The organism is Fictibacillus nanhaiensis, assembly GCF_036213205.1.
GTDB classification, from domain to species: domain Bacteria; phylum Bacillota; class Bacilli; order Bacillales; family Fictibacillaceae; genus Fictibacillus; species Fictibacillus nanhaiensis_E.
On the sequence record NZ_JARMFC010000016.1, the window covers coordinates 1 to 57671 of the forward strand.

A 57671-nucleotide genomic window follows, 5' to 3' on the forward strand; every position below is an offset into this window, starting at 1 on the left:
TCGGGTTACAGTTCATAGCTGACGGGCTTTATTTATAAATCTGATAAAGTATTAAAAGTGATGCCCAAGCACTAGAGTGCAAGAACAATAATTCTTTAGGCAGGATGCTTCATGCCATTACTTAGTATACTAGTAAAAATAGTTTTAAAGGATTGGAAAGATCGACAAGAGACTTCTCACTATAAATCACCTCATTTTAAGATGGATCGTCCTCTTTCTTTCCTCTTTTCCAATACTTTTGGATAAAGTTTTTTACTATATCTTTTCCTGCTAATAGCGCCCCAAGCCAAAAGAATACTTCTCCACCGATAAATAAACCACTTACAATGGCTGTTTTAAGGCCGGCGCCGAATGATAAGAACGGTATGACCGGTATTAGAATCCACAAAGCAAACGAAAGTATAATAAAAGTAATTCCGATTTTCTTTTTCAAAGTAATCTCCTCCGTACCCAATTACACGTAATACGAAAGAATAGAGATAAAGTTCCCATCACATTATTCTTCCAAGATATTAGAAATCATTTCCACTATATGTTTAATTATTAACTGGATGGTATTACCAATAAGTTCACTGTTGAAAATGTTTCCAAGTTTGGATAATGTTAAGGGGATACTGATGTAAAAGGGTGGGGTATTTTTGAAAAAAGAACTTGTATATCAGAGCAGAGATAAAGATGTTGAAGTGTTCGAGGATGAATTTGGAAGTATTACGTTAAAAGAGATACCATATGAAGCTGCCGTAATGGTTGCGCTAGAGAACGATTCTCTCATATTAATCAGCCAATATCGAGCTGCAGTAGATCAGGTTATTATCCAACTTCCAGGTGGTGGGATGAACGAACAAGAAGATCCGATGGAAGCAGCTAAAAGAGAGCTGCTCGAGGAAACTGGCATCGTGTGTGGAGAAACAGTTTTCTTAGGGAGCATACAGCCGAGTGCTTGTTTGAGTAATACCGTTACGCATGTTTATTTTACAAAAGATATAGTAGAGTACAGATCTCAAATGCTAGAAAAAAAGGAAGCAACCATTCAAGCCTTTCATATTCCTATAGAGCGAGCATTTCGTAATATAGAGCAGGGGCTTTGGAAAGATAGTGAACTTGCACATGGCTTATTATTGGCAAGGCTGAAAGGATGGATATAGGTGAGTTGCTTAGGTTGTGAACTAGCGAATAAAGTTTTACCGATACATACCGTTTATGAAAATGAGTGGGTGCAATGTTTTCTTGATATTGATCCCTTTAATGAGGGTCACACGCTGATTCTTCCTAAAAGACATGTTAAGGAATTAACAGAGCTGACGAATGAAGAAACGCATGCTGTAATGGAAGCTGCAAAATACATATCAAAGAAGCTAGAAAGCTGTTTTAACCCTGATGGGATTACGATTAACCAAAATGGGGGAAAGTTTAGCGATCTTACTCATTTTCATATGCATGTGATTCCGAGATATGAAAACGATGGATTTACGTGGAGCGAATCTACGATCTTAGATAATGCTCATGACCGTTTAGAAGAAACAGCAGGTAAACTTCAAAGAGTTTAATGTTTTTCACTTTTTATAAAATTGTGCCACAATGTGAACAAGGAGGGATTCATTATGCCAAGCAGTATTCATGATCGTGCAGTTCTACATAATGGTGTTCAAATGCCATGGATTGGGCTAGGTGTCTATAAAGCTGAAGATGGTGGTGAAGTCATCCAGTCCATAAAGTGGGCAATTGATGCAGGGTATCGAAGCATTGATACGGCAAGTCTTTATGATAATGAAGCGGGAGTGGGTCAGGCAATCGCTGAATCAAACGTTCCAAGAGAAGAGCTCTTTATTACAACAAAAGTTTGGAACACCGACCAAGGCTATGAAGAAACCTTATCAGCATTCGATGACAGTTTAGAAAGATTAGGACTAGAATATGTGGATTTATATCTAGTTCACTGGCCGGTGCCAGGAAAGTATAAAGAAACATGGAAAGCGCTTGAGAAGATCTATAATGAGGGACGAGCTAAAGCGATTGGTGTCAGCAACTTCAAACAGCATCATCTTGAAGATTTGATGAGAGAAGCAGAGATTAAACCAATGGTGAATCAAGTGGAATACCATCCTCGTTTGTCACAAGAAAAATTGTTGACGTTCTGTAAAGAGCAGGGCATCCAACTTGAAGCATGGAGACCTCTTTTAAAAGGAGAGATCTTTGAAGAGCCAACATTGGTAGAGCTTGCTGATAAATACAATAAATCAGTTGCTCAGATTATTTTACGCTGGGATCTTCAAAATGGTGTAGTGACGATACCTAAATCAGTAACGCAGCATAGAATTGAAGAAAATATTGAACTCTTTGACTTTGAATTATCAAATGAGGATATGACGCGTATCTCTGCTCTAAATCAAGATAAACGTAACGGCGCAGACCCTGATGATCCGGAGTTTTATAAACAGTTTGAATAAAATGAGTGAAAGTCTTCCTGATTTTAGGAAGGCTTTTTTTTATGGATTGGGATATATAGGCCATAAACAAACATTTATAGGCCGTCAAAATAATTTATAGTCCCTAAAGATGAATTTATGGTCCTTCAAAAAATTTTATAGGCCCTGAAAATCAGTTTATAGGCTTTTCGACAAATCCACCGTTTAATTTCGCTCCCTTCTATATTTTATCGTGTTTTAAATAATCAGATTCGGGAAAAATGATAAACGTAATTGAATGAAGGGGAGTGTAACAATGACAAAACGAGTATTAATCGTCGTAACGAACCATCAAAACATTGGTAATAACAAGACAGGGCTCTGGCTAGAGGAGTTTGCGGTTCCTTTCAACGAATTTCGCGACAAAGGATATGATATTACAGTAAAAAGTATTAAAGGTGGAAATGTTCCACTAGATCCGAACAGCTTAGAAGGTGTGGATAAAGAAACGTATAAAGAAGCATTGTCACAGCTTGAAGGTACCACAGAATTAAGTGCTGATGATGCGGTGAGCTATGATGCGATCTATTTACCAGGCGGTCATGGAACAGTTTTTGATTTCCCGAAAAGTGACGCGTTAAAAGAAGTGGTAAGTCAGATGGCACAAACAAACAAAGTAATCGGAAGTGTTTGTCATGGACCTGCAGGACTTACAACGGCAACACTTAAGGACGGTTCACCTATCGTACAAGGGAAGACGGTTACAGCATTTACCGATGAAGAAGAAGAAGAAATGAAGTTGACGAAAGAAGTGCCTTTCTTACTTGAAACAAAGCTTCGTGAACTTGGAGCAGAATTTCAACGAGCAGGAAAATGGGAAGACTTCGCGGTTACTGACGGCACACTTATTACAGGACAGAATCCACAATCAAGCAAGAGTGTAGCACTTCGGATGATTGATGTGTTGGATAGACAATAGAAGATGAATGGAAGCGACCAGCCGAGGCTGGTCGTTTTTTAGGTTATGCGTTAAAAAAATCTAACCCTCGTTCAGAAGAGTTGAATGTTTCTAGGAAAAGTATAGACAATTTAAAGCGTTGATGAGCATGTATTATTTTCCATAGAATTTACTTGTAGTACATAAAATGCAAATGGTCATGGTGATCTAGAGTGCCAATTAATATCTCAGACAGTTTCGTATTCTGTTGTTTTAGTTGTTCCAAAAGCCATGCTTTTGTTTTTCCGGTTTCAAAGAGTTCTTTTTGATTGATTTTCCCTTCTTTAATTATGATTTGAGGATAATCAAAGGGCTTAGGAGGCAAGTTTAAGTCTTTTTGTATTACTGTTTGATATTGAGGCTCCAAAAATGATGTAATGGTTCCGTTCGATTCAAATAAGGCAAGAGCAACTTCTTGTATATTGATGACCCTATGTTTACGTAGCTCAGAAAATAATACATCAATTGAGATGCGAGCTTTCTTTAAATTTTTATAAAGAATCTGACCGTTCTTTACTAAAATAATAGGCGCAGGGTCAATTAGTTTACGAAGTGGATGCCAATGGAGTCCTGTAATCGTAGTGCTGACATATAAAACAACGAGAACAGTCATCGTAATTAGGGAACCTTTTAAACCCAAGTGTTGATCAGACAAGGGATGGGCGATTATATTCCCGAAAATGAGTGCCATAATAAAATCCAAAAGGCGCAGCTGTGAAAAGGAACGCTGTCCCATAAATTTTACGGCAATTAGCATGAAGAAAAAAGCAACTATTGCTCTTAATATCCATTCAATTGCTGTTAATGATCCTTGGCTTTGGTAAAAATCAATCACGCTACTGCCACCTCAATTCTTTTCTATTGCTTTTAGTATAGGCTTCAAACATATCGTTTTAATACATTGAAAATATTAAAAATAAACAATATAGAAAAGTCGCAATTAAAGCGGCTTTTTTTAATTCGGTTTGCAAGTGATAATGAAATACTGAGCCTTAAGACCTATAACTCAGACCAGGCGCTAAAAATAACTGGAAAGAAGTTAGGGACAATTTATCATTGACGATGATAATCATTATCAATTAAGGTTATACATGTAATCAATAATGAGAATCATTTTCACTATGTGTCGGCTAATCCACTAGGAGGAATAAATTATGAGCATGTTACAAATAGAAATGAACGAAAAATACTTAAAACAACAAGAAAAACGAGAATCTAACGCTAGATCCTATCCACGTCGTATTCCGATTGCGATTGAAGAAGCGGAAGGAATCTATGTAAAAGATGCGGATGGGAAAACGTATATCGATTGCTTGGCAGGAGCAGGAACACTTGCGCTTGGACATAATCATCCGGTAGTTATAGACGCTATTGAGAAAGTGCTTCATGACAAGCGCCCTTTACATACACTGGACCTAACAACGCCAGTAAAAGAGGAATTTGTAAGTGAAGTGTTTGATAGTTTACCAGAAGAATTTGCAAAACGAGCAAAGATTCAATTCTGCGGACCTACTGGCGGAGATGCAATCGAAGCAGCAATTAAGCTTGTGAAAACAGCAACTGGTAGAAGAAGCATCCTATCTTTCCAAGGAGGCTATCACGGTGCTACGCATGGAACGATGGCGCTATCTGGTAACTTAGGGCCGAAACAGAGCGTGCAAGGCTTGATGCCAGATGTGCACTTTATGCCTTATCCATATGAATACCGCTGTCCGTTCGGAATGGGTGGAGAAGATACATGGAGAATCAGCGCTAACTATATTGAAAATCTCTTATATGATCCAGAAAGCGGAATCCTTCCTCCTGCGGCTATGATTTTAGAGGTTGTACAAGGAGAAGGTGGATCTATTCCGGCACCAGTTGAGTGGCTGCGTGAAATTCGCCGCATAACGAAAGAGCGCAACATTCCGTTGATTATTGACGAAGTGCAAACAGGTATCGGACGTACAGGAGAGCTATTTGCTTTTCAACATGCTGGAATCGTGCCTGATGTAGTCGTTCTGTCAAAAGCAATCGGCGGGAGCTTGCCTTTATCAGTTGTGATCTATGATCGGGAACTGGATAAATGGGGACCTGGTGCGCATATCGGAACTTTTAGAGGAAACCAGATGGCTATGGCAGCTGGAACAGCAACACTGCGTCATATTAAAGAAAACAACTTATCACAGCATGCTGCTGAACTTGGCGAGAAGCTTATGCTTGAACTTTCAATCCTACAAAATGAAATTCCAGAGATCGGTGATGTTCGAGGCCGAGGATTGATGGTAGGAGCAGAAATTGTGAACCCGCGCATTCCAACTGGACTAAAAGGAACATATGCCGCAAACTCTGAACTCGCTAGCCGCATTCAACGAGAATGCTTTAACAGAGGATTAATCTTAGAAGTAGGCGGAAGACATGGCAGCGTAGTTAGATTCTTGCCACCGCTTATCATAACAGAGGAACAACTTGATGAAGTAATCGCAATTTTCACAGATGCGGTAAGAGCCGCACTAAAATAGAGGTGCTAGATGAATACAACTGATTTTGATCGCTTTTTTCTTAACGATACCGAAGCCGGGATACAAAGTTTTCAACAAACTATTCTGGAAACTCAGCATCGGTTAAGTGAATTTTATAAAAATAATTCAGATGCTTATAACGGTTTATTACCATCTGAGATCGAGACAGGAATAAATGAACTATCTCTCACTTCGAGTGATGGAGAAGAACCGCTAACCGTAATGAAAGACGTTATGGAGAAAATCGTGACAAATAGCATACATGTTTCTCATCCGACGAGCATGGGACACCTTCATTGTCCACCTCTCATCCCAGCGATTGCAGCTGAATTAATCATCGGTGCGCTAAATCAATCAATGGATTCGTGGGATCAAAGCTCATCGGCTACTTATTTAGAAGAGCGGTTGATTAAATGGGTAAGTAAGAAGCTTACCCTTCCAACTTTAGCCGACGGGACATTTACGAGTGGTGGGACTCAATCAAACTATATGGGGCTATTACTCGCTCGTGATTTCTTTTGTGATAAACGATTGAGATGGAATGTGAAAGCTCAAGGATTGCCACCAGAGTCGCATAAACTTCGTATCTTATGTTCAGAAGATGCTCACTTCACCGTGAAAAAGTCAGCCTTTCAACTTGGGCTAGGTGAACAAGCAGTCGTAACGATTGAAACAGATGAGCATAAAAAGATGAATACAGCTAAATTAGGGGAAGAGATCGAGCGCTTGAAAAAGGGTGGATTAATCCCGATGTGTGTAGTTGCAACGGCCGGAACAACGGATTTCGGCAGTATTGACCCCATTCAAGAGATTGCAGCTATTGCTCAAAACCATGGATTATGGCTTCATGTTGATGCAGCTTACGGAGGTGCGTTACTTCTTAGTAAAAAACATTTTCATAAGTTAAAAGGAATCGAGCAAGCAGACTCCATTACAATCGACTTTCATAAGCAGTTTTATCAACCAATCAGCTGTGGTGCTTTCTTCGTAAAAGATAAAGCAAATTTCAAATATATTGCACATCATGCAGACTATTTGAATCCCGAAAACGATGAACAAGATGGTCTCGTTCACCTAGTGAGTAAATCGGTTCAAACAACAAGGCGTTTTGACGCGTTGAAGCTGTTCATGTCACTACGCATCGTCGGGGAAAAGAACTTCGCCAACATGATTGATTATACACTTCATCTTGCGAATCAAGCAGCAGGTGTAATGGATCAGAATCCACAGATTGAAGTGTGTAACATAAATCCGGAGATTAATGCGATTGTATTCCGATATGCAGACGCAGCAACTGACTCGTTAAATGAACTGAATACTTATATCTACAAAAAAATTCTTTATACAGGAACAGCTTTAGTCGCGAAAACAAAAGTTAAAGATGAAGTCTTTTTAAAGTTTACTTTACTAAATCCACGAACAACAATCGTAGATATTGAAGATATTCTTTATAGCATTTCTCAATTTGCAGCAGAGTACGAAAACAGGGGGATCACCCAATGACAAATCATAAACAACAAGCAGAAAATGCGAGCATACAGAGTTTTTTAAATTGTTATCTTCGAGAAACACAAGCATTTGTTAACTTTGAAGATACGCCTGATCATTTAGCATGGAATGGGGAATCACCAACCAGATGGGTGAAAATCGAACTTAAGAAACAAGGTTCAGCGATATTTGCAGCTGTTAAGCATTGGTCGCTAACTGGCAGACATCTGTTTCACTTTCCTATTCTTTATCAAAACAGTGAAAACGTAATAACACTGGACTATATATCACTTGTTTCGATTCTTTCTAAAGAATTGTTGCTGAAACAAGATCGTGAAGATGCAGAAGATGAATTGATGCTGCGGACGATACTTAGCAAAAAGAACATTGAGAGATATTTAGAGGCACGAGAAGATGATTCTGTGAGTTTAGAAAGCAGTGAGTTTACTTTTATTGAAGCAGAGCAGTCTCTTTTGTTTGGTCATCTGCTTCACCCAACTCCAAAGAGCAAGCAAGGAATGAGTGATATACAAGAATCGCAATACTCTCCAGAGCTTAAAGGAGAATTTCAGCTACATTTCTTTCAAGCGAATAAATCTATCGTTGATCAGGATACAGCAGATAAAGTGACAGCTGAAGAGATTACTAGAACACTATTACAACGCGATGAGCATTTCGTTAAACAAATAGAGCTTGATGATGAGTCGGTTTTTCTGCCTGTACATCCTTTACAGGTTCAAGTTTTATTAAACGATGATTATGTTCAAAGGTTAATGAAAGACGGAAAGTTGAAGTACATCGGTCCATTCGGTGAGCTTTTCTCGGCCACATCATCCATGCGTTCAGTTTATAGCCGTGATTTTAAATATATGTTCAAGTTCTCTGTACCTGTGAAGATTACAAATTCACTTCGCGTTAATCTTGAAAAAGAGCTGCATAGAGGGGTAGAAGTTTCACGACTTATGCAATCGATAATCGGACAAGAGATGAATGAGATCTATCCATCTTTTCAGATTATTAAAGATCCGGCATTCTTAAACATCCCAACAGATAGAGAGACCTCTGGCTTTGAAGTAGTAATCAGGGAGAATCCTTTCTACGGTAATGATAAAAATGCAAGTTTAATAGCTGGTCTTTGTCAGGACCACGCTTATGGAGGGAACTCTAGAATTGCTTCAATCATTCATGACATCGCTCAAAGGGAGAACAGAACGACAGAAGAAGTCAGCAAAGATTGGTTCCAGAAATATTTATCAATTGCTCTAGATCCGATGCTATGGCTGTATGAAAGATACGGTGTAGCACTTGAGGCGCATCAGCAAAATTCAATCGTACAAATGGAGAATGGCTATCCGAAGCGTTTTTATTACCGTGATAATCAGGGATATTATTACAGCGAATCAAAAGCGGATTTGCTCGTTGAACAGCTCCCAAGCCTTAACCGTAAAAGTGTAACGATTTGCAGTGACGAGGTCGCGATCGAACGTTTTCGTTATTACTTTTTCATGAATCACTTATTTGGTCTGATCAACGGTTTTGGAACAGCAGGTCTTGTCGAAGAAGAAGAACTTATGGACATGCTGCGTCATCGCTTGATACATCATGATACGTTAACAGACGGAAAGTCAGGCTTGATCAGAAGTTTACTAGATGAGGAAGAACTTCCTTGTAAAGGGAACTTGCTTACTCGTTTTCATGATATGGACGAGCTTGTTGGTTCTCTAGAAACACAGTCTGTTTACACGAAGATACCAAATCCGTTACAAAAGGTGTTGAAGTCAGATGCAGCCAGAATTTAGTTTCTATGATCACACCATCCAAAAGACGTTATCGTACGCAAAAGTAGATTTGGAGCGCGATGTAACACTTCTTCATAAGTGGCAGCAGCAACCTTATGTCATTCCTTATTGGAAGCTTGATATATCGTTTGAAGCATACAAAAAGCATTTAGAGACTTTCCTAGCAGATCAGCATCAAACACTTTATTTAGGCTTAATAGACGGAGTTCCGATGAGCTATTGGGAAGCATACTGGGTAAAAGGAGATGTGGTAGAGAAGAGCTATGATCCACATCCTAACGATCAGGGTATTCATCTCTTGATCGGAGAAGAATCCTTTATTGGGAAGGGTTACGCACTTCCCTTATTACGGGCGATCGTGCATTTTCAGTTTTTATCAAAAGGGACTGAGAAGGTAATCGCTGAACCTGATATTCGGAATGAAAAGATGATACATGTATTTGAAAAGTGCGGCTTTGAAAAAATAAAAGCGATAGATTTGCCAGATAAGACTGGAATGCTCATGTATTGCCATAGAGAAACGTTCGAGAGGAGATGGAGAGATGTCTTTCAAACAATCACAACATAAAGAAATATATGACATCATCGGTGTCGGCATCGGTCCATTCAACCTTGGACTAGCGGCGATGCTAGATGAAACAGAAGGTAAAAAAGCGCTCTTTTTTGAAAAGAAATCAGAGTTTAACTGGCATAGTGGAATGCTGATCGATGGTACTACACTACAAGTACCATTCTTTGCGGATCTAGTGAGCATGGCAAACGTGAGAAGTAAATATACGTTCTTAAACTACTTGCAGCAACATAATAGACTGTACCACTTTTACTTCTTAGAGAACTTTCATATCCCTAGAAAAGAATATAACCATTATTGCCGTTGGACAGCAGGTCAGCTAGACTCTTGTCGTTTTGGAATGGGAGTTGAACAAATTCAACCGGTTGAAGATGGGGAGAGTTCTGTTTACGAAGTGATTGTTAAATCTGAAGAAACTGGGAAAACACAGACGTACTATACGAGACATTTGGCTGTCGGCATCGGTACGATTCCTTCTGTACCTTCTCATTTAGAGAAAAAGCTCGGTGGAAAAGTTATCCACTCTTCACAATACTTAGATCGAAAAGAAGAGATTCTTAACGCAAACTCAGTGACCGTCGTCGGTTCTGGTCAGAGTGCAGCAGAAGTTTTTTATGATCTAGCACAGAAACAAGATAATGAGACTTATTCTTTAAACTGGTTTACACGATCAAAAGGATTTTTCCCGATGGAATATTCGAAGCTTGGTCTTGAATATTTTTCGCCCGATTATACGAATTTCTTTTACAATCTTCCTTCCTCGAAGAAGGATGAACTTTTAAGAAAGCAAGATCTTCTCTACAAAGGAATCAGCATGGACACGATTGCAGATATATATGATCTGCTTTATGAAAAATCAGTGGGACAACATAAACCAGATATCCATCTGCAGGCGATGACCGAACTTGTTCATCTTGAAAGAAGTGAAGACACTCACTTGCTTACACTTCGTCAAAACGTAACAGGGGAAGTGTTTGAATTGAAATCTGATGTTATCGTGCTAGGGACAGGGTATGCTCCATCATTTCCGCATTTCTTAATGAAGATGCAGGACCAGATTCAGTGGGATTCTAAAAACCGCTATCACATTACTAGCGATTATCGATTAGAGACAAAGGGACTTCAAAATAACCATATCTTTATTCAAAATGGTGAGCTTCATACTCACGGTGTAGGTGCTCCAGATCTTGGTCTTGGAGCATATAGAAACGCAGTTATTATCAATACGTTATTTGAGAAGGAAATGTATCCTGTTACAACAAAAAATGTGTTTCAAAATTTTGGAACGGAACCTTCATGGAAACAAGCAACCGTTCGTTAAACCTTTTTTTACTAAGCTGTGTCTTTCTATTCATATGCACAGAAGTATTGCTATCTCCTTTTTATCCCCAATTTTTTAAGAAGGTATATGGCATAAATAATCCGGACGTAACAGGGTTCTACATTATGACGTGCAGACTCGTCGTCGTAATCTTTACTCCTATCTGGGGATTGATCGCCCACAAACGAAATAACAGCTCTACATTATTAATAATCGGACAATGGGGAACAGGAATTTCTTGCTTTTTGATGGCGATCTCACAAAGCTTTGAAATGTTTGTAGCAGCAAGTGTACTTCTATTGATTTTTAAGAGCAGCTACTTTCTGTTGTATACCATTTTAATCTCTGAGAATCGAAATTCCGCAACAGGAGCAGCCGCAAGCTATCATGCCGTTTTGCAAGGTGCGATTGTTACAGCGACTATTTTGTCTGGATGGGTTATAGGAATGGATAATCCTTTATTGATCTTCTGGCTTGTTGGCATCATTGAGTGTTTAATGGCACTCTTTAGCCTGTATTTTTTAAGAAAAATAAGCAAAAGCTCATCAGCACAACCAGAATTAGAACAAACAAATAATCAAAGCTTGCTAACTCAATTCTTGTTTTTTGGAATCATCGTTTTAACGCTTCATTTGGCGGTAAATATGATTCGGCCATTTTTCACAACATACACGGAAAATGTATACAGCACAAATACGATGATGAGCAGTTTGTTGTATTTAATTCCTAGTCTGATGGCGATTGTCACATTGCCGCTTATCCGAAAATACAGTGAACGGTTAGGTTGGTATGGCTATGTTGGTGCGGCAAGTATGATTATTGTTGGTTTGTTTCTTCAAGGAATTGAAACAAGTGTCGCCGCACTCATCGTGTTTCGCTGTATGTTTGGGATTGGGGCCGCTTGGTGTCTTGCGAAGCTAGACGTATTGATCTTTAAGTGGAGTGGAAATATGCACGGAGACTATAGCAAAATTTCTGCGATTCAAAACGTAGGGTTGTTGCTTGCTCCAGTCGCGGCATCATCCATTGTAAATACCCGTTCAATATCGGACGTATTTACTTATGCTAGTTTGTTCGTCGTTCTCCACTTACTGATTTTCTTATGGGGAACGTATTCGAGAGAAAGAAACAAAGTAAAAATGCACTTACATAAGGAGGAGAAACATGCTTTATATAAATGAAACAGAATCCATGCTAAAAAAAGATACGTGGGAAAAAGTGAACAAAAATTTGTTAGCTAAGATGCTTGCAGAATATATGTATGAAGAGATGATTTTCCCAGAGCAAGAAGATGAGGGATTTGTTTTTACAGTAAATGAAGAACGCAAATATCGTTTTGCTGCTCAAAAGCGCTTATTTGAAAGCTTTGATGTTGATCCAGAATCAATCGAAGTTTTTGAAAATGGGGAATGGAAATTTGCAACGAATGCAATTCACTTTTTGATGGATATTCAGCCGATCATCGGCATGTCCTCCGAAACAGCAGGTCACCTTATCAAGGAACTAAATCATACACTGATTGCTGATGCGAACCTTTTAAACAATCATAAAAGAACGTCTGATGAATTGACTGATCTGGATTATGCAGAGCTTGAAGGTGAGATGTCAGGTCATCCATGGATCACGTATAACAAAGGTCGTATTGGATTTGGATTTGATGACTATAATAAATACGCTCCTGAGAATCAGAATGAAACAAAGCTGTTTTGGATTGCCGTTCATCGCGATCGTGCTCAGTTTCAATCAGTAGAGAACCTTCATTATGAAAAACTCTTGATGAGAGAACTTGATGGTGTTCTTGTTCAGCGATTTAATGAGATTTTACGAGAGAACGGGAAATTACCGCTAGATTATTATTTTATGCCGGTACATGAATGGCAGTGGAATAACGTATTGATTCAGAATTTTCCTGAGGATATAGCGACAGGCATGATTGTTCCTTTAGAAGAAGGAACGGATCATTACCTGCCTCAACAGTCTGTTCGAACGTTTGTAAATGTAACAAATCCTTTGAAGTCTCACGTAAAGCTTCCGATGAGTATTTTAAATACGCTCGTGTATCGTGGACTACCGTCTGAACGAACATTGATCGCACCACGAGTTACAGAGCATATCAAAGGAATTTTTGAGGGTGACAGTTTCTTACGTGATGAGTGTGAAGTGATCCTTCCGGGAGAGATAGCGAGTATTAATGTAGATCACCCTCACTATAGCAAGTTAAAAGGTGCGCCTTATCAGTATTTAGAGATGCTAGGAACAATCTGGCGTGAAAGCATCTACACCTATCTAAAAGACGGTGAGCAACCGATCACACTTGCTGCCCTTCATCATGTTGATGGAAACGGAAAGCCTTATGTACAAAGTCTGATTGAAAAGTCTGGGTTAAGTGCTGACGAATGGATGAAGAAGTTCTTCGGTGTTGTAATGCCGCCGTTGCTTCATTTCCTTTATCAATATGGAACTGTCTTTTCACCGCATGGTCAGAACACGATCCTGATCCTAAAAGACTACCAGCCTGAGAGGTTAGCAGTAAAAGATTACGTAGATGATGTGAACATCTCAGATCAGCCATTCAAAGAGTTAGAGGGTGTAACAGAAGAGCTGCGCGCTGTATTACGAAGTGAACCACCTGAAGGATTAACGCAATTTATCTTCACAGGACTTTTTATCTGTCACCTGCGTTATCTGTCAAATGTTTTGGTGCGTAACAATTTGATTGAAGAAAAAGCGTTCTGGTCGCATTTAGTAGACAGTATTGAAGCGTACCAAGCGAGATTCTCACATCTAGAAGATCGTTTCAAACTGTTCGATTTCTTTAAGCCAGAGCTTACAAAGCTATGTTTGAACAGAAATAGAATGGTAGATTACGGCTATGGAGATGGAGATGACCGTCCACATGCCTCTGAGTTTGGAAAAGTACGAAATGCACTTTATGAAATTCGCCAAAACAAAGAGGTAACTGTTCAATAATAATAAATTGAGGACTTCCTTAGTTAAAGGGAAGTCCTTTTTTTTGCTTATAGGTGATGAGTTGCGATTTATCGGTGAAATGAGCCATCGTTCAGGTGGTGAGCTCACAGTTAGAAGTGGTTACGGTGTGACTACAGGTGGAAAGAGCCTATTTGTCGGCGAACGTGTAACAGAAATAAGAACACGTACCGTAAAAGATCTGTATTTAATCTGAAACTTCTGTTTTTTCTCTCTTGTATGTAATATTATGGTAAGTGGGTATTGGGAGGGGAGCAAAAAGAAGCAAAGTAAGCGGTGGTTCAAGAGGCAATCCCAATCTGTATAAGTTGAGGGTTAAAACATATGAGAATATTAAACCAAAATGATCATGAAAACGTTATGAGACTTCTGAGCAAAAAACCAGCAGAAAACCTGTTTACACTGTGGGGGATAGAGTCATATGGGTACGAAGCGGCCATCCAAACGCTATGGGGTCAGTTTGATTCTAATGATGAGTTAATCGCTGTGCTGTGTAAGTATAAAAACAAATATACACCGTATTGGGAAACAGAATGTAATATGCAGATCTTTGCGGACATAATCAATGCCGATATCAATGAGAAACAAGTTAATGGAATAGAGCGTATAACGAAAGAGATAGAACCATACATTACAGACGGTTATAACAAACGCGAAAGTTATTATTATGCAAAATGTGATCCCACATCAAATCATAACCATTCTGATTTAGTCAGATGTTTAAAAGAAGAAGAAGTTCCTCAGCTCATTTCATTTTATCAAGAAGTTCCTGAGTTTAAGAGGGAATATAATCCAGAATCTTTTATTGATCAGATGAATAATGGTTGGTCTAGGATATTCGTAATTGAGGAAGATGACCAGTTGATTTCTTCAGCATCTACTGTTTGCGAGACATCAGTTTCCGCAATGGTTTCAGGAGTTTGTACCCTACCCGAAAAAAAGGGAAAAGGACTGGCAAGCCTCTGTGTAGAACACCTGATGCATAACCTTTTTCAGGAAAATAAGACACTTACATTATTTTATGACAACCCAGAAGCTGGTCGAATCTATAAAAGGTTAGGGTTTGAAGACATCGGAAAATGGACGATCAATTCATGTAAAGAGAGGAACAACCGTAATGACAACTAGCCTAGAAAACTATCAAAAGAGTGTATTAAACGCATTTTTAAACAAAGAGGGACGTTTGAAAAACATTCCTTCTCAAAAGAAGAAGAAGTTGGTGGTATTAGAATATTTAGTTCAGCAGCTAAATGACAATCAGTCCTTTTCGGAACGAGAGATCAATGAATTTATTAAGACCTATCATGAAGATTTTTGTACGATTCGCAGAGAATTTATTGTGAACGGATACATGGACCGAGATGCAGGAAATTACATAAAAAGAGAGAAATCGCTTTGGACAAAATGGCAAGAACTCAAGTAATAATTAGAAAGTAGTGGAGTATTTGGAGACAGAGATATTGAACGAAAGTCTTTGGACTTCTTTAAAAAAGGAAACAGAAGCACGGTTTGCTTTGAAAGTGGAGGAATGCACACGGATCAATCGAGGGTGGCTCAATCAAAAATGGAAGATCAAAACGGATCAAGGTGTTTTCTTAATAAAGCAATACAATAAAGAGCGAATGAAAAGATACGATCTTCAAACGATACGTTCAGCTCTTCATACACAAAACAGAATGTTCTCAAAAGGGTTAGCTTGTCCTGAACTCTTGTCGTATAAAGGTGATCTTTTACAGAATTCAGCAGAAGGTGAACGTTTTACTGTTATGCGTTTTATGGAAGGAATGTTAAATCCGCCTGGTAATGTTTCGTGTGAACAGATGCATTCTGTCGGTGAAGAAATTGGAAAGCTGCACGCGTTATTAAATGATGGAACATTAGCAGCAAAATCAGAAACGGTATTTAAGGTTCCTTCTATAGCAGAACGTGTGGAATATTGGCAATCTGAAATCAATAAGTGTGATGAACAAGGATTAGATCATGTCCGTTCTTTGATGGAGCTACAAATGGCTGCAACCTTAGCGTTTAATATAGAGCTGTTTGGAAATCTCACCCCTGGCTGGTGCCATCGCGACCTTTGGGTAGATAACTTGCTGTTTTCGGGTGATTACATATCGGCAATTCTCGATTTTGATCGAATGAACTATGACTTCTTAGAATTGGATATAGGCAGACTGATCATCTCAACATGTCTGCAAAATAATACATTAAATCGTAAAGCTGTCCAGGCATTTCTTAAAGGATACAATAATACAAATGAATTATCAGTTGAAAGGTTAGTGATGTCACTAAAACTGGTCTGGTACATGGAGAGTACATGGTGGATCGATGTCACTCCTCATGAAGGAGAGCCTCCAAAACGATTTCAGCAAGAGATGGTCTGGTTAGCTCGGCATCACGAACAATTAGAAAACATGATGAAATGTGGAAAATAAGATGCAACATTCATGTTTTAACCAAGTGGCTTAAGGGAAATTCCTCATTAACAGATTAGAGGAGTGGTTGAGTGGAGACGAAACAATTATGTTTGCTGAAAAAAGAAGATATGACGAATCCAGAAAAAGTACCAGCGTGGGTAATCGAGGAATATAAAACTTTTCATGAAACAGTTACAAACAAAACCTTTCCTTGTTATTTTGGAATGGCCGCTGAGAATAAGGGAGAGCTACGTTATGCCTATGTGACGCATGATGATTGGTCGAACCTGCCTGAGGCAATTCGAGAATTTAACAAACTTTTTGACGCACCTAAATTGATTCGTCACGGATTATTTGTATTTGTCGAGCCGGAGAAAGAGGAAAAAGACATTCCGTATTACCGCGATTATTTTTGGAAAATGCTTCAGTCACTGCACGAAACAGACAATCAGCCATGGCCAGAGCATATTCCGAAAGATCCGGACCATCACTTATTCGCTTTTTCATTTGATAATGAGCCTTATTTCGTATTCGGAAATGCCCCCGCATACAAACAAAGAAAAACAAGAGATCTTGGGAATAGCTTAGTTCTCGGTTTTCAGCCTCGTCGAATTTTTGAAGGCTTAGAGGGTACATCACCAGGTGGAGCGATGTCTCGAGAAAAAGTTCGAGAGCGGGTAGAGAAGTGGGATAACCTTCCGAAGCACCCAAACATCAGTCATTACGGGGATCCAGAACACCGTGAATGGAAACAATACTTTATTGGAGATGACGTTGAACCGATAACAGGAAAATGTCCGTTTCACCATAAATAAAACGTAAAAAAGGACTCTTTGAGTTCTTTTTTCTATTTCCATTCGTGCTCTAGCATACTGAATAGGAGTGAATCACGCCATCCGTCTTTGAGCAGGATGTTCTCACGCATTTTGCCCTCTAACTTCATGTCTAGTTTCATCAACACCTTTTCTGAAGCTTTATTTCTAGGATCACATGTGGCAAAAATGCGATGAAGCTGCACATCTTCAAAACCAAACTTAAGCAATAGTTGCCCCGTTTCAGTGGCAAAGCCTTTTCCCCAATAATCTGGATGAATCACATAACCAATCTCTCCAACACGATTTGTCAAAGAGGTAATCTGTAATTCTCCGGCTCCGATTAACTTCTTTGAATGATTTTCAACGATTGCAAAGGCATATCGGATACGAGGATTTTTCTTTGCATCGTTCATCACTTCATTCACATACGCAATAGAATCATTTTCAAGATTGGGCCCCCAAGGCTGGTACTGAGATACAATCTCTTGTGAGGCATATTGGTGAATCGATCTCCAATCTTCAGCAACTATCTCTCGAAAAAGAATTCTACTTGTTTTTAACATCTCATCACACCATTCTGCAGTAGGCTTTTCTATAAAACTTTACCGGCAAGAACGCCAAAGCTATTTTAATAATCATGCTAAGAAAATCTCCTAATTAAGCTGAAAATTCCGCTCCATTTTTCCAAAATTTGAGGAGGGATAGCATATTTCTTTATACTTTCATAGCTACTCGTAATAGGCGATAATTATTTAATTTATGATAATCTTATATTATCAATAATTTACATATGTTAGTAGACTTTAAAGATTAAGTTCCGTTAGAAGAAAGTGGGAGATTTAATAGTGATATTAAAAGAGATAGCTAATAAAATGGCGGCTATTTATCAACAGAACACAAAAGTACAGGCAGTATTATTGGCGGGCTCTGTTTCAAGAGGCTGGGAAGACAAGCACTCGGATATCGAACTGAATATTTTCTGGTCTGAGCCTCCGACAGATGAAGACAGGATGATTCCAATCCATGCGGTAAGTGGATCAGTCATTGAATTTCATCCGCATGAAGAGGAAGAATGGGCAGAGAGTTATTTAACACCTCAGAATGTAAAGCTTGAGATCAGCAGTTTTTTAACATCCACAGCAAAAAAGTGGATAAAAGAAGTAGTGGAAGAATATGAAGTGGACTACGGCAAACAGTGTATGGCTTCATCTGTGTTTTATGGAGTGTGTTTGTACGGAGATCAACTGATTAATGAGCTAAAAAAGAAAGTTAAAGTTTATCCAGATCAATTAGCACAAAACATGATTGAAGAAAATCTAGCTTTATGGAGTAGGTGGAATAATCGTTATGCTCTGTTGGATAGGAACGAGTGGATCATGTTGTATGATCTGATGGTGGGTGTTCAAAAAAAACTGCTCGGAACACTATTTGGTTTGAATAAATTGTACATCCATCATCCGTCATTTAAGTGGATGCACAAATACAGCGAGCTTTTCACATTAAAACCCGATTCTTTAGATGAAAGACTATCCCGTATTCTCATACAAGATGTTCATGAAAGTATAAAAGAGTTAGAGCTGTTGATTCAAGAGGTTTTTAATCTTGTTGAGAAACATTACCCTGACCTTCCATTTTTAACAGTATACAAAGGAAAGATGAGCTTTGTTCGTCCGGAAAATAAAGGCTGATTATTAGTATAAAAAATCTGTTTTGCATACACAATAGAAATAGCCATCCGGGTGGATTCGTCTTCTCGGGTGGTTTTTATTTTTTAAAAAGCTGGGGTTATCTTGAACGTGTTAATTTCCCTTTCAGACTGCTCGCTTTCCGCGGAACAAGCATTTGCCTCTCAACTAGTAGTAGTCTGCAACTTTTACGCTACAATAACTGCAAATCGCGATAAGTATAAACCCAAAGCAACACAATTGAAATAAAATGATAAAAATATTGTTTAACCGTTGACAAAATGAGGTAAATAGAATATAAATAAATTAACAATAAACAATTTGTTAATTGAAAGGGAGGGGCACAATTGTCCAACGAGCAAGCTTTGAAACAATACGACATTAATAAATATCGTACACCGGATGGTTATACTTCCGATATTTGCGTTTTTACAATACTTTCAGAAAAAAATGAGGCGTATAAACCTCCCACGATGGATCTTAAAATCATGCTAATAAAAAGAGCAGGATTTGATTCTGAAGGAAATACAAATATTGAGGCAAACAAGTGGGCAATTCCTGGAGGTTTTGTGCAAGACGATGAAACTGGCTTTCAAGCAGCTAAACGAGAACTAGAAGAGGAGACGAATATCTCTGGAATTCATATTAAACAATTTGGTGTTTACGACAAACCAGGCCGAGATCCTAGAGGATGGATCATCTCAAACGCACATTATGCAATTGTTCCAGATACGTATTTATCGCTAAGAAAAGCGCAAGATGATGCAGCTGATGTTGAATTATTCTCCATTAAAGATGTATTGAATCTGGATCTAGCTTTTGATCATAAACAAATCATAGAAGATGCAATCCAAGTAATCACAAATGATCTGTTGCAAACGACGGTAGCTAGAAACTTTCTGCCAGAAAACTTTACTTATTCTGAACTTCAAGCGGTTTTAAAGACAGTAACAGATGATCCTGCAATTTTAAGTGATCAGTCATTTTCAAGAAAGATAAAATCTCTTCCTTTTATTCAAGAAGTTCAAGGAAAAACAACAACAAGAACATCAAAGAGAGCAACAAAACTTTATACATTCATTGAGATGGATGTTATAAAGCCCATCTATACAGCACGATACTAACCAATTTTTTTTACCAACAATAATTAACGAATTGTTAATAGTTATTTTGAAATTATATTAGGAGGTATTTAATATGAAAAAAGCGTTAATCAACATCGACTACACATTTGATTTTGTTGCAGATGAAGGTGCTCTAACTTGTGGGAAACCTGGTCAGGATATTGAGCGTGAGATCACCTCTATCACGGAAGAATTTATAAAGAATGGTGATTTTGTTGTTTTTGCCATTGATCAGCATTATAACGATGATAAATTTCATCCGGAGAACGAGCTTTTTCCTCCACACAACATTGAAGGTACACCGGGTCGTGAGCTATATGGAAATCTTCAAAAAGTCTATGAAACACATAAAACAAATTCAAATGTTTATTGGATGGATAAGACCCGATACAGTGCCTTTGCAGGAACAGATTTATTAATGAAGCTTCGCGAACGTGGTATTACAGAGGTTCACATCGTAGGAGTGTGCACAGACATCTGCTGTCTTCATACAGCTATTGATGCTTACAATGCTGGACTTAAGATTGTGGTTCATGAAAATGGGGTAGCGAGCTTTAACCAAGCAGGACATGAGTGGGCATTAGGACATTTTAAGAGTTGTTTAAACGCAAAAGTTATCTAAACTATTCTCCTGGAGGTAATGAAAATGAACAATAAATATGCTGATGATAGTTTAACGCTGCACACAGATCTTTACCAGATTAATATGGCGGAAACATATTGGGAAGACAATATTCATAATAAAAAGGCCGTGTTTGAAGTCTTCTTTCGCAAACTTCCTTTCGGGAACGGATATGCGGTATTTGCAGGGTTAGAAAGAATAATAGATTATTTGAAGAATTTCAAGTTTACAATGAGCGATATTGATTACCTCCGTGAAGAACTAGGGTACGGAGAAGATTATTTGGAGTATCTGCAGCAAGTAAAATTTACGGGAACTGTTCGTTCAATGGTTGAGGGAGAATTGGTCTTTGCAAACGAACCTATCATACGGATCGAAGCACCATTAGCAGAGGCTCAGCTCGTTGAAACAGCTATATTAAATATTGTAAACTACCAGACACTCATTGCTACAAAAGCATCTCGTATAAAACACGTAGTTGGAGAAGAACGAGTGATGGAGTTTGGAACGCGCAGAGCTCAAGAGATGGATGCAGCGATTTGGGGAACAAGAGCCGCGTTTATCGGTGGTTTTGAAGCTACGTCTAATGTTAGAGCAGGTAAACGATTCGGCATACCTGTTGCAGGTACTCATGCTCATGCTCTCGTCCAAACGTACCGTGATGAGTATACGGCATTTCATAAATATGCCAAACGTCATCAAGACTGTGTGTTCTTAGTCGATACGTATGATACTTTGCGATCTGGTGTTCCAACAGCGATTAAGGTTGCTAAAGAATTAGGAAACAAGATCAACTTTAAAGGGATTCGTTTAGATAGTGGAGATCTCGCTTACCTTTCAAAAGCGGCCAGAAAGATGCTCGACGAGGCAGGATTTACAGATACTAAGATTATTGCTTCAAATGATCTAGATGAGAATACAATCATCAATCTAAAAGCGCAAGGTGCGAAGATTGATTCTTGGGGTATCGGTACAAAACTGATTACCGCTTATGATCAGCCTGCTTTAGGAGCGGTCTACAAACTTGTCTCTATTGAAGACGATCAAGGAAATATGGTAGACACGATTAAAATAAGTGGTAATCCTGAAAAGGTAACAACTCCTGGTTTGAAAAAAGTTTATCGAATCATCAATACACTAAATAATAAATCCGAGGGCGACTATATTGCACTGGACAATGAAACGCCTCAAGAAGAGGCTAGACTTAAAATGTTTCACCCCGTTCATACGTTTATCAGTAAATTTGTAACAAACTTTAAAGCGAAAGAGCTTCACCAAGACATTTTTGTAGAAGGTAACTTAGTCTATGAAGCTCCCACTCTTAAAGAGATACAGCTCTTTGCAAAAGAGAATCTAGAAGTATTATGGGACGAATACAAACGGACGATGCATCCCGAAGAATATCCAGTTGATCTTAGTCAAGCGTGTTGGGATAACAAGATGAAGAACATTCAGGAAGTACAAACAAAAGTAATGTTATTCATTGGGGAAGGAGAATCACACAATGGGTAAGGTTGGAATCTATGGATCATCTTTTGACCCGATAACGAATGTACATCTCTGGACAGCAAGTACCGTTCTGCATCGCTGTAAACTAGATAAAGTGGTTTTTCTGCCGTGCTCAAGTAAAAGAAAAGATAAAACGATGAAAACCTCAGATACTCATCGCTGGGAGATGCTTCAACTCGCAATCTCAAATAATAATAAATTTATAGCAGATGATCATGAAATGCTACAAGAAGCTTGGGAAGTGTATACGTATTACACAATGGAACATTTTAAAGAAAAATATCCTGATGATGAGGTGTACTTCATTATGGGAGCAGATCTGTTGGTTGATATTGCTGACGGTAAGTGGAAGTATGACGAAGAGTTAATCTCAAGCAATAAATTTATTGTGATGGCAAGAGACGAAATCAATATGGTAAAAACAATCTCTCGCTCTCCAATCCTAAGGAATCATGATGATGGTACAAAATTTCATCTGATCGATAAAGGACTGTCTATGGAAATCAGCAGCACGTATATCCGTGATGAGTTTTCTAAAGGTGGCGAGCCAAGATACCTGTTACCTGAAACATGCTATGAATATATAAAAAAACATGATCTGTACAAATGATAGGAGGAATTATGGATGTCTTTACAACAAAGAATTATGAGTGATCTTAATACAAAATCAAATATAGATGCTTCGACTGAAATACAGAGCAGAATAAACTTCTTAAAAGATTACCTTATCAAATCAGGAGCAAAAGGATTCGTATTGGGTATAAGTGGTGGTCAAGATTCTACATTAGCTGGGCGGTTGGCGCAGATCGCAGTAGAAGAGCTGAGAGGATTAGGGCATATTGTAAAGTTTGTTGCAGTTCGCCTGCCATACGGAATACAAAGAGATGAAGAGGATGCTGAGCTCGCATTGTCTTTTATCAACCCCGACCAACGAATTTCTTTTGATGTTAAAGAAACAGTAGATGTCTTCGCAAAAAACTATAAAACGTATGCTTCACAACCGCTTACTGATTTTAATAAAGGTAATGTTAAAGCAAGAGTAAGGATGATCACACAGTATGCTGTAGCTGGTCAGACGAATTTATTAGTGATAGGAACTGACCACGCCGCTGAAGCGATAACAGGATTTTTTACGAAGTATGGTGATGGAGGAGCAGATATCCTTCCACTCGCAGGCTTAACCAAGCGTCAAGGTAAAATGTTGTTAAAAGAATTAGGAGCACCAGAAAGACTGTATGTTAAACAACCAACGGCTGACCTACTAGATGAAAAACCTCAGCAAGCTGATGAAACGGAATTAGGTATAACGTATGATGATCTAGACGATTATCTAGAAGGAAAAGTTGTTTCTGATCAAACAGCAAAAAAAATTGAAGAACGATATCTTAAAACTGAACATAAAAGACAGCTTCCCGCATCTCCTCACGATGAGTGGTGGCAATAATAACAACAGCTGATTCAAAAAGGTACTTACGAGGTAACCTTTGAGTCAGCTGTTTTTTGTATTTTCCAAAATATTTTAAAAAGAAGTTAACTTTCGGCTATTTTTGGAAAAAATAGAAATAAACTAGAGAAAGTGCAAAAAACGTTTACGGGACTATGGATTTAGGGAAGAGCCTTATAAATACCTTAAGAGCGTATGGAGGATTATAGATGGCTACCGTAATTAAAGGAGAATACAAACACGTGAACTGTGATAGTGAATACGGCACATTGAAAAAAGTAATTGTGTGTGAACCGAGATATATGAAGATCGATGAGATTATTAATGAAACACAGCGCCATTTTGCGAAAGATAATATTAACATGAAACGAGCGATGAAACAGCATCAGCACTTTGTAGACACGATGAAAGCAAATGGTATAGACGTTTATAAACTGCCTGCGATGGAGAAGTTCCCAGAACAAGTTTTCACTCGCGATATAGGATTTACAATCGGTGAAACAGTATTCGTGTCGCGTATGGGTAGCAACATTAGAGATGGTGAAGAGAAAATCTTGCGAAACTGGTTGTTAGAACACCAGATCAACCTTTCTTTAATTGAAGGTGATCGAATTGAAGGTGGAGACGTAATCGTCCATGGTGATACCGTTTATATCGGGGTGAGCGGCAGAACATCTGAGGAAACCATTCGAGAACTTCAATCACAGGTGCCCCATATGAATGTCGTGCCAGTACCATTTGATCCCATTTATCTGCATCTAGATTGTGTGTTTAACATTTTGTCTGAAGAAGATGCTCTGATCTATAAACCTGCTTTTGAGGAAAAAGACTATCAGATGCTTGCTTCAACGTTTAATGTGATTGAAGTAGAGAAAGAAGAACAATTTACGTTGGGTACAAACGTGTTATCCATCGGAAACAAAAAGGTTTTGAGTCTACCTATTAATAGAAACGTAAATGCGGCACTTCGCGAAAGAGGTTATGAAGCACTCGAAGTGGACATTTCTGAAATCATAAAATCTGGTGGCTCTTTCCGCTGCTGTTCGATGCCATTATATCGGGAAGAGATGCATTAAAGCTTTATGCGGTAGTATCTGCAAGGGGAAGAGTTTTTTTTCTGAATTAAAAGGAGCTTGGACATCTTCCAAGTTCCTTTTTTACATTTCTATTTTAAAAATCTCTTCTTCCTGGGAAGTACCTTGAAGGGGAAGTACGATAGTGAAGGTCGTTATGTTGTCATCTGAAGAACAACTGATGGAACCGTTATGTTTTTCAATAATTTTTTTACACACAAATAGTCCTATCCCTGTACCTAATTCTTTTGTTGTAAAAAAGGGCTCGAAGATCGTACTGATTGTTTCAGGTGGAATAGCTGGTCCATTATTAGAAATGGTGATATGTACGTTATCGTTATTTTCGATCTTGCTAAAAATCATGATTCGGCGATTCTGTTTCATCTGGCGCAACGCATCGATCGAGTTCATGATGAGATTAAGCAGAACTTGTTTCAACTCGTCCTTGTGTGCCCGCAAAGTAATCGTAGGATCAACACGCGGAATAACCGTTACATCTGCATCGACTAAACTTGGATACATAAAATCTAAGATATCCGTGAATAAGTCTTCTAAAGCAAAATCCTCCGCTTCACGTTCTTGTACCCCTTTTCTAGAGGCATGAAGAAATTGAGAGATTCGGAAGTTTAATTGAGTTAATTCATGACTGATGATGTCAATGTATTTCATGTTTGGATTTTCTTGCTGCATGAGTTTTACAAATCCCATAACAGCTGTTAACGGATTTCTGAATTCATGCACAAAGCTAGATGACATCTGCCCTAAAATGGTTAAACGTTCTTTGTGACTTTGATCGATGAATTCTGTTTTTTCCTCAATCTCAATATCCTTCAACTGTGTATACTTCTTAACTGCGTGATATAAAAACTCATCAAAAAGTGAATTGATCGTTTCGATTACAGGCTGAAGCTGTTCAATAGAAATGCCGGAGCCCGTCACGAAACGGACGATTTCACTTCGTCCAAGGTTCACATTATAAACAAATTCACCTATATTAATCTTGGCTTCTAACCGCTGAAGCGCTACTTCATGTGCGAGGTGCATAATTTTTTCAGGAGATAGCTCACCTCGTAAGGATTGTTTAACAAGCCCAACCATATGTAAGGCATTTTCTCTCACTTTTTCTTTATGTACATCATGATTCGATATTACGATTCTTTGGTGCCAATCATGTAAGTAAGTAGTCAAGTTATCATCCATGTATGTAATTAGACTTTCTGTTATGTCCACCGCTCGCACCTCTTTCAACATTAAAATCATGGAAAGAATATTATATGATTCAGCCAACGTTTGATATATAAAAGTATTTATACTACATATAGTAATGGAAATATAGACGAAATGCTACATGCAGTTTACAAATTTTTCATTAAATTTTGAAAATAGGTAGGTAAATCGACTCGAGACCACGAAAACTATCATAAACCTTCAGCCTATACTTCTTCTTTATACATGAATACTATCCTTTATTATTTTCCGACTATTCTAAAAATTTTTATGTAATTTCATATTGTGAAATTTCTATATTGCACAAGTCCGTCCTTTTCAATACGATGAACCCATATTGAAAGGGGTGGTTGCTAAGCTGACTTCAACTAAATCGTTTCCGTTTGAGGGGGAGAATTGGTGATCTCATCTGTTCAAAAAATTTCAAGGATATTAAATTGCTTCACCAAAGATGAACCAGCACTAGGAAATTTGCAGATTGCAGAAAAATTAAACATGAATGCGAGCACTGTTCATCACTTAGTTCGTACACTCTGCTCAGAAGGCATATTGATTCAAGACGGTCAAAAAAAATATAGATTAGGATGGAAATTGCTAGAATGGAGCAATCACGTCATGTATCAGCAAGACATCAATACGGAAGCACTGCCATTGTGCGAAGGTCTTGTCAGAAGGTTTAACACAACCGTACATATAGGAATGCTCGATCGTGGTGAAGTGCGTTTCGTTCTAAGAGTTGCTTCTTCAAATTCAGTAGCTGTCCCCACTTTTATTGGCGATACAAAACCTGCATATTGTACAAGCACAGGAAAAGTATTGCTAGCTTTTAACCCCTCCATGATTAAGCCGACCATATCAAGGGGATTGCTTCGCCGCGCTCCTAATACCATTACATGTGTTGAAAAATTAAAAAATGAGCTTGATGTTATAAGAACAAATGGTTATGCCATCAGCAACAACGAAAACGAGATGGGGTTGTATGGGATCGCTGCGCCTATCAAGTCTTATACAGGACAAATCATCGCTGCCCTAAATATGGTAGGACCCGTATCTTATATGCTGGGCCAAGATACCCCTTCAATGGTTCATCATGTCGTTAAAACAGCAGAGTCAATTTCAAAGGAACTGGGTTATATTAGCGTTTTATGATAGCGCTTACATGAAAATAGGAGTTGATAGGGATGAAGAAATTAAAGATGGTAATGACTGTATTGTTGGCATTGATCCTTTTAACATCCTGCAGCAGCGGGGGGAAAGATTCCGCAAGTTCAGGGGATGCATCTTCTGATGGAAAGACATACAAGTTCAAATTAGCGCATATCACACCGCCTTCACACATGTGGCATAAAGCTGCAGAGAAATTTAAAGAAGAGCTATCTAAACGATCAGATGGAAGGATTGAGCTTGAAATCTATCCATCCTCCCAGCTTGGAAGTGAAGCGGACATGATGCAGCAAATCGAATCAGGTTCTGTTGATTTTGGTTTTATAACAGCTGCATATACAAGCTCCCGTTCACCTGCATTTGCAGCATGGTTTGCTCCATATGCTTTTGAGGACCTGGAAGCAGCGCATAAGGCGAGACAATCTGACCCAGCGAAAAAGATCTTAGCAACACTGGATGAGCAAGGAATTACAGGATTGGATTATCTTTTTGCGGGTCAGCGCGTCATGTTGTTTAAAGACAAGGATGTTCAAAAACCTGAAGATATGAAAGGGTTAAAACTTCGTGTAACACCAAGTCCGCCAATGCAGGACTTTTATAAATCTACGGGTGCATCAACAGAAGGGTTGCCTCTTCCGGAGGTTTACTCAGCTGTACAGACAGGGGTTATCGACGGAATGGACATGGACTTGGATGCAGCGATTACAAACAAGTATTATGAAGTTGCGAAATACGGAGCTGTTACAAATCACATGGTATGGCCGGCAGTTGCCATGGTTAACAAAAAAACGTTTGAAGGCATATCTGAAGAAGATCAGAAGATTGTGCGTGAATCTTTAGCAGCTGCAGCAGATTATGCGGTTGAAACCCGTTCAGGGCAAGAAGAAGAGTTTAGAAGAGAACTAGCTGACAACGGAATGAAAATCTATGATATTGACCCAGAACTATTCAAGCCATATATAGAAAAATTTGAAAAAAAATACGGACCGACTGACCCTCTTATTCAAGAATTTTTAGATTCGGTAAGAAAGTAGATTGAGAGATTGGTGTGGTTTAAATGAAAATTAATTACGATAGGGATATCAATCAAAGTGTAAAGCCTTCTATTAATGGGGGAAGTGGAGTAATCCAGAGTTTTAGTAATGGAATTTGTCAGGTGGAAAAATTCTTAGCTGTGATTCTCATGTTTGCATTAGCAGTGATCGTAGCCGTCTCAGTGGCATTTCGCTACTTCTTGAACGCACCATTATCCTGGTCAGGTGAAGTTGCTGTATTTCTATTAATTTGGATCAGTTTTATCGGAGGTAGTCTGGGGCTTAAGTACAGGTCTCAGGCTGCTGTTACACTATTACTTGATTATTGCCCGCAACGAGTAAAAATGTGGGTAGCGGTGTTCAGTCAAGTGTTCATTATAATCTTTTTAGTTTTGATTCTATCGTATACGTACACGTGGATCTTGTCAGACGGAGTAGCTTTTCAAAAATCAACAGCTATTTTGCTCCCGATGTGGATTCCTTATAGTGCTGTTCCAATCGGCTTAACGTTTGCATGTGTTCATGTACTGGCTCAATTGGTTCACGTTATAAAAACAAAGGGGGCAGAGCTATGACAACTGCTCTTATTATCGGAATTTTTATTCTGTTTTTATTGATGGGAATTCCAATTTCACTTGTTTTAGGAATGATTACAGTCGTTTATTTTTTCCTGAATGGGAACACCGCTTTGTTAGATTCAACTCCAATGAGACTGTATTCGGGTCTTGATAATTTTGGTTTGCTTGCCATTCCGTTGTTTATGCTTGCCGGAGAACTGATGAACGGAGGAGGAATCACGACTCGTCTTGTGAAATTTACAAAAGTCTTTGTTGGTCATGTACGTGGCGGGCTAGCATATGTAACAGTCGTTGCCAACATGTTTTTAGCCTCAATCTTAGGATCAGCAAACGCACAAGCTGCCATGATGAGTAAAATCATGGTTCCAGAGATGGAGAAGGAAGGATACTCAAGGGAATTTTCATCTTCCTTAACACTTGCTTCCTCTATTATTGCACCCATTATCCCGCCAAGTATGATCTTTATTATCTATGGTACGCTTTCGGGAACATCCATCGGTGGACTTTTTATGGCTGGGATTGTTCCAGGGATAATCTACGGAGCAGGATTTATTAGTGTTATCGCATACATGGGGTATAAATATAAATTTCCTAAAAGTAAGAGAGCAACAGGAAAAGAAATGTTGGAAAGCACAGTTAAGGTTCTACCAGCGCTTTTAGTACCGTTCGTTATTATTTTTGGTATCTTATCTGGTGCATTTACAGCCACTGAATCTGCAGCGGTAGCTTGTGTAATTGCCTTCTTAGTAGGAGTTTTCTTTTATCGAGAATTAAGATGGACGTCGATTCCTCAAATTTTGATTAATACGGTAGTCAGCACAGCGACGGTTACGTTCTTAATCGCGATGGCTAATATTTTTGGATGGCTGATTGCCTTTGAACAGCTTCCACAAGTTTTTGCAGACAGCATGTTATCCATTTCTGAGAATCCGTTTGTTTTCCTTCTCTTAGTTAACGTCATGCTTTTGTTTGTTGGGATGCTGCTCGACGGTATTGCAGCTTTAATCATCTTAGTTCCGGTTTTTATGCCGCTCGTGACCTCGTTTGAGATCGATCCAATACACTTTGGTGTAATCATTTGCATCAACTTAACGATTGGATTATTAACACCGCCTGTTGGAACAGGGCTGTTTATCGTTTCATCCATTGCTGAGGTGCGTTTCGAAAAGCTAGTGAGAGCATCAGGACCGTTCTTGGCAATTGCAATCGCCATCTTGTTCTTAATCACATACTTAGAAGATGCGGTTCTCTGGATTCCTAGAATGATCGGTCTTTAATAGAAATAGAGCCTTATATGAGGGCTCTATTTCTAATGCCAAAGTTATGAATCCACGAGAATTGAGGATGAATCCACGAGTTTTTCCACTCAATCCAGAAATTTCACTCCTCAATCCACGAATTTTGATGGTTTATCCGCGAGTCTACATATCCGGACAAAATACGACAAGGCTAGCACAGCAATTTGTTCTTTCATTTCATCAACTCTATTCCAGCCCTTATAAAATTTTCTGGTAATTTCATAATGTGAAATTACAGCATTGAGACTTGTAAGCGCTTTCTAATATAGTTGAAACAAATATAAACATCTATTCATAGAGGAGGCATATGGTATGGGGATTAGAACTGGTGCTCAGTATTTACAAGCCTTAAAATCTCGTTCTCCAGAAATTTGGTTAGAGGGCAGGAGAGTAACGGATGTTGTAAACGAACCTGTTTTTAACCAGCCAATCCAAGAGATCGCTAAACTGTACGACATGCAGCACGATCCACAATATCAAGATTCCATTACACATATTTGCAAAGAGACGGGTGAAAGGGTCAATAACGCGTTTTTGCACCCGACAAGCTATGAAGAAATGATGGCGCGCAGCCAGCTGTTTGAGATCTACGCAAAATCTACTTTTGGACTGATGGGCCGTACTCCTGATTTTCTTAACGTTGTTGTAACTGGCATGGCGCACAATGGCTGGTTCCTTGATCAATACAATCCCGATTGGTCTGTAAATATTAGAAATTACTACAACTTTATAAGAGACAATGATCTGTTCTTAACACACGCCATCATCAATCCTCAAAATGACCGAAGCAAAAACTCACATGGCCAAAAAGATATGTTTACTCATCTTGGGGCTGTTGAGGAGACACCAGAAGGTTTGATCGTTCGTGGAGCAAAAATGTTGGCAACTCTCGCACCAATTACAGATGAGGTTATTATCTATTCATTCCCAGGGTTCGCTCCTGGTGATGAGCGTTATGCGCTTGCGTTTGCGGTGCCAGTAGACACACCTGGACTTAAGCTTATATGCCGCGAACCGATGCAGGACGGCAAGCGTTCACAGTTTGATCATCCACTTGCTTCAAGATTTGAAGAGATGGATGCATTACTCGTTTTCAACGATGTACTTGTACCATGGGACCGCGTGTTTCTTTACAACAATGTTGAAGCAGCTAACCTTTTATATCCTAAAACAGGAATTGCTCAGCAACCAGCCCATCAGTCAGGTGTAAGAGGGTATGTGAAACTGGCATTTGCAACAGAGGTTGCTTGTAAACTAGCAGACTCAATTGGAGTAGATGGGTACCTGAACGTGCAGAACGATCTCGGTGAACTTGTTCAAAATGTAGAAGTAATCCGCTCATTATTGCGAGTAGCAGAATATGAGTATGAAACAACAGCGTCTGGTGAAGTGATGCCGAACGCGGCAGCACTTGAGACGATTAGAGGAATGCTTCCAAAAATGTATCCTAGAGCGATTGAGGTCATCCAAATTATCGGTGCTGGCGGGTTGCTCATGTCACCGACCGGAAATGACTTTAACGCTCCAGAAATCAGAAGTGAAATTGATAAGTACTATTTAGGCCGTGACGGAGTTGACTCACTTGAACGCGTGAAGTTGTTCAAGCTTGCGTGGGATCTTTGCGGTGAAGCTTTTGGACAGCGTCTTGTACAATATGAGCGCTATTATACGGGAGATCCGATCCGAAAGAGAGCCATCTTCTATAACGGTTATAAAAGAAAAGCAAAGTTCCCGATGGTTGATGAAGCACTTTCAGTTACAAATGAATTCGTGAAGGCCCAGCCTAAGCTGGCTAAATAAAGGGAGGTAATTGAAATGAGTACAACGACTTTGAAATCTTTTAACCTTTTAAAATGGATCGATGAGAACAAAGACTTGCTCAAGCCCCCAGTCAACAACAAAGTAATCTGGCAAGATTCCGAATTTATCGCCATGATCTTAGGCGGTCCGAACAAAAGACGTGATTTTCATGTAGATCCTTCAGATGAGTTCTTTTATCAGATCAAAGGCAGCTGCTATGTAGAAATCATCAATAAACACGGCAAGCGTGAAGTGGTTGAAGTAAAAGAAGGAGACGTGTTCATGCTCCCGGCAATGGTTCCGCACTCGCCTCATCGTGTGGCGAATTCGTATGGCCTCGTGATCGAGCGTAAACGCGCACAAGGTGAACTTGAAGACTTCGTTTGGTTCTGTGACCGCTGTGATTCTGAGATGCATCGCGTAACCGTCCAATTAAGTGATATTGAAAAGCAAGTAAAAGAAGCCATCCACAGTTTTAATTCCAATGAACGTGTCCGCTTGTGTAAGGACTGCGGTTATCAGATGCCTGAAAACGTGGAGGAATGGAAGTGCTAAGAATCGACTTTCACACACATATCATTCCAGAGTCGTTTCCTGACTTTGCCGAAAAATATGGTGGAGAAAGGTGGCCGGTGTTAAACCGGACTTGTGCTTGTGGCGCATCCATAATGGTAGGCGGAAAAAACTTTAGAGATGTTACTGACCAAGTATGGGATCCTAAAAAACGAATACAGGACATGGACCGTGAAGGGGTAGACATTCAAGTGCTATCCCCGATCCCTGTTACATTCTCGTACTGGGCGCCGCCAGAACAAGCGGAAATGATGGCAAGAATTCAGAACGACTTTATTGCCGAAACCGTAAATGAATATCCTGATCGCTTTGCTGGTCTAGGAACGGTTCCCATGCAAAATTCAGAAACGGCAATCCGTGAGATGGACCGCTGTATGAACGAGCTTGGACTTCATGGGATTGAAATTGGAACAAATATAAATGGACAGAATCTCGATCATCCTGACTTTATTCCGTTTTTTGAGATGGCAGAAAAGTGGGAAGTGCCGCTTTTTATTCATCCGTGGGAAACGCTTGGAAAAGAGCGTATGCCAAACCATAACTTTATGTACACGATCGGGATGCCGAGTGAAACGGCATTAGCTGCAGCTTCACTTATTTGGAGCGGTATGATGGAGAAATTTCCTAATCTCAAGATCTGTTTTGCTCATGGCGGTGGTTCGTTTCCTTACTTAATTCCACGCCTTGATCAAGGATGGCAAGTGTGGCCGCATCTTCGCCTGACAACACACCCGCCAAGTTATTATGCAAAACAGTTTTATTTTGATTCATTAAATTACGATCCGATGAACATCAGCTATATGATAGAGCGATTCGGTTCAGATAAGATCTTTATGGGTTCAGATTATCCGTTTTTACTGCGTGAAGTGAATCCGGGAAAAGTACTAGATGAAACGCTTGAGCTGACCGATGAACAGCGTAAAGCGATGTTTGGCGGAAACGCTGCTGAATTTTTAAGTCTTGGTAAAAGAAAGCGAGGTGCAGCCGTTGCAAGTCATTCAAACACCGGAGGATAAACTTGAAGCGCTAGGAATCGTATTGCCAGAAGTGCGCAAAGCTGTAGGGAACTATGTTGGCTGTGTAAGAGTGGGTAATCTTCTTTTTACAGCCGGACAAGGTGTCGATCAATATCATGGAAAGCTAGGAAAAGACTTATCCGTAGAAGACGGGTATGCTGCTTCCCGTCAATCCATGTTGAATTTGCTGGCAGTCGTTCAGAACGAGCTTGGCAGTTTAAATAAAGTAAAACGCATTGTAAAACTTCTTGGATTCGTAAATTGCACGGAGGATTTTATCGATCAGCCAAAAGTGATCAACGGTGCGTCAGATCTTTTGGTTGATGTTTTTGGCGAGAAAGGAAAACATGCCAGATCTGCAGTTGGAATGGCCCAGCTGCCAGGCGGAACGGCGATCGAAATTGAAATGATTGTTGAAGTGGAAGAAGAGAAGGGGGACTAACACATGAAAGCAGAAACCCTCGCGCAACAAGTAAAAGTGAATAACGCAAAATTGTTCATTGACGGAGAATATGTCGATGCACTTTCGGGTGAAACCTTTGAATCCATCAATCCAGCAACAAACGAGAGGTTAGCGCTTGTTGCAAACGGCAGTGAACAAGATGCGAAACGAGCGATTCAATCAGCCAAAAATGCCTATGATAGCGGCGTCTGGAGCAAGATGCCTGTAGAAGAACGATCCGAGATTTTATGTAAAATGTCAGATCTTATTATGGAAAACGTGGATGAACTTGCGATGGTAGAGACACTCGACGTAGGAAAGCCGGTCAAAGAGAGCCGTGGGTTTGATATACCTCGAGCGGCCTCCAATTTTCGTTTTTTTGCTGAGATGTCCAAGTACATGGTAAGTGAGCATTATGACAAACACAACATCATGTCGTACGCCAAATACAGTCCAGCAGGAGTAACAAGTCTGATCATCCCTTGGAATCTACCGTTCATGCAGATGACATGGAAAGCTTCCGCAGCACTAGCGGCTGGAAACACGGTTGTCGTTAAGCCTGCATCTTACACACCGCTTTCTGCCGTCATGTTTGGTGATATCGCTAATAAAGCAGGATTGCCCCCAGGTGTCTTAAACATTATCACGGGACCGGGAAATACGATGGGTAGAGCGATGACGACAGATCCAAACGTCCGCCGCATCTCGTTTGTGGGTGAATCAAACACTGGAAAAACGATTATGAGAAACGCTGCTGAAAATTTGATTCCAGTTTCTCTGGAATTAGGAGGAAAGTCGGCAAACATCGTTTTTGAAGATGCAGATCTTGACGAAGCGGTAAAAGGATCTATTGATGCGATCTATCGAAATCAAGGAGAAATCTGTCTTGCAGGGTCACGCCTGCTTTTACAAGAAAGCATCTATGATCAGTTTATGGACAAGTTTGTGGATGCTGTAAAAAACATTAAAGTAGGCGACCCGACACAGGAAGATACGGACATGGGTGCACTCGTGTCGAAAGGTCATTTGGAGACCGTAGAAACGTATGTGGACATCGGGATTAAAGAAGGAGCCAAACTCGCATATGGGGGTAAACGGTTTGAGGGTCTTGGGAATGGAAATTTCTATGAACCTACTGTGTTATATGATGTAAACAACAAATGGCGTGTGGCACAAGAGGAGATTTTTGGACCTGTGCTTGTGGTCATTCCATTTAAAACAGAAGAAGACGCAATTCGTATCGCAAATGATTCACAATACGGTTTGGCAGGGGTTGTATGGACGAACGATATCCGTCGCGCTCAACGTGTTTCAGCTGCTGTAGATTCTGGACTGCTTTGGATCAACTGCTGGTACATAAGAGATCTGCGTACACCTTTTGGTGGTTCAAAAGCAAGTGGGATTGGACGTGAAGGTGGTAGGCACAGCTTTGAATTTTATTCAGAAGCGAAGACGATCACGATGAAACTATAAATTTTTTAGCAAAACGTGATTGGATGACAGTCACGTTTTGCTCTTTGATAAAAGAAGGGAGGAAGCATACATGCAACAGATCATTTCAAAACTAACAACAGAACTGTTAGAAGCAGAAGAAAAATTAACACCCGTTGAACCTTTATCTTCACGTTTTCCAGAACTCTCGGTCAAAGACTCTTATCATATTCAGCTGCAATGGGTGGAAAGGAAACTAGAAGAAGGACGAGTAATCATTGGCAAAAAAGTAGGATTAACGAGTAAAGCGATGCAGAATATGCTTGGAGTTGATGAACCGGATTACGGTCATCTGCTCGATTATATGAAGGTTTCAACAGGTACCGTTCTTTCTAGAGGAGACTTTATAAAGCCAAAAGTTGAAGCAGAGGTTGGTTTTATCTTAAAAGAAGATTTGCAAGGTCCGAACGTTACCTATATAGATGTATTGATGGCTACTGAGGCTCTCGTGCCCACATTAGAGATTATAGATAGCAGAATAGAAGATTGGAAGATACAGCTGGTTGATACAGTTGCTGATAATGGTTCATCAGCAAGAGCAGTTGTTGGCAAACCTTTTTATGAAATCGATCAAATTGATCTTCGCATGCTAAGCATGACGCTGTTAAAGAATGGTGAGATCAGAGCAACAGGAGCAGGAGCAGCTGCCCTCGGTCATCCGGCACATGCTGTTGCTTGGCTTGCTAACAAACTAGCAGACTATGATATTTCATTAAAAGCAGGTGAGCTGATTCTGCCAGGAGCTCTGTCAGGTGCGATTGACATTGATTCAGGCGATGAAGTTACTGCTACTTTTGGAAAGCTTGGCTCTGTGAGTATATCGTTTCGTGAATAAAATCTATCATAGAAAGGATCAGTCACAGTGAAAAAAGTAAAAGCGGCGATTATTGGTTCTGGAAATATAGGTACGGACTTGATGTATAAACTGCAAAGAAGCGATTACCTTGAACTTACATCGATGTTTGGAATTGATATGAAGTCGGATGGGTTAAGGCGTGCGAACTCTGCAGGATACCGAGTGTTTACAGATGGTATTGATGATTTTGTAAAACGGCCGGAGTTAGCTGATATTGTTTTTGATGCAACTTCAGCTAAAGCTCATCTTCGTCATGCACAACTTTTAAAGGATATGGGAAAAACAGTGATTGACCTTACTCCCGCGGCGGTTGGTCCGTTTGTATGTCCTGCTGTTAATTTTAGTGAACATATGGAGTCACAGAACATCAATATGATCACGTGCGGCGGACAGGCAACTATTCCGATTATCCATGCGATTAATTCTGTTGCAGATGTTTCTTATGGAGAGGTCGTTGCAACGATCTCATCATCCAGTGCTGGACCAGGAACACGTGCGAATATAGATGAATTTACAATAACAACAAAACGCGGAATTGAGGAAGTCGGAGGAGCAGATGAAGGAAAAGCAATAATCATCTTAAATCCAGCAGATCCTCCTATATTGATGAGATCGACTATATATTGTGAAGTTAAAGAGATGAATGAAGCTAGAATACGTAAAGAAATCCGTGAAATGGAAAACAGCGTTAAGTGCTATGTACCTGGATACCGGTTGAAGAGTGATCTTTTTTTTGATGATAATCGTGTTACGGTTTTCGTTGAAGTTAAAGGAGCTGGTGATTATTTTCCTAGCTATGCAGGGAATTTAGACATCATGACTGCAGCAGCAAAACAAGCTGGCGAAATGGTTGCGAAGCGAAAGTTAGGCAAGATTGATAAGGCGGTGACAGCAAATGATGCGAAATAGTACGCTGCCACTAAAGTTTACTGAAGTCTGTCTGCGTGATGGCAGTCACGTCATGTCACATCAGTTCACTGAAAAACAAGTGTACCACGCTGTAAAAGCGCTAGATGACGCAGGGATGCATTACATCGAGGTCAGCCACGGTGATGGATTAGGCGGATCGACTCTACAGTATGGAAGATCTCTAACTAATGAGATGAAGTTAATTGAGACAGCGTCTGGAGTTTGTAAAAATGCAAAAGTGGCTGTTCTTTTGATTCCAGGAATTGGAACCGTGCATGAATTGAAAAAAGCACATGAATTGGGAGCTAGTCTTGTTCGTGTCGCAACTCATGTAACAGAAGCGGATGTATCAGCTCAACATATTCACATGGCTCGTGAGCTTGGAATGGAAGTGTTCGGGTTCTTAATGATGGCTCATTCAGCTCCAGTTGAAAAGCTTGTTGAACAAGCAAAGCTGATGGAGTCTTATGGGGCGCAAGGGGTTTATGTAACTGATTCTGCTGGATCGATGCTTCCTTTTGAAGTGAAGAATAGAATTTCGGCATTACGCGAATCTTTAAACATTGAGATCGGATTTCACGCACACAATAATCTATCAGTAGCTGTTGCAAACACTCTTGTTGCTATTGAAGAAGGCGCGACTAGAATCGATGGAAGCGTTCGCTGCTTGGGAGCAGGTGCGGGTAATACACAGACGGAGGTTCTAATCGCTGTTCTTGAGCGAATGGGAGTAGACACAGGTATAGATCTTTATAAAATGATGGACCTTGCAGAAGATGTGATCGGACCGATGCTGCCGAGTGCGCAGGAAATTCGAAAAGGAAGCTTAGCAATGGGTTATGCAGGGGTTTATTCTAGTTTTCTGTTGCATGCAGAACGTGCCGGTAAACGGTTTGGTGTTGATTCAAGAGATATTTTAATAGAACTTGGCAAACGAAAAGCGGTAGGTGGTCAAGAGGATCTTATTCTAGAAGTAGCAGCTGACTTAGCAAAATCCAAGCTGGAGGTGTAGAAGATGACGGTTACGAATCAGACAAATGTGGATTTGGTTGATTATCTGTTAAGAGCGGAAAGTGATGTGACGGAAGTGGTCAAGATTACAGACCAATATCCTGAACTGTCAATTGAAGAGGCATATGAGCTGCAAAAAAAACTGATTGAAAGACGCATGAAGAAAACAGAGACAAAGCGTCTTGGTATTAAGCTAGGGCTAACTAGTAAAGCGAAGCAAGAGATGATGGGCGTTCATGAAGCAATTTACGGTTATCTTATGAGTGATATGCTCGCACTCGAGTGGGAACCCCTACAGCAACACCGTCTCATACATCCAAAAGCTGAACCAGAGATCGCATTTATTATGGGTGAGGATTTAATGGGGAAAGATGTGACTGCATCAGATGTTATGAGAGCAGCAAAGTATGTGGTAGCTGCGATCGAAGTGATCGACAGCCGTTACAAGGATTTTCGTTTTACACTACCAGATGTTGTGGCAGACAACTGCTCATCCGCGAAATTAATCTTAGGCAGCAAAATGGTAAGACCAGATGAATTAGATCTGGCAAATATCGGTATGGTGATGAGTAAAAATGGAGAAATGATGACAACCGGGGCGGGCTCAGCAGTTCTTGGTCACCCTGCTGAAGCGGTAGCTTGGGCGGTTAGAAAGCTTGCCGATCGTGATGAAGGTTTATTAAAAGGAGATATCGTTTTGAGCGGGGCATTATCAGAAGCGATTGCTTTTGATATGGATGACACGATTGTCGCACAGTTTGATGGTCTAGGTTCTGTAACACTATCCTCGAGATATGTGAAATAGGTGGAGAGCGATGCCAATTATTCAAGTGCATGTGATAGAAGGACGGACAGATGAACAATTGAGCAACTTGATGGAAAGGTTAACGGTCGCAGCTGCTGAATCACTGAATGTGAAAAAAGAACAAGTCCGCGTGCTTATCCAAGAGGTTCCCAACAAGTATTGGGGAGTTGGCGGAAGGCCGAAGATTTAAGAGTAGAGATGAGACCCTTTGCTGAGCAAAGGGTTTTTCTTTTAGAATGAGAGAGGCTTGTGAGCGATTCTCGTAATTTTTTCTTTATCCATTAATTACTCTACTCAATACTCATAAAATAATCAGCATAGTACAATCTTGACATCACATACCCTTAAAACGACATGCAATCGTGAGGAGGGAGCTTTATGTTTAAACGCTATAACCGGCTGGCGATCGAATTGCCTACACCTACGAATCCTGACGCGAATGCGGCAGCTGCAGTTCAAGAATTGCTAGGCGGTCGTTTTGGTGAGATGTCGACTCTTAATAACTATATGTATCAATCTTTTAACTTTAGAAAAAGAGGGAAATTGAAACCGTTCTTTGACCTCGTCTCAAGTATTACAGCAGAAGAATTTGGCCATGTTGAGCTGGTTTCACATACGATCAATATGATGATCTATGGTACGACACATCCTGGAGATGTAAACGATGCACCGATGGCAGCTGCTACCGATAAGAGGAACACTCAACATTTTATAGCAACGGCACAAACATCCTTCCCTTTTGATTCAATGGGAAAAGCTTGGAACGGCGATTATGTGTTCAGCAGCGGAAACTTACTTCTTGATCTTCTGCACAACTTTTTCTTAGAGTGTGGAGCTAGAACGCATAAAATGAGAGTATATGAAATGACGAGTAACCCTGTTGCTCGTGAGATGATCGGCTATCTTCTTGTGCGTGGTGGTGTGCATGTTTTGGCTTATGCAAAAGCGATCGAGATGGTAACTGGCGTTGATATTAAGAAAATGCTGCCAGTTCCTGATTTAGAGAACTCGGCCTTTGAAACGACACGAAAGTTTGAAGCAGAAGGAGTACACCGTAAATTATATACGTTCAGTGATACTGATTATAGAGATATCGCATTGATATGGGCGGGCCAGCATCCGCTAGGCGGTCCACTTGAGACTGTAATCGGTGCTCCAGAAGGTGCCCCAATGCCTGAATTGCGCTCCATCTCTGAAGAGTTCGCGCCAGGTATCTCTCATGAGGATTTTATGCAGATCGCTGAAAGATTGAAAAAGAATGCAGGAATAAGTTGATTGACCGGCGTACAATACGCTGGTTTTTTTTATGGTATGATTTATTATGTTTATAGAATTTGTAAGAAATGAAGGGAAGTCTGGCAGATGACATACAGACAAATTAAATGGTTGATCTTGCTCATTCCAACGATTTCAGTTGGTTTATGGGAATACGTTAGACATACGGTTCTCTTGCCTTATATATCCATGAACACGGGAAACTGGCTCTCTGCCATAATCGTATTTCTTGTTACGCTCTACTTTTTGAATATCTTATTTGGAAGATTAGAGCGAATGCAGCAGGAGCTTCAGAGAGAACGGTCTGAGAAAGCGGTCTTAGAAGAACGGGAGAAAATTGCGAAAGAGCTGCATGATGGCATCGCACAGTCTTTATTTTTTCTCTCTGTTCAAGTGAATAAGCTAGGAAGTGAATTTAGTAAGGATGATAAATCGTATAATAAACTGAAAAAAACATTGCAACACATTCACGACGATACTCGGAGTGCCATTCAAAATTTACGTAGCGTTCCGGCAGAAGCTGATATTTCGTGGACACGATCATTAAATGCGTTCTTCAATGAAATGGAGAGTCAGCATGACTTAAAGATTCATCGCCAGTGGAGACTAGAAGACGATGATCTAACCTCAAAGGAAAAAATTGAACTGTTTGCTTGTGTACGAGAATCAATCATCAATGTAATCAAACACGCTGGCACGAACGAAGTATGGTTGAATACGACGACTACTCCAAAAGGATGGATCTGTAAGATAGTAGATGAAGGGTCAGGATTTAATTCTCAAGAGCCAACAGACGGTTTTGGTCTGAAAATTTTACAAGACAGAGCGTGTTCAATGGACTGGAAACTAAAGATCACCAGCACGGCAGGGAAAACCACGATCACGATTGAGAAGGAGGAAATTGCATGACACAGCCTATTCGATTATTGATTGTTGATGATCATCATCTAGCACGAGAAGGAGTAAAAGAGATTCTTGAGGGTGAGACCGAGTTTGAGATTGTGGGCGAAGCCTCTAATGGTTTACAAGCGATAGAGAAGACTAAAGCTCTTATGCCTGATCTCGTTCTCATGGATATCTCTATGCCTAAGATGAATGGTTTTGAGGCAACTAAAGAAATTAAGAAACAGTTTCCAAACGTAAAAGTAGTGATCATGACGGTTTCTTATGACATTACGGACTGGTTTGAAGCTTTAAAGCGTGGTGCACAAGGATACCTTCTCAAAAATTTGAACACTGAAGATATGCTGAACGGATTAAAAGCATATGCGATGGATGAAATACCGATGTCCAAAGAGATGGCTTTTCGTATATGGAAAGAATTCAAGAAGGATGGACAAGCTGAGCAAACTCTTTCTGTAAGAGAGCAGGAAGTGTTGCAGTTAGTAGCAAAAGGGCATTCGAACAAGGACATTTCGAAAGTACTTAGTATCTCTGAGAATACAGTCAAAACACATATGAAAAATATTCTTGGAAAACTGCACCTGGACAATCGTGTTCAATTAGCGAGTTATGCTTATGATAATGGAATCGTTTAACTTCCAATGTCATACAATTGACACATTTTTATTTCCGTAATCACCCTTTAGAGTGATTACCATTTTCAGCTTGTTTATTATACTTTTCCATATTGAGTACGAATAAGGAGAATGTAATTATGCAAGCAACAGCTTACAAGCTACCAGAGAATAATGAGAATCCATCAAAGAAATCCAATAGTCTGTATCAGACCTTTTGGAGATGGCATTTTTATGGCGGAATTATCTTTGCACCTTTTTTAATCTTACTTGCCATAAGTGGCGCACTATATTTATTCCAGGCTGAAATTGAGACGATGATTTATAAAGACAAGTTAATCGTTCAAAAAGGCGAACAAGCACTTCCGCTGTCGCAGCAAATTGACTCCGTTCAAGCGGAATACCCTAAAGCAGAGATTGGGTCGATCAGACTTCCGAAAGAAGATAATCGCGCTACATTAGTTAAAATTAATGAGAATGATGTTGTTACACAGGTTTATGTAAACCCATACACAGCGTCTATAACGGGAACATTACTCGATGAGGATCATTTCAAAAACGTTGTCGCTAAGCTTCACAGCGAATGGATCGTTGGGGGCACATTCATCAACCGTTTCGTCGAGTTAGCCGCATGTTGGACGATTATCATATTGATAACAGGTCTTTACATTTGGTGGCCAAGAAATAAGAAGACTTTCATGGGAACAATTTTTCCACGTCTAAAAAAGAATGGCCGCATGTTCTGGCGAGACCTTCACGCCGTAACAGCGTTCTGGCTGTCGCTGATGATTTTAATCCTTATTGTTACAGGGCTGCCATGGTCAGGTGTTATGGGTGAACAGATCAACAAGTTGGCGACAAATGCAAATGCAGGTTATCCAACTTATGCATTCATGGCGCCAACAGCTGAAAAGACGACAGATGAGATTGCAGAAGATATTCCTTGGGCAACGGAGAACAATCCTGCTCCGGCTTCAAAAAAAGATGACGGATCACTTTCTGTTGATCAAGTGATGTACTTAGCTCAAGACAACAAGATTCAAAAGCCTTACACCATTTCAAAGCCCGCAGGAGAAGATGGAGTATTTACTGTTGCTTCTTCAAGAGATAAACCGGAAAATGAAGCTACGGTATATTTTAACCAGTATAACGGAGAAATTGTAGAAGATATTAGATTTGATGATTATGGATGGATGGCTAAAGCTATTTCGATAGGAATCGCACTGCATGAAGGTCATTACTTTGGACTTGCTAATCAGCTTTTAGGAGCAATTGCTGCACTTGGTTTAGTAGCAATCGTCATCTTTTCACTCATTATGTGGAAGAAGCGTAAACCATCTGGAAAATTGGGAGTACCAAAAAAATCAGACAAAAAACTAAAGCCATGGATCATTATCCTTATGATCATAACAGGGATCATTATGCCACTGGCAGGTATATCTTTCATTTTCGTATTCCTATTAGATCGTTTTGTAATACCACGAGTAAAACCACTTCAGGCATGGTTGTCATAAAATTATTAGAGGTGAAGACAAAATGAAAAGAATGATGCTGATTTTTGGACTAGTGTTGACGATGGTAATAATGTCAGCATGCGGTTCAGGTGGATCAAAGGACGAACATGAGAATCATAAGAACCACGAACAACATAATAGCGAAAGCAAGGAAACGTCTCAGTCATTAGACTGGGACGTTCAGTCGTTTTCTTTTAAAGACCAAAACGAGGCTGAATTTGGGTTGGAAGACTTGAAGGGAAAAGTGTGGATGGCAAATTTTATTTTCACGAACTGTACGACTGTTTGCCCGCCAATGACTGCACATATGGCTAAACTTCAAGGGATGGCAAAAGAAGAAAATTTGGACGTAGAATTTGTATCCTTCTCAATTGATCCAAAAAGAGACGATGCTGCAGCATTGACGAAGTTTGGTGAAAACTATGACGCAGACTTCTCCAACTGGCATTTCCTTGGTGGCTATGAAGAGAAGCAGATTGAACAGTTAGCAAGAGATTCATTCAAAACCCCTGTTGTGGCTGATCCTAACTCAGATCAATTCATCCATGCTTCAGCCTTTTTCTTAGTAGATAAAGAAGGAACAGTTGTTTCTAGATATGATGGAGTAGAGAATACGCCGTACGAAGAGATTATTGCAGATATGAAAAAGAGATTGAAAAAGTAAAGTAGCTTTATTGGGTAGTAGAAATAGAGCAAACACGCTCGTGAGATAACTAAAAGCGTAGAAAAAGAAAAATAGTTGGGGGTCTGACCCCAACTATTTTTCTTATTTGTTCACACAATAGTTATGGTTTGGAAGACTAACATCACCCCACTTATGATAAAACTAAAGATAGAAGCGTCATTATGTAATAATGGAGGTATATTCATTTATGAATCCGATAAAAACGTTAAAAACAGTAGGATATCTTGAAGGAGCTTCGTTCTTGATCCTTCTTTTCATCGCTATGCCGCTGAAGTATTTCTTAGATCAACCGATGGCGGTATCTATCGTTGGTGCCCTTCATGGTCTATTGTTCGTTCTCTATATTCTTGTCATTCTCTATGTATATAACGTGAAGAAGTGGCCGATTATGCGTGCGTTCTTGGCACTTGTGTCTTCTGTCCTGCCGTTCGGACCGTTTATTTTCGATCGTAAGTTTTTAAAAGATTAATACTGTTTGAGGGAGCCACCTTATCTAGGAAGGCTCTCTTTTTTTGGGGGTAAAAGGTAGAGATGGTGTGTCTTCATTTGTCGAAAAGCCTATATTTCTCAATTTTGACTTAATTGTAGCTGAATCAGACTTAATTATTTTACTTTTGACTTAATTGATAGCGTTTCCGACTTAATTAATACCGACCAAGACTTAATAAGCTCCCCAGCAACAATACATGCTAAAGATGTACTTTCCACAGGAACACTGAACATGCTATTGTCCTCCTCGGAAGGAAAAGCTAACTTACCACAGCTCACTAAACCGATAACCATAGTAATTTGCAATAGTTTTGTTCCCGCCATGTTAAGAATTCATGTAAATTGTTTTAATTTTCTAATTTTCGGCTATTTATAATTTAATATGGTTTTTAACAGGAGGGACAAGCATATGATGAAAGCACTTCTTCTTAATGCGTCTCTTAAAAGTGGTGATGAAGTCTCCAATACCGAAAAGCTTGATGAACGAAGCGGTGCATATTTTCAATAAGAACGACATAGATACAGAGATGGTGAGGCTTGCTGATTACAGAATCGTATATGGCGTTTCGGCCAGATGAGGAAGAGGGTGACGAGTGCCCAGAGATTGTTAAGAAAGTAAAAGCGGCTTATATCCTCATCATCGGAACACCGCTCTGGCTTGGCGAAAAGAGCAGTCTTGCTACAAAAGCGATCGAGAGGCTAAATGGTGCGAGTGGTATGACAAATGAAAAAGGCCAATATATTTTATAACAAGGTGGCAGGTGTAGTTTTGACAGGGAATGAGGATGGAGCAAAAAGTGCGAGTCCATCCGTACGATTGTCTCACATTGGCTTCACACTATCGCCGAATGTTAAATACATATTGGGTTGGTAGAGCAGGTCCAGGACTTCCTTTATTGAAAAGGAAGGAAACAAAACGATTTTACGATGCAGCACAATAAAATAATGACGTACAATCTGATTCACTTTACAAAGCTATTAAAAGAACATCCTATTCCAACAGAAGGCAATGTGGTAGAAAGCAACAGCTAATTAAGGGAGGATATTTATGGCCATCGATCAGGTAGCAATGGAACGATTAAGTGAGCAATTCAGGGGGATTAGATCATTATCTGAAAAACTTGCATCAAAGCTTCAAAATGAAGATACGATCATTCAGGCTATGCCAGATGTCAGTCCGCCAAAGTGGCATCTTGCGCACACGACGTGGTTTTTTGAACGTTTCATCTTAAAAGAAAAAAATCCCTCTTATGTTCCTTTTAATCCAAAGTTCGATTATCTTTTTAATTCCTATTATGAAACGATCGGTTCTTATCATCCTAGACATTCTAGAAGCGTACTGTCCAGGCCATCAATGGATGAAGTGTATGCGTATCGTGACTATGTAAACAGAGAAATTCTGAGTCTGCTTAGGAAATATGGTGATCAGCTTCCAAAAGAGGTTGAAGATTTGATCGAGATCGGACTTCAACACGAACAGCAGCACCAAGAACTTCTTTTAACGGATGTAAAATATAATTTTAGCTGCAATCCGATGCTGCCATCGTATACAGAACTTTCTACAACAAGCAAGCATACAACCGATCATCAATCGCAAGTAACTGATATTAAGATTGAAGGTGGTCTCGTTGAAATTGGTTTTGCAGGAACGGGATTCTCATTTGATAATGAACGACCAAGGCACAAGGTCTGGTTGAATGCTTATCACATATCTTCCCATCCCGTGACGAACGGAGAATATCTTTCTTTTATTGAAGCAGGTGGTTATGAGCAGCCTGAGCACTGGTTGTCTGATGGATGGGCAACAGTCAAAAAGGAAAAATGGAAACATCCTCTTTATTGGCGTAAAGATGAGGATGGTTGGTATACGTTCACATTAACTGGTGAAAAGAAATTAAATCTAGATGAACCTGTCTGCCATGTAAGTTTTTATGAGGCGGATGCTTTTGCTAGATGGAGTGGGAAAAGGTTGCCAACAGAAGCAGAGTGGGAACATGCGATGAGTTCCATCACAATAGAAGGGAATTTTGTTGAAGAAGAATCGTTTCATCCGGTTGTGGATGAGTCCTATTCGAAATCACCTATAAAAAAAGCTTTTGGAGATGTATGGGAATGGACCAGCAGCCCTTACACTTCGTATCCAGAGAGTAAACCGCTCGAAGGTGCGCTCGGAGAATACAATGCGAAGTTTATGTGCAATCAGATCGTTTTGCGGGGTGGATCATGTGTAACGTCAAAGCTGCATATTCGACCTACTTATCGCAATTTTTTTCAAGCGGATAAAAGGTGGCAGTTCAGCGGCATTCGCTTGGCAGGGGATCTCATATGAAAACGGTAAGATCGAACGTTCATTATCACATCGGAAACAAACCTGAATCGGATATGTATAGTGAAGTACTTCAAGGACTTCAACGAGAGAAGAAGTTCATTGCACCAAAATACTTTTATGATAAAAAAGGTTCTGAGCTGTTTGAAGCGATCACGATGCTTACAGAATACTATCCGACCCGAACGGAGCTATTTATATTAAACAAATTTAAAGATGAAATGGCTCAGGCAATTGGAATGGATACGGCACTCGTAGAGTTTGGCAGTGGAAGCAGTGAAAAAGTGAGGACGCTTCTAGAGGCGATGCCAGAACTCAAAGAATATATACCGATTGATATCTCAAAAGATTTTCTGTATCAATCAGCTCGAGCATTGTCTATAGAATATCCGCATCTAGACGTTCATGCGGTTTCGGCCGATTATACAGATAAGTTTAAGGTGCCAGAGCTCAAATCTAAAAGCAAAGCTGTGTTTTTTCCTGGTTCTACCATCGGAAACTTTGAACCCGAGGAAAGAATGAATTTTTTAAAGATGACCGTAGATTTTCTTAAGCCCGATGGAGGCCTTTTGATCGGCGTAGATATGAAAAAAGATCAAGCTGTGTTAAATGCGGCTTACAACGATAATAAAGGAATCACAAGTCAATTCAATAAAAACTTACTAAACCGTTTAAATAGAGAACTTTTAGCAAACTTTAACCTTGAAAAATTTCAACATCATGCTTTTTATCATGCAGAAAAAGGAAGAATTGAGATGCACCTTGTAAGCTTGGAGAATCAGAAGATAAAAATCGGCAATGAGAACATCTTCTTTACTGAAGGAGAGACGATTCACACTGAGAATTCTTATAAGTTTACAATAGATGAGTTTCAAAATATGGCAAGAGAGTGTGGTTTTACACCAAAAAAAGTATGGTGCGATGATAAAAGCTGGTTCAGTTTGCACTATCTGGTTGTAGAATAGATTAAGAATCTTAGGACTCCTTTACTGAGGAGTTCTTTTTCGTCTATAAAAAATATAGATTTACTAAATTCAGTTAGAGGCCATTCGTGCGTAATCAAGCTTTTTATTGGGCATTTTCTCAGCAAAGGGAGATAATAAAAAGAAAATGGTATGGAAGAGGGATGTATGATGAAGCTTAAAGGAATTCACCATGTTTCCGCGCTAACTGCAAAAGCACCTGAAAACTTTAAATTTTATACAGAAGTAATGGGCTTAAGATTGATCAAGAAAACGGTAAATCAGGATGATACAAGCGTTTATCATTTGTTTTACGGTGATGAAAAGGGAAATCCAGGAACAGAGCTTACGTTTTTTGAAATTCCGATGGCTGGAAGAAATCATGATGGAAACAACAGCATTTCTGCTATCTCACTTCGAGTAAAAAATGATCATGCTCTTCATTTTTGGAATGATCGGTTAAAAGAACATGAAATTGAAGCAGAAGATATTATGCAACGCGCAGGTCGTAACACCTTGGCGTTTAGAGATCCTGAAGGACAAAGAATGATCTTAGTGTCGGATGAAAACAACAAAGGCGTTGCAGGTGGTCAGCCATGGAGCAAAAGTACAACACCACAAGAAAATGCAATTGTGGGGCTTGGGCCTGTAAGGTTAACTGTTCCAAGAGCGGAACCAACTGTCCAAGTGCTGACCGAACTATTAGGCTTTAAAAAAATTGGAAGCTACACACCTGAAGTGATTGGTCAACCTGAAATCATTGTATTAGAAACAGGTGAAGGCGGAAGCGGTGCTGAAATTCATGTAGAAGAACGAAACGACCTTCCCCAAGAACGACTTGGCAGAGGTGGCGTGCACCATGTAGCCTTCCGAGTGGATAATGAAGAAGAATTATACGAATGGATTGAAAAAGTAAAAACATCAAGATTTCCGAATTCTGGATTTGTAGATCGTTTTTATTTTAAATCTCTATATTTCCGTGAACCAAATCGCATTTTATTTGAACTTGCAACAGATGGTCCCGGTTTTGATACGGACGAAGAATTAGAGCATCTCGGCGAGTCACTAGCTTTACCTCCGTTCTTAGAGCCACATCGTGAGGAAATTGAAGCGAAATTAAAACCTCTTGATACAAAACAATAAAATTGTCATGACCTGAATCTAACGGATTCAGGTTTATTTTTGTTTTTGAAATTTTTTTGAGCAAGATCGCGACATAAAAAACGTATTTTAGGAAAAAGTAAAAAACGTTACAACATTAAAGAAATAAGGAGATGTCACAAGATGTTTTGGCAAAAAAATGTAAAACATATTACGAAGTATGTTAGTGCTCTTGTTTTGGCATTAGCTTTACTTTTAGGTACTTCAAACGCTGCTTCTGCAGTTGGAAAGAATGCAAAAGGTCCAGATGTATACGCAATTCAATCGATGTTAAAATCGCTAGGTAGTTATTCCGGAAAAATAAATGGCTACTATAATGCTTCAACAGTAAAAGGTGTGAAGTATTTTCAAAAGAGTCACGGATTACCTGTGACTGGATCAGTTGACGCTCGTACGTATCAATCGATTCTATATGCTTACTCTTCTTTAAAATTACCTAAAGTTCGTCAAGGTGGCGGAGCAGGTCAAGGTGGCGGAGCAGGTCAAGGTGGCGGAGCAGGTCAAGGTGGCGGAGCAGGTCAAGGCGGCGGAGCAGGCCAAGGCGGCGGAGCTGGCCAAGGTGGCGGAGCTGGCCAAGGCGGAGCAGGTCAAGGCGGCGGAGCAGGCCAAGGTGGCGGAGCAGGCCAAATTGAACAAGGTGAAGGTCAGCAACAGGAGCAGCAACAAGGTCAGCAAGAAGAGGGTCAAGAGCAACAAGTACCTAAGCAGATGGAAGAACAAAAAGGTGAGACTCCACAAGCACCACAAGCACCGAAACAAGATATGCAACAAAAAGATTCAAAACAAAGTCCAAGTGTTCAACCTGGAAAGAGCAGTCCATCACCTGGAATGAAAGATAATGGAAAAGACTAAAATATAGTATGAAAACTAAAATTTAAATGAAAATAACAAAGAGGTCATTTCCATGATCTCTTTGTTTTTATGAATGAGAGAAATAATTAATCGGAGTGAGCACCCAATGTTGCATGTATGGTTAGCTGGATTTCTTTTTTTATCAACAATTGCAGAACAAAACGCTGAAACGTTAATCGTGAACCAAGAAGGGCAAAAGCTTGCAGAAGTAAGCCGCAAACAGTTCGAAGGTTCTATACCTGGAATTCCGATGATCGATGAAACAAAATACAATCAGTTCGTTGATCTGCTTGATAAGAGATCATATAAAGCACCTGTTAATGCTAAACTAAACGATTATGGCGGAATTATACCAGGACAAGTTGGATATAAATTAAATCGAAAATTATTCAAAGAAAAGTTTTATACGTATTATTTTGAAGCAGGTCCAAAAAAGATAGATGTGCCAGAAATGAATATCTATCCAAAAGTCGATACAGAAGTACTCGCTCATATTAAGAACCAGCAGATTGGACAATATGTTACATACTTTAATTCGAATAATAAGAGCCGAACTACAAACATTGAACTTGCTGCAAAAGCGCTCGATAGTCATGTTGTTTTTCCGAATGAGACATTTTCATTCAACGGAGTCGTAGGCAGACGAACAACCGCAAAAGGTTATATGTCGGCACCGATCATCGTTAGAGGTGAATTGTCTGAAGGGATTGGTGGAGGAATATGCCAAGTCTCATCTACGTTGTTTAATGCTGTAGATCGTGCAGGACTAAGAATCGTTCAACGCTATTCTCATAGCAAACGTGTACCATACGTACCATCAGGTAGAGATGCTACCGTCAGCTGGTACGGACCAGATTTTCAATTTCAAAACAAATATAATCAGCCTATACTTATCCGTGCAAAACGCTATGGAGGAAGTTTAGTCATTAAACTATATTCTTCTGAAATTCTTGATCAAAGAAAAAGAAAAGTCCCGAATGCACCAACTCATATACCTGAAGAAATAAAAACGGATCAGAACGTGCATCTTTCTAACCCGAACTGATGATTTAAAGTACAATAAAGTTGTATCACATGTGTTTGAATGGGGAGTTGGATCGTTTGCAGACATTAGAAAAACTAACAGAACGTTTTTGGTACCAAACACCTGTTTCAGAGACTGATCGTCCAATTTTAGGAGCTGTTGTGGGAAACGAAATGACTTTGATGATTGATGCAGGTAATTCTGAAAATCATGCAGAGTACTTTTTAGATGAGATACGTAAGAGGGGTATCAATAAACCAGACTTAGTCGTCATCACACACTGGCATTGGGATCACATTTTTGGATTGCCCGCATTAAACATACCTTCTATTTCTTCAGCTGAAACAAAAACAAAAATGCAGGAACTCCTTCCTTTCGCTTGGAGTGATGAAGATTTGGATGAGAGAGTTAAGCAAGGAATTGAAATTGAATTTTGTGCTGAAGCGATAAAAAAAGAATTTCCAGATCATCGCAACATCAAGATAAAGCTACCAGCGATGACGTTTCATGAAAAAATGGAGATAGATCTAGGTGGGGTTAACTGTGTTCTCCAACATGTGGGAGGAGACCACACAACAGATTCAATCGTTGTGTACATAAAAGAAGAAAAGGTTTTATTTTTATCCGATTGTCTCTATGCAAATATGTACGCACCTAAAAATAACTATACGGTGAATCGGACGCTGAATTTGTTAGATCAACTAGAATCCTTTGACGCAGATTTTTATATTTTCTCTCATTGGAAGGCAGCAACAAAAGAGGAGTTTCAAATAGAGACTTCCATGTTAAGAAGGTTTGCTGACCTGACGAAAAAGTTTGAAGGTAATCAACAAGCAGTTGAAGAAGAATATAAAATCGAGGTCAAGCGGGAGCTAACTGAAGATGAACGTGAGACCTTACAGTTTTTTGTTAACGGTTTCAGCCATAATTTACATAAATAGAATGGGAGAGTATGATGTTACAAGAATTTAAAGTGGCTATTAAGCAATTCGAGGGTATAGAAAGACAGATCCGAGTGTGTTTGCCCTGCGATTATAGTGAGAGCCAAGACCATTATTCTGTGCTGTATATGCATGACGGTCAAAATCTGTTTCATGATGAAGACGCCAGCTATGGTGTTTCATGGGGGGTAGCTGATTATCTAAGAACGAGTAAAGCACCTCTTATCATTGTGGGTATCGACTGTAATCATGAAGGTTTCGAGCGTTTTAATGAATACGCACCTTGGGAAAACACGACAGTAGGACCTGAACTTTTAAAATTAGAAGGGGTTTATGGAGGGAAAGGAGAAGCGTACATCGATTTTATTCTACACACGTTAAAGCCGCTGATTGATGAGAAATACAGGACGAAACCTGATGAAACATTGATGGCTGGCAGTTCGATGGGTGGTTTGATCTCAACGTACGCAGCTTGTAGGTATCCTCATATATTTAAAAAAGTAGCAAGCCTTTCTTCTGCTTATTGGTTTAATCAAACAGAGATTGAGAGTTTTATAGAAGAAAGTGACTTAAGTGGGCTCGAAAGATTTTATATGGATATTGGAACCGATGAGGACACATCAAAAGTGGATGCTTCTCATTACATCCGTTCCTCTGAAGAAGTCTATGAAGTCTTTAAGAAAAAGAAAATCGACATTAAATTTGAAATAATCCAAGCTGGAAAGCATCATGAAACAGCTTGGCGTGAAAGAATGCCTAAAATCATTGATTATTTGATGAAGTAAAGGGGAGATAGACGTTGATCACATTTGAAAGAATGGACAACAAGCAGTTTAAAGATTATATGGAGTTTATGCTGCCAGACTATATTCGTGATACCGCTGAACATAATAAACTAGATACAGAGCTAGCCACTGAAAAAGCAGAAAAGCAAATGGAACAACTGCTCCCTGATGAGGAAAAAACAGAAGGGCAACATTTATTTCATATCAAAGACGATCAGAAATTAGCCGGCTACCTTTGGTTCCATGTATCAAAAGAAGAGAAGAAAGCTTTTCTTTATCATATTTACGTGCTGGATGCATTCCGCAAGCGAGGGATTGCTCAGACCGCTCTGCGTTTTTTCGAGAATGAATCAAAAGATGCAGGAGCGGACTATGTTGGTCTCCATGTATTTGGATCGAATGAAAGCGCAATTGAATTATATAAAAAACTAGGTTATAAACAAGCATCGATATTGATGAACAAAGTTTTGTAAACGTTTAATAAAGGGAGAGAGATAAACATGAGAAAAATTGGTTTGCAACTGTACTCCATTCAAAAAGAAGCTGAAAAGAATTTGTTAGGCACATTAGAAAAAGTGAAAAATATCGGATTTGACAGTGTGCAATTTGCTGGATTGTTCGGAATTCCTGCCAAAGAAGTAAAAAAGGTATTGGACGAAAATGCTTTAACTGTTGCTGGAGCTCATATTCCACTTCAACAATTTTCTGGAGATGCATTCAAAAAGCAAATGGAAGATCAACTTATCTTAGAGAATGATTTGATGATCATGCCTTACTTAACAGAAGATGAAAGAAAATCGATTGATGATTATAAGCGTGTAGCAGACGTGTTGAACGAAGCTGGATTAAGAAGCAAAGAATATGGAATTCGCGTTGCTTACCATAATCATGATTTTGAATTTTACGAGCTTGATGGTAAGATGCCGTTTGATTTGCTCTATCAAGAAACAGATTCTGAACTGGTCAAGATGGAACTGGATACGTATTGGGCAAAATATGCCGGTTTTGAGCCTAAAGAGCTGCTTAATAAGTATCGCTTCCGTTGTGTATCCCTTCACCTCAAAGATATGGTAGAGAAAGGCGGCCAAAAACAGAGTACGATCGCTGGAACAGGAATACTTGATATCAGTAGCTTCTTACGATTAGCAGATGAACAGAAAGTAGATTATTGTGTGATCGAGCAAGAACATTTTGAAGGAGATCTTCTTTCGGAAGTCGAAAAAGGTGTGCAGAACGTAAAAGCACTTTTATAAGGAGAAAAGCTTTGGAAGGTGTAACGTTTGCTTCTTATATAGAAAGGAAGCACTTTGAAGCAATTCAAGAGCTGAACAAACAAGAAGGTTGGACACAATTAGTTGAACGGTACGAAGAAACAAGACAGGCATGGAATAGATCTAATATAGCCTATGTTATGTTAAAGAACGAAGTGGTGGTAGGTTATGCACGAGGGCTAACAGATGAAAACGTAACGCTCTATATATGCGAGATGCTGATCTCGAAGCCTTATCGTGGACAGGGTTTAGGTGGAAAGCTGTTAAACATCATACAAGCGAAGTATCCAACAGGACGTATGGAGATGCTTGCATCACATACATCACACACTTTTTATGAAGCTCAAAACTTTAGACCTTTTTATGGATTTCGAAGAACATATGAAGAAAGTAAATCTTAGGAGGCGTCTTTTATGAGTGATAAAGTAACGAGTATCTCTGCTATACAAAGCCACATTAATAATGTATTCGTGCATGTAACTGATTTGAAGAAATCTGTAGAATGGTATGCTGATCTATTGGGGATCACGATAGATTTGAGTGAAGTGCAATCACCTGTTCATAACATTCCTGTAACCGGCCAAACAGGATTATCACTAGATGATCATACCTTTGATCCGTCCTTTCACCGATCACCTGGTTCTGCCCCTATGTTTAATGTATTCGCACCAGATATTGATGCAGCATACAAAGAACTTCAAGAGAAAAAGATAAAAGTGATCCGTGAGATCGAGTGGCACGGAGAAGTAGCTTGGTTTAATGTAGAAGATCCAGATGGAAACGTCGTTATGATTTGTAATTGCTAACGAATTTATAAACTTTTGTGAAACTGCCCCTACTTTTTATGTATAAGTAGGGGCAGTTTTTTATTCGAAAGTATGTAAACAGAACATTCTATCTATCAAGTATTTTCCTATTTGTGGTAAAGTGAATAATAGAACGTTTTCGGGAGGAATCGAATTGAAAGAACAAAAAATAAATGCACTAAAACAAGAGTTTGACAATCTTGTAAGCGTAACCATCACTTCTTTAGATGATCTCAAGAATTTTTTAAATCAGCAAAAAGGCATCTACGAAAAAGTAGAAGAAGAGATGCTTCGGCATTATATTGCTTTCCAATGCCAAAGTAATGATGAAGAAATTAAAAAGCAATTTGAATTTGATCAGCAACACATCAAGCCGTTGTTTAAAAAGTACCAATCGATATTGGACGAAAAAGTATTAGAGTCACCATTTATGGCAGAACTGCCAGACGATAAATATGGAGAATTTAAGAAGAAGTTAAGAACACAATTTGCTCTCTTTCAAGAAGCTAACTTGGAGATAGAAAAACAAGAGGATGCTCTTACGAATAAATACTTTGAAATTACAGGAAGCCTATCTTCAAATTGGGAGGGAAAAGAAGTAACGATTAGCGAACTTCTTATTCATATTCGAGATTCTAATCGTGAAATAAGAGAAAAAGCGATGAAAGCTTTGTATGAACCTATCTTAAAAGAGGAAGAGAAATTTCAAAGTATCCTTGATGAGTTGATTCAATTACGAGTGAAGAAAGCAGAGAATGCGGGCTTGAACGGTTTTAACGATTATATGTTTAAAAAATATAATAGATTTGATTACACGCCAGAGGATTGTACGGAGCTCGCTGAATCCATACGTGAACATGTTCTTCCGATTACCATCCAACTTCAAAAAGAACACAAAGCTGAAATTGGCGTTGATACTTATAAACCATGGGATGTTCAAGCGGAAGCAGCCGGTCGAAAACCATTACAACCTGTAAGTTCCGATGTAGAGTTGATCAATAAATCAGCGAAGGTTTTAGGAGAACTAGATGTTGAATTTGGTTCACTTGTCCAAGAAATGAATGAGAAGAAGCTTTTTGATCTAACAAGCAGAAAAGGAAAAGCACAGGGTGGCTTCTGCGAATCCCTACCTGAAACAGGGCTACCGTTTATCTTTATGAACATGTCCAACACGGATAGTGATCTTGTTGTTTTTATGCATGAGATGGGACATGCGATTCATGATTTACTGAAGAGTGATCAAGAATTATATGCTTATAAACAAATTCCAATGGAGTCAGCTGAGCTTGCGAGTATGAGTATGGAGCTTTTCACAATGGAGCGTTGGAATGAGTTTTACAAGACAGAAGAGGAACTTAACCGAGCGAAGAAAGATCAGTTAAAAGGGGCTTTGATAAGTCTTCCGTATATTATGGTTATTGATCAGTTTCAGCACTGGCTGTACCAACATCCGAACCATACATGGGAAGAACGCACGAAGAAGTTTGGTGAGTTGAAAGATCGCTATGATGCTTCAATAGTAGATTGGAATGGATATGAAGAATGGAAAGTAAAAGGATGGTTCTATACGCTTCATATATTCGAAGTTCCTTTCTACTTTGTTGAGTACGCGATTTCTCAACTTGGAGCTATCCAATTATACAAAAATTATAAACAAGATCCAGAAGGAACAATTAATAAATATAAAGAAGCGCTGAAACTTGGAAGTTCTAAGTCACTTCCGGAAGTTTATGAAACTGCAGGGATTGAGTTAGATTTTTCATCCAATAAGATTGCTGAGCTTATGGAGTTTGTTGCGAAAGAGCTTAACCTACTAACTGTTTAGTTAACTAAAAAAATAAATAATTAAAGAATTTAAACAATATAAAGGGATTCTTTCTATAAAGTAGAACTATTAGATAAAGACCTACTTTATAAAAAAATGTTATAACAATAAATGGTAGAGAGGTGTCCATAAATTCTTGTCATAACCGGTTGGTGAGAAAGTATTGAATTGCACTGCCGACATACCAATTCCGATATTGAGCCGGACTCTATTCCCAGTGAACAAAAAGCTTGTAAGCTGGATTCTCAATAACGAGAGTAAAATATGCGCAATTTAACATACGTATTAGGGTTCATTTTCCTGTTCAAGGGAAAAGTAAAGTTAAATGGCATATTGTTTATGGGCAATCATTCGGAACATGAGGGGTGAAAGGTATGCGAAAACCCGATGACGAGAAATTATGGGACACAGGAACATCAAATTTTGAAGAAGGCGATAAGATCACCTTTCACAATACTGAGCAAGGTGTTGAAAAAACTTACACAGTAAAGCGTGTGAAGGAAAACGGTGATATTGAACTCGTTTATTCAGTAAAAAAACCGAGGCCACCTATGCAGTAGCATGAGTAATATATAAAGCAAGAACAGCTCACGTTTTATCGTTGAGCTGTTTTTGTTTGATTAAAAATGGAATCTATATTCATATATGGTTAATAGTAAAAGAAATGATAATTAATGGGTGTTTATGATGAAACAATGTGGGTTAAAGATGAGTGAACAGCTTATTAGAGAGGATGTTTTATATGACAGATAAACCCTTAATAGGACTAACAAGTACGATTATGACAATCAATACAATAGAAACGCAAAGCGAGAATGTAGATACAATCGTTGTTTATAATAAATTTGCTGAAACCGTTAGGGATGCAGGGGGAATACCAGTTGTTATTCCATTAGGCAAGCCGGAGGAAGCAGAATTTTATGCGAAAATGTGTGATGGATTAATTTTTACTGGTGGTGAAGACATCAGCTCCATCACTTACAATGAAGAACCTCATCCAAAGGTAAAAAAGGTAAATAAAAACCGTGATGATTTCGAGATTGAGCTAGTAAAAAAAGCACGCGAGAACGAAAAAGCCATACTAGCCATGTGTAGAGGCTATCATCTACTAAATGTTAGTTATGGCGGTACAATCATACAGGATGTGGAAAGCGAATATCCAGACAGTATTAACCATTTCCAATCTTCTGCGACCCGCACCGAACCTTCTCACACTGTGACCATTGAAGAGGGTAGTAAACTGCTTAACATTGTGGGGGAAAGAGAAGTTGCTGT

The 57671-nt window shown here is 39.4% G+C and carries 62 protein-coding genes (1 of these 62 running past the window's edge); 58 read left to right on the top strand and 4 right to left on the bottom strand.

The window, feature by feature from the left end; translation table 11 throughout:
* Positions 1-196 precede the first annotated feature (196 nt).
* A complete protein-coding gene (locus tag P4V41_RS15455) occupies positions 197-433 on the bottom strand; it encodes a transporter suffix domain-containing protein (RefSeq protein WP_328085987.1) in 237 nt (78 codons plus the stop codon).
* A gap of 205 nt (positions 434-638) precedes the next feature.
* Here P4V41_RS15455 and P4V41_RS15460 point away from each other — a divergent pair, with 205 nt between their 5' ends.
* From P4V41_RS15460 to P4V41_RS15475, 4 genes are all read left to right on the top strand, one after another.
* Positions 639-1145, top strand: a complete 507-nt coding sequence (locus P4V41_RS15460) for an NUDIX hydrolase (protein ID WP_328085989.1) — start codon at positions 639-641, stop codon at positions 1143-1145.
* The gene (locus P4V41_RS15465) at positions 1146-1547 is read left to right on the top strand and encodes an HIT family protein (protein ID WP_328085990.1); all 402 of its coding nucleotides are present in this window, start codon (positions 1146-1148) and stop codon (positions 1545-1547) included. It begins immediately after the preceding gene.
* A gap of 54 nt (positions 1548-1601) precedes the next feature.
* Positions 1602-2447: an aldo/keto reductase gene (locus P4V41_RS15470; RefSeq protein ID WP_419181325.1), complete on the top strand. Its 846-nt coding sequence runs from the start codon at positions 1602-1604 to the stop codon at positions 2445-2447.
* Positions 2448-2721: 274 nt separating this feature from the next.
* Entirely contained in the window at positions 2722-3384 is a 663-nt protein-coding gene (locus tag P4V41_RS15475) for a type 1 glutamine amidotransferase domain-containing protein (protein WP_328085992.1), read from the top strand.
* 148 nt (positions 3385-3532) lie between these two features.
* On the opposite strand, the gene P4V41_RS15480 is transcribed toward P4V41_RS15475, so the two are convergent.
* Positions 3533-4237, bottom strand: coding sequence for a DUF421 domain-containing protein (locus P4V41_RS15480; RefSeq protein ID WP_328085994.1), 705 nt, complete (start codon positions 4235-4237; stop codon positions 3533-3535).
* 319 nt (positions 4238-4556) lie between these two features.
* Here P4V41_RS15480 and P4V41_RS15485 point away from each other — a divergent pair, with 319 nt between their 5' ends.
* From P4V41_RS15485 to P4V41_RS15540, 12 genes are all read left to right on the top strand, one after another.
* Positions 4557-5903, top strand: a complete 1347-nt coding sequence (locus P4V41_RS15485; RefSeq protein WP_328085996.1) for an aspartate aminotransferase family protein — start codon at positions 4557-4559, stop codon at positions 5901-5903.
* 9 nt (positions 5904-5912) lie between these two features.
* A complete protein-coding gene (locus tag P4V41_RS15490) occupies positions 5913-7406 on the top strand; it encodes an aspartate aminotransferase family protein (RefSeq protein WP_328085998.1) in 1494 nt (497 codons plus the stop codon).
* Complete coding sequence (locus P4V41_RS15495; RefSeq protein ID WP_328086000.1) at positions 7403-9190, top strand: IucA/IucC family protein; 1788 nt, start codon at positions 7403-7405, stop codon at positions 9188-9190. Before P4V41_RS15490 ends, P4V41_RS15495 begins: the two co-directional genes overlap by 4 nt.
* The gene (locus P4V41_RS15500; RefSeq protein ID WP_419181326.1) at positions 9174-9758 is read left to right on the top strand and encodes a GNAT family N-acetyltransferase; all 585 of its coding nucleotides are present in this window, start codon (positions 9174-9176) and stop codon (positions 9756-9758) included. The genes P4V41_RS15495 and P4V41_RS15500 overlap by 17 nt, the downstream gene beginning before the upstream one ends.
* The gene (locus P4V41_RS15505; RefSeq protein WP_328086001.1) at positions 9733-11082 is read left to right on the top strand and encodes a lysine N(6)-hydroxylase/L-ornithine N(5)-oxygenase family protein; all 1350 of its coding nucleotides are present in this window, start codon (positions 9733-9735) and stop codon (positions 11080-11082) included. Before P4V41_RS15500 ends, P4V41_RS15505 begins: the two co-directional genes overlap by 26 nt.
* Positions 11058-12263: an MFS transporter gene (locus P4V41_RS15510; protein ID WP_328086002.1), complete on the top strand. Its 1206-nt coding sequence runs from the start codon at positions 11058-11060 to the stop codon at positions 12261-12263. Before P4V41_RS15505 ends, P4V41_RS15510 begins: the two co-directional genes overlap by 25 nt.
* Positions 12247-14052 carry an IucA/IucC family siderophore biosynthesis protein gene (locus P4V41_RS15515; protein ID WP_328086003.1) on the top strand — a complete coding sequence of 602 codons (1806 nt, stop codon included), beginning with the start codon at positions 12247-12249 and terminating at the stop codon, positions 14050-14052. The genes P4V41_RS15510 and P4V41_RS15515 overlap by 17 nt, the downstream gene beginning before the upstream one ends.
* Positions 14053-14095: 43 nt before the next feature.
* Positions 14096-14266 carry a hypothetical protein gene (locus P4V41_RS15520; protein ID WP_328086004.1) on the top strand — a complete coding sequence of 57 codons (171 nt, stop codon included), beginning with the start codon at positions 14096-14098 and terminating at the stop codon, positions 14264-14266.
* Between the two features lie 128 nt (positions 14267-14394).
* Entirely contained in the window at positions 14395-15198 is an 804-nt protein-coding gene (locus P4V41_RS15525) for a GNAT family N-acetyltransferase (RefSeq protein ID WP_328086005.1), read from the top strand.
* The gene (locus P4V41_RS15530) at positions 15188-15493 is read left to right on the top strand and encodes a DUF2087 domain-containing protein (protein WP_328086006.1); all 306 of its coding nucleotides are present in this window, start codon (positions 15188-15190) and stop codon (positions 15491-15493) included. The genes P4V41_RS15525 and P4V41_RS15530 overlap by 11 nt, the downstream gene beginning before the upstream one ends.
* 37 nt (positions 15494-15530) lie before the next feature.
* Entirely contained in the window at positions 15531-16505 is a 975-nt protein-coding gene (locus tag P4V41_RS15535) for a phosphotransferase (RefSeq protein WP_328086007.1), read from the top strand.
* Between the two features lie 110 nt (positions 16506-16615).
* A complete protein-coding gene (locus P4V41_RS15540) occupies positions 16616-17302 on the top strand; it encodes a YqcI/YcgG family protein (protein WP_198770369.1) in 687 nt (228 codons plus the stop codon).
* 32 nt (positions 17303-17334) lie between these two features.
* Here the strand turns inward: P4V41_RS15540 and P4V41_RS15545 are convergent, their stop codons facing one another.
* Positions 17335-17865 (bottom strand): GNAT family protein, encoded by a 531-nt coding sequence (locus tag P4V41_RS15545; protein ID WP_328086008.1) that lies wholly within the window; start codon positions 17863-17865, stop codon positions 17335-17337.
* A gap of 282 nt (positions 17866-18147) precedes the next feature.
* Between P4V41_RS15545 and P4V41_RS15550 the strand changes: the two genes are divergently transcribed.
* From P4V41_RS15550 to P4V41_RS15580, 7 genes are all read left to right on the top strand, one after another.
* Positions 18148-18990, top strand: coding sequence for a DUF4037 domain-containing protein (locus tag P4V41_RS15550; protein WP_328086010.1), 843 nt, complete (start codon positions 18148-18150; stop codon positions 18988-18990).
* Between the two features lie 344 nt (positions 18991-19334).
* On the top strand, positions 19335-20111 hold the full coding sequence (locus P4V41_RS15555; RefSeq protein WP_328086011.1) for an NUDIX hydrolase: 777 nt from the start codon (positions 19335-19337) through the stop codon (positions 20109-20111).
* A 73-nt stretch (positions 20112-20184) separates the two neighbouring features.
* A complete protein-coding gene (locus tag P4V41_RS15560) occupies positions 20185-20733 on the top strand; it encodes a cysteine hydrolase family protein (RefSeq protein ID WP_328086012.1) in 549 nt (182 codons plus the stop codon).
* Positions 20734-20757: 24 nt separating this feature from the next.
* Positions 20758-22245, top strand: coding sequence for a nicotinate phosphoribosyltransferase (locus P4V41_RS15565; protein WP_328086013.1), 1488 nt, complete (start codon positions 20758-20760; stop codon positions 22243-22245).
* Entirely contained in the window at positions 22238-22852 is a 615-nt protein-coding gene (gene nadD / locus P4V41_RS15570; protein ID WP_328086014.1) for a nicotinate (nicotinamide) nucleotide adenylyltransferase, read from the top strand. Before P4V41_RS15565 ends, nadD begins: the two co-directional genes overlap by 8 nt.
* A 15-nt stretch (positions 22853-22867) precedes the next feature.
* Positions 22868-23686, top strand: a complete 819-nt coding sequence (gene nadE / locus P4V41_RS15575; protein WP_328086015.1) for an ammonia-dependent NAD(+) synthetase — start codon at positions 22868-22870, stop codon at positions 23684-23686.
* A gap of 209 nt (positions 23687-23895) precedes the next feature.
* The gene (locus P4V41_RS15580) at positions 23896-24762 is read left to right on the top strand and encodes a dimethylarginine dimethylaminohydrolase family protein (RefSeq protein ID WP_328086016.1); all 867 of its coding nucleotides are present in this window, start codon (positions 23896-23898) and stop codon (positions 24760-24762) included.
* Between the two features lie 81 nt (positions 24763-24843).
* Here the strand turns inward: P4V41_RS15580 and P4V41_RS15585 are convergent, their stop codons facing one another.
* Positions 24844-25989, bottom strand: a complete 1146-nt coding sequence (locus P4V41_RS15585) for a histidine kinase N-terminal domain-containing protein (RefSeq protein WP_328086017.1) — start codon at positions 25987-25989, stop codon at positions 24844-24846.
* A gap of 396 nt (positions 25990-26385) precedes the next feature.
* Between P4V41_RS15585 and P4V41_RS15590 the strand changes: the two genes are divergently transcribed.
* The 35 genes from P4V41_RS15590 to P4V41_RS15760 all read left to right on the top strand — a co-directional run.
* The gene (locus P4V41_RS15590; protein WP_328086018.1) at positions 26386-27135 is read left to right on the top strand and encodes an IclR family transcriptional regulator; all 750 of its coding nucleotides are present in this window, start codon (positions 26386-26388) and stop codon (positions 27133-27135) included.
* A gap of 32 nt (positions 27136-27167) precedes the next feature.
* Positions 27168-28184 carry a TRAP transporter substrate-binding protein gene (locus P4V41_RS15595; protein WP_328086019.1) on the top strand — a complete coding sequence of 339 codons (1017 nt, stop codon included), beginning with the start codon at positions 27168-27170 and terminating at the stop codon, positions 28182-28184.
* 23 nt (positions 28185-28207) lie between these two features.
* Complete coding sequence (locus P4V41_RS15600) at positions 28208-28759, top strand: TRAP transporter small permease (protein WP_328086020.1); 552 nt, start codon at positions 28208-28210, stop codon at positions 28757-28759.
* Positions 28756-30039, top strand: coding sequence for a TRAP transporter large permease (locus P4V41_RS15605; RefSeq protein WP_328086021.1), 1284 nt, complete (start codon positions 28756-28758; stop codon positions 30037-30039). Before P4V41_RS15600 ends, P4V41_RS15605 begins: the two co-directional genes overlap by 4 nt.
* A gap of 333 nt (positions 30040-30372) precedes the next feature.
* The gene (locus tag P4V41_RS15610; RefSeq protein ID WP_328086022.1) at positions 30373-31860 is read left to right on the top strand and encodes a 4-hydroxyphenylacetate 3-hydroxylase family protein; all 1488 of its coding nucleotides are present in this window, start codon (positions 30373-30375) and stop codon (positions 31858-31860) included.
* Positions 31861-31875: 15 nt separating this feature from the next.
* Entirely contained in the window at positions 31876-32415 is a 540-nt protein-coding gene (gene nbaC, locus P4V41_RS15615) for a 3-hydroxyanthranilate 3,4-dioxygenase (protein ID WP_191753060.1), read from the top strand.
* A complete protein-coding gene (locus P4V41_RS15620; RefSeq protein WP_328086023.1) occupies positions 32403-33449 on the top strand; it encodes an amidohydrolase family protein in 1047 nt (348 codons plus the stop codon). The genes nbaC and P4V41_RS15620 overlap by 13 nt, the downstream gene beginning before the upstream one ends.
* Positions 33421-33891: a RidA family protein gene (locus P4V41_RS15625; RefSeq protein ID WP_328086024.1), complete on the top strand. Its 471-nt coding sequence runs from the start codon at positions 33421-33423 to the stop codon at positions 33889-33891. Before P4V41_RS15620 ends, P4V41_RS15625 begins: the two co-directional genes overlap by 29 nt.
* A gap of 3 nt (positions 33892-33894) precedes the next feature.
* Positions 33895-35364 (top strand): aldehyde dehydrogenase, encoded by a 1470-nt coding sequence (locus P4V41_RS15630; protein WP_328086025.1) that lies wholly within the window; start codon positions 33895-33897, stop codon positions 35362-35364.
* Positions 35365-35434: 70 nt separating this feature from the next.
* Entirely contained in the window at positions 35435-36217 is a 783-nt protein-coding gene (locus tag P4V41_RS15635; RefSeq protein ID WP_328086026.1) for a 2-keto-4-pentenoate hydratase, read from the top strand.
* A gap of 27 nt (positions 36218-36244) precedes the next feature.
* Positions 36245-37147: an acetaldehyde dehydrogenase (acetylating) gene (locus P4V41_RS15640; RefSeq protein ID WP_328086028.1), complete on the top strand. Its 903-nt coding sequence runs from the start codon at positions 36245-36247 to the stop codon at positions 37145-37147.
* Entirely contained in the window at positions 37134-38159 is a 1026-nt protein-coding gene (dmpG, locus tag P4V41_RS15645; protein WP_328086029.1) for a 4-hydroxy-2-oxovalerate aldolase, read from the top strand. Before P4V41_RS15640 ends, dmpG begins: the two co-directional genes overlap by 14 nt.
* A 3-nt stretch (positions 38160-38162) precedes the next feature.
* Positions 38163-38963, top strand: coding sequence for a 2-keto-4-pentenoate hydratase (locus P4V41_RS15650; RefSeq protein WP_328086030.1), 801 nt, complete (start codon positions 38163-38165; stop codon positions 38961-38963).
* 10 nt (positions 38964-38973) lie between these two features.
* On the top strand, positions 38974-39153 hold the full coding sequence (locus P4V41_RS15655; RefSeq protein WP_328086031.1) for a 2-hydroxymuconate tautomerase family protein: 180 nt from the start codon (positions 38974-38976) through the stop codon (positions 39151-39153).
* 188 nt (positions 39154-39341) lie between these two features.
* Complete coding sequence (locus P4V41_RS15660) at positions 39342-40238, top strand: manganese catalase family protein (RefSeq protein WP_328086032.1); 897 nt, start codon at positions 39342-39344, stop codon at positions 40236-40238.
* A gap of 87 nt (positions 40239-40325) precedes the next feature.
* The gene (locus tag P4V41_RS15665) at positions 40326-41147 is read left to right on the top strand and encodes a sensor histidine kinase (protein ID WP_328086033.1); all 822 of its coding nucleotides are present in this window, start codon (positions 40326-40328) and stop codon (positions 41145-41147) included.
* On the top strand, positions 41144-41776 hold the full coding sequence (locus tag P4V41_RS15670) for a response regulator transcription factor (protein WP_328086034.1): 633 nt from the start codon (positions 41144-41146) through the stop codon (positions 41774-41776). The genes P4V41_RS15665 and P4V41_RS15670 overlap by 4 nt, the downstream gene beginning before the upstream one ends.
* 119 nt (positions 41777-41895) lie before the next feature.
* Complete coding sequence (locus P4V41_RS15675; RefSeq protein ID WP_328086035.1) at positions 41896-43269, top strand: PepSY domain-containing protein; 1374 nt, start codon at positions 41896-41898, stop codon at positions 43267-43269.
* A gap of 22 nt (positions 43270-43291) precedes the next feature.
* Positions 43292-43933 carry an SCO family protein gene (locus P4V41_RS15680; protein WP_328086036.1) on the top strand — a complete coding sequence of 214 codons (642 nt, stop codon included), beginning with the start codon at positions 43292-43294 and terminating at the stop codon, positions 43931-43933.
* 208 nt (positions 43934-44141) lie between these two features.
* A complete protein-coding gene (locus P4V41_RS15685; protein ID WP_066391923.1) occupies positions 44142-44423 on the top strand; it encodes a DUF3817 domain-containing protein in 282 nt (93 codons plus the stop codon).
* Between the two features lie 557 nt (positions 44424-44980).
* Entirely contained in the window at positions 44981-45193 is a 213-nt protein-coding gene (locus P4V41_RS15690) for a hypothetical protein (protein ID WP_328086037.1), read from the top strand.
* Between the two features lie 298 nt (positions 45194-45491).
* The gene (gene egtB / locus P4V41_RS15695) at positions 45492-46772 is read left to right on the top strand and encodes an ergothioneine biosynthesis protein EgtB (protein ID WP_328086038.1); all 1281 of its coding nucleotides are present in this window, start codon (positions 45492-45494) and stop codon (positions 46770-46772) included.
* Entirely contained in the window at positions 46769-47734 is a 966-nt protein-coding gene (gene egtD / locus P4V41_RS15700; RefSeq protein ID WP_328086039.1) for an L-histidine N(alpha)-methyltransferase, read from the top strand. The genes egtB and egtD overlap by 4 nt, the downstream gene beginning before the upstream one ends.
* A 168-nt stretch (positions 47735-47902) precedes the next feature.
* Positions 47903-48874, top strand: a complete 972-nt coding sequence (locus P4V41_RS15705) for a ring-cleaving dioxygenase (protein ID WP_328086077.1) — start codon at positions 47903-47905, stop codon at positions 48872-48874.
* A gap of 141 nt (positions 48875-49015) precedes the next feature.
* Complete coding sequence (locus tag P4V41_RS15710) at positions 49016-49744, top strand: peptidoglycan-binding domain-containing protein (RefSeq protein WP_328086041.1); 729 nt, start codon at positions 49016-49018, stop codon at positions 49742-49744.
* Between the two features lie 106 nt (positions 49745-49850).
* A complete protein-coding gene (locus P4V41_RS15715) occupies positions 49851-50789 on the top strand; it encodes a VanW family protein (protein WP_328086043.1) in 939 nt (312 codons plus the stop codon).
* 56 nt (positions 50790-50845) lie between these two features.
* On the top strand, positions 50846-51709 hold the full coding sequence (locus P4V41_RS15720; protein ID WP_328086045.1) for an MBL fold metallo-hydrolase: 864 nt from the start codon (positions 50846-50848) through the stop codon (positions 51707-51709).
* Between the two features lie 14 nt (positions 51710-51723).
* Positions 51724-52494: an alpha/beta hydrolase gene (locus P4V41_RS15725; RefSeq protein WP_328086046.1), complete on the top strand. Its 771-nt coding sequence runs from the start codon at positions 51724-51726 to the stop codon at positions 52492-52494.
* A gap of 14 nt (positions 52495-52508) precedes the next feature.
* Positions 52509-52967 (top strand): GNAT family N-acetyltransferase, encoded by a 459-nt coding sequence (locus P4V41_RS15730; RefSeq protein ID WP_328086047.1) that lies wholly within the window; start codon positions 52509-52511, stop codon positions 52965-52967.
* Positions 52968-52994: 27 nt separating this feature from the next.
* Positions 52995-53747, top strand: a complete 753-nt coding sequence (locus tag P4V41_RS15735; protein WP_328086049.1) for a sugar phosphate isomerase/epimerase — start codon at positions 52995-52997, stop codon at positions 53745-53747.
* A gap of 11 nt (positions 53748-53758) precedes the next feature.
* On the top strand, positions 53759-54166 hold the full coding sequence (locus tag P4V41_RS15740; RefSeq protein WP_328086051.1) for a GNAT family N-acetyltransferase: 408 nt from the start codon (positions 53759-53761) through the stop codon (positions 54164-54166).
* A 12-nt stretch (positions 54167-54178) separates the two neighbouring features.
* Positions 54179-54571 carry a VOC family protein gene (locus tag P4V41_RS15745; protein WP_328086052.1) on the top strand — a complete coding sequence of 131 codons (393 nt, stop codon included), beginning with the start codon at positions 54179-54181 and terminating at the stop codon, positions 54569-54571.
* A 154-nt stretch (positions 54572-54725) separates the two neighbouring features.
* On the top strand, positions 54726-56396 hold the full coding sequence (locus P4V41_RS15750; RefSeq protein ID WP_328086053.1) for a M3 family oligoendopeptidase: 1671 nt from the start codon (positions 54726-54728) through the stop codon (positions 56394-56396).
* A 374-nt stretch (positions 56397-56770) separates the two neighbouring features.
* Positions 56771-56956 carry a hypothetical protein gene (locus P4V41_RS15755; RefSeq protein WP_137790327.1) on the top strand — a complete coding sequence of 62 codons (186 nt, stop codon included), beginning with the start codon at positions 56771-56773 and terminating at the stop codon, positions 56954-56956.
* A 182-nt stretch (positions 56957-57138) separates the two neighbouring features.
* A protein-coding gene (locus tag P4V41_RS15760) for a gamma-glutamyl-gamma-aminobutyrate hydrolase family protein (protein WP_328086056.1) crosses the window boundary here: on the top strand, positions 57139-57671 show its 5' portion. 220 nt of this gene lie beyond the right edge of the window; only the first 533 of its 753 coding nucleotides appear in the window; the start codon lies at positions 57139-57141; its stop codon lies off the right edge, out of view.

What these genes read in the sequence shown, in the direction of transcription:
- nadD (WP_328086014.1), top strand. Translation starts at nt 22,238, where the DNA reads ATGGGTAAGGTTGGAATCTATGGATCATCTTTTGACCCGATAACGAAT.
- P4V41_RS15565 (WP_328086013.1), top strand. Translation starts at nt 20,758, where the DNA reads ATGAACAATAAATATGCTGATGATAGTTTAACGCTGCACACAGATCTT.
- P4V41_RS15540 (WP_198770369.1), top strand. Translation starts at nt 16,616, where the DNA reads ATGACGAATCCAGAAAAAGTACCAGCGTGGGTAATCGAGGAATATAAA.
- P4V41_RS15670 (WP_328086034.1), top strand. Translation starts at nt 41,144, where the DNA reads ATGACACAGCCTATTCGATTATTGATTGTTGATGATCATCATCTAGCA.
- P4V41_RS15545 (WP_328086008.1), bottom strand. Translation starts at nt 17,865, where the DNA reads ATGTTAAAAACAAGTAGAATTCTTTTTCGAGAGATAGTTGCTGAAGAT.
- P4V41_RS15685 (WP_066391923.1), top strand. Translation starts at nt 44,142, where the DNA reads ATGAATCCGATAAAAACGTTAAAAACAGTAGGATATCTTGAAGGAGCT.
- P4V41_RS15495 (WP_328086000.1), top strand. Translation starts at nt 7,403, where the DNA reads ATGACAAATCATAAACAACAAGCAGAAAATGCGAGCATACAGAGTTTT.
- P4V41_RS15490 (WP_328085998.1), top strand. Translation starts at nt 5,913, where the DNA reads ATGAATACAACTGATTTTGATCGCTTTTTTCTTAACGATACCGAAGCC.
- P4V41_RS15715 (WP_328086043.1), top strand. Translation starts at nt 49,851, where the DNA reads ATGTTGCATGTATGGTTAGCTGGATTTCTTTTTTTATCAACAATTGCA.
- P4V41_RS15525 (WP_328086005.1), top strand. Translation starts at nt 14,395, where the DNA reads ATGAGAATATTAAACCAAAATGATCATGAAAACGTTATGAGACTTCTG.
- P4V41_RS15745 (WP_328086052.1), top strand. Translation starts at nt 54,179, where the DNA reads ATGAGTGATAAAGTAACGAGTATCTCTGCTATACAAAGCCACATTAAT.
- P4V41_RS15505 (WP_328086001.1), top strand. Translation starts at nt 9,733, where the DNA reads ATGTCTTTCAAACAATCACAACATAAAGAAATATATGACATCATCGGT.
- P4V41_RS15485 (WP_328085996.1), top strand. Translation starts at nt 4,557, where the DNA reads ATGAGCATGTTACAAATAGAAATGAACGAAAAATACTTAAAACAACAA.
- egtB (WP_328086038.1), top strand. Translation starts at nt 45,492, where the DNA reads ATGGCCATCGATCAGGTAGCAATGGAACGATTAAGTGAGCAATTCAGG.
- P4V41_RS15510 (WP_328086002.1), top strand. Translation starts at nt 11,058, where the DNA reads ATGGAAACAAGCAACCGTTCGTTAAACCTTTTTTTACTAAGCTGTGTC.
- P4V41_RS15600 (WP_328086020.1), top strand. Translation starts at nt 28,208, where the DNA reads ATGAAAATTAATTACGATAGGGATATCAATCAAAGTGTAAAGCCTTCT.
- P4V41_RS15475 (WP_328085992.1), top strand. Translation starts at nt 2,722, where the DNA reads ATGACAAAACGAGTATTAATCGTCGTAACGAACCATCAAAACATTGGT.
- P4V41_RS15650 (WP_328086030.1), top strand. Translation starts at nt 38,163, where the DNA reads ATGACGGTTACGAATCAGACAAATGTGGATTTGGTTGATTATCTGTTA.
- P4V41_RS15560 (WP_328086012.1), top strand. Translation starts at nt 20,185, where the DNA reads ATGAAAAAAGCGTTAATCAACATCGACTACACATTTGATTTTGTTGCA.
- P4V41_RS15675 (WP_328086035.1), top strand. Translation starts at nt 41,896, where the DNA reads ATGCAAGCAACAGCTTACAAGCTACCAGAGAATAATGAGAATCCATCA.
- P4V41_RS15710 (WP_328086041.1), top strand. Translation starts at nt 49,016, where the DNA reads ATGTTTTGGCAAAAAAATGTAAAACATATTACGAAGTATGTTAGTGCT.
- P4V41_RS15530 (WP_328086006.1), top strand. Translation starts at nt 15,188, where the DNA reads ATGACAACTAGCCTAGAAAACTATCAAAAGAGTGTATTAAACGCATTT.
- P4V41_RS15620 (WP_328086023.1), top strand. Translation starts at nt 32,403, where the DNA reads ATGGAAGTGCTAAGAATCGACTTTCACACACATATCATTCCAGAGTCG.
- P4V41_RS15605 (WP_328086021.1), top strand. Translation starts at nt 28,756, where the DNA reads ATGACAACTGCTCTTATTATCGGAATTTTTATTCTGTTTTTATTGATG.
- P4V41_RS15630 (WP_328086025.1), top strand. Translation starts at nt 33,895, where the DNA reads ATGAAAGCAGAAACCCTCGCGCAACAAGTAAAAGTGAATAACGCAAAA.
- dmpG (WP_328086029.1), top strand. Translation starts at nt 37,134, where the DNA reads ATGATGCGAAATAGTACGCTGCCACTAAAGTTTACTGAAGTCTGTCTG.
- egtD (WP_328086039.1), top strand. Translation starts at nt 46,769, where the DNA reads ATGAAAACGGTAAGATCGAACGTTCATTATCACATCGGAAACAAACCT.
- P4V41_RS15635 (WP_328086026.1), top strand. Translation starts at nt 35,435, where the DNA reads ATGCAACAGATCATTTCAAAACTAACAACAGAACTGTTAGAAGCAGAA.
- P4V41_RS15610 (WP_328086022.1), top strand. Translation starts at nt 30,373, where the DNA reads ATGGGGATTAGAACTGGTGCTCAGTATTTACAAGCCTTAAAATCTCGT.
- nbaC (WP_191753060.1), top strand. Translation starts at nt 31,876, where the DNA reads ATGAGTACAACGACTTTGAAATCTTTTAACCTTTTAAAATGGATCGAT.
- P4V41_RS15705 (WP_328086077.1), top strand. Translation starts at nt 47,903, where the DNA reads ATGAAGCTTAAAGGAATTCACCATGTTTCCGCGCTAACTGCAAAAGCA.
- P4V41_RS15595 (WP_328086019.1), top strand. Translation starts at nt 27,168, where the DNA reads ATGAAGAAATTAAAGATGGTAATGACTGTATTGTTGGCATTGATCCTT.
- P4V41_RS15470 (WP_419181325.1), top strand. Translation starts at nt 1,602, where the DNA reads ATGCCAAGCAGTATTCATGATCGTGCAGTTCTACATAATGGTGTTCAA.
- P4V41_RS15725 (WP_328086046.1), top strand. Translation starts at nt 51,724, where the DNA reads ATGTTACAAGAATTTAAAGTGGCTATTAAGCAATTCGAGGGTATAGAA.
- P4V41_RS15500 (WP_419181326.1), top strand. Translation starts at nt 9,174, where the DNA reads ATGCAGCCAGAATTTAGTTTCTATGATCACACCATCCAAAAGACGTTA.
- P4V41_RS15735 (WP_328086049.1), top strand. Translation starts at nt 52,995, where the DNA reads ATGAGAAAAATTGGTTTGCAACTGTACTCCATTCAAAAAGAAGCTGAA.
- P4V41_RS15655 (WP_328086031.1), top strand. Translation starts at nt 38,974, where the DNA reads ATGCCAATTATTCAAGTGCATGTGATAGAAGGACGGACAGATGAACAA.
- nadE (WP_328086015.1), top strand. Translation starts at nt 22,868, where the DNA reads ATGTCTTTACAACAAAGAATTATGAGTGATCTTAATACAAAATCAAAT.
- P4V41_RS15580 (WP_328086016.1), top strand. Translation starts at nt 23,896, where the DNA reads ATGGCTACCGTAATTAAAGGAGAATACAAACACGTGAACTGTGATAGT.
- P4V41_RS15515 (WP_328086003.1), top strand. Translation starts at nt 12,247, where the DNA reads ATGCTTTATATAAATGAAACAGAATCCATGCTAAAAAAAGATACGTGG.
- P4V41_RS15680 (WP_328086036.1), top strand. Translation starts at nt 43,292, where the DNA reads ATGAAAAGAATGATGCTGATTTTTGGACTAGTGTTGACGATGGTAATA.
- P4V41_RS15665 (WP_328086033.1), top strand. Translation starts at nt 40,326, where the DNA reads ATGACATACAGACAAATTAAATGGTTGATCTTGCTCATTCCAACGATT.
- P4V41_RS15755 (WP_137790327.1), top strand. Translation starts at nt 56,771, where the DNA reads ATGCGAAAACCCGATGACGAGAAATTATGGGACACAGGAACATCAAAT.
- P4V41_RS15660 (WP_328086032.1), top strand. Translation starts at nt 39,342, where the DNA reads ATGTTTAAACGCTATAACCGGCTGGCGATCGAATTGCCTACACCTACG.